This is a genomic window from uncultured Roseobacter sp., from assembly GCF_947492555.1.
Taxonomy (GTDB): domain Bacteria; phylum Pseudomonadota; class Alphaproteobacteria; order Rhodobacterales; family Rhodobacteraceae; genus Roseobacter.
The window spans coordinates 171,431-228,812 of record NZ_CANLNE010000004.1 but is presented as its reverse complement, the minus strand read 5'-3'; the positions used below and the strand labels follow the sequence as shown (position 1 = coordinate 228,812).

Below are 57,382 nucleotides of genomic sequence, written 5' to 3'. Positions count from 1 at the left end.
GTAGTTTTGACGTTTCGTCAATGCATTTGCGTTCAAAAAAGCAGGAATCTTGAAACAGCATACTAGGATCGCCGCGTTTCAAGCCTTCATCCTCTGCCATGCTGCGCTGCGGCCCGTCGAACCGGACTTTAGCTGCAACGGAAAAATCAGTTGGTGGTTGAACTCACACAATGCGGACTTTGCTGCCGTTCGATTTATGGAACCGAAAATCCGCTTTCGTCCGCAATTCTAGATGGGCATACTTGCGATGCAGCCCTTCCGGAACACAAGGAAAGTTGGCGCTAATACCTAAAAGGTTTCGCCAAATAGATCGAGCACCGCGCGCCATGCGTGCATCGTAGCCTTTGGATCATAGCTGACGCCGGGCACGGTGGTCATGCTGTGAGCGGTCCCCTCTGCAAGCGATCCATCCGGCTTTCTCGGTTGCGCCCAGAAGGCGTGCTCGGCTCCCCCGTAGATTTCGGCACGCCAGTCGATCCCGGCCTCCTGAAGCGCGCGACCGAAAGTCAGTATCTGCTCGGGGGTGCAGATGGGGTCTTCGGAGCCCGTGCATAGCAGGAAGGTACCAGCAAAGTTGGACCATTCTTCAACCTTGTTGTCCGGAAAGGCGGAATGCACGACCGCGATAGCCTTGAATGGGACACCGGCCCGCGCGAGCTCGAGCACGATCCTACCGCCAGCGCCATAGCCGAGAGCGGCAATGCGATCAGGGTCGACACCTGGTTGTGCCAACAGAACATCGAACGCGGCACGACCGATAGACCGCAGCCGTTCGACATCGGCCAACAAAGGCATAATGCGGGACAGCATCGCATCAGGTCGATCAAAGAACACCTCGCCGCCGTGATACTCCATGGCCAACGCCAGGTAGCCATGCGCGGCCAGATCATCGACCCGTTGCCGTTGGTATTCCTCAAGGCCGACCCCATCATGGCCTATCAGCACTGCTGGCCAGGGCCCCGGGCCATTCGGCTGCGCCAGATAACCGATCATACTCAGGCCATCCACGTCATAGGTGACTTCACGCGTTGCAACCATCATTGCACCTTCTTTCAAGCGAGTGGGATGAGACCCGCCATTTCAGGCGGCGAGCATGATTGGCGAGCCGTTGTTGTTGGCGGCGCCCCCCGCCGTTCGGTCAAACCTCGCGTCCGTAAGCTCGTGGACGATCCGAAGGCAAGTTCCGCCAGTCGCATTCGGGGTGATTGTGAATGTGACGGTGCTTTCCAGGAAAGGCCGGCTATCCTCGCGCAGCCTGTAGCGGACTTCCTGGCCGGGGGTGACGCTGATCGCATCGGGGTCGGCCAACACCTCCTCAGGCAACCACCTTTCCCGAAACTCGGGGATGCTGAGAGCGCGCCAGACCTTTTGCGGCGGATCGTCCAAGTCAAATTCCAGCTCGATGCCGCAATCCTGTTCCTTGGTCTGTTCTTCGTTCATTGATCTATTTCCTTCAGCAAGACTTTGAGATCTGCGATGCGGCTCGGCCAAAAAGTGTGATACTTCGCCAGCCAATGAACGATGAGAGTCAGGCCCTCTGGATCGACTTCGTAGTTCACAAAACGCCCCTGGCGTTCTTGTCTCACGAGTTTCGCATCCCGCAGGATGGAAAGGTGTTGCGACATTGCCGGTTGACTTATTTCCATGCCCTTGCGCAAGGCACTGGCGTTCATGCTCCCTGCCGCCAGCTTCTCAAAGATCGCGCGGCGGGTCGGGTCTGCCAAAGCTCGGAAAATATCGTTCTCAGCCATATCAATACATAAGCATAGACTTATCCAACCGGCAAGTCTGTTTTGGGGCAGCTTCCTGTTGTCGCAGATATGTGTGCCCTATCGAAGTGTCGAAACGACCGAGTAGAAGGGATCGGCCGTTGAAATAGCCTCTGGACTGGCTTTCAGAACGCGCCAGCGACAGGGTCTAAGCCCGTATAGAAAACGATGCTGAAGCCGCAACGCGATCCACCTAAGCGGACCTTCGTGCGCTCCGCAGCACCCGGCAAGGTGGGCTCACAGCGATCGTCTGACAGTTTTGGTCGGTTGACGGGCGCCAGCCCAAAGCGGTCACTGAATTTGTTGACTTGATGACTGGTAAGCGGGACTTTGCCGCCGTTCGTCAGAGCAGTTCCGATGGCGGCTTTGTTGGACGTTATCGAATATCTGCCAGCCTTTTTTCAACTAGCGCGGCCATTTTCTTGCCCGACTGGTGAACCCAATCGGGTTCGTAGTTTCTGATGGTGATCCAGAACAGTGCTCCTTCGAGCCAATACGTCACGTCCAAACATCCCTTAGCTTTGAGGTCTTCCTTGAAATGCCAATGACGGTTGTTGGGATACTTATTGCGACTCAGAGTCGTGATATGTGACAGGGTCAAACCTAGCTCTGCGCTTACGTTGGCCAAAACAACTTCCATGTCGTCTAGGCTCATATCACCAGTGACTGCGACCTGAATGTTGCGTGATTTGTCAGTGTCTTTAATTGTCCGTTTTGACACAGTTTGTTCCTTTCATATTCGAAGACATTGCAAGCAAAAACGGACTTTATTGAAAGCACAAGAGACGATTTTTCGGGGAATGGCTGGGCGTTGTTTCAGCACAATGCTGACGTTGGTGCACCGCGCCGCATGGGTTGTTTTGGGCTCTCTGCTGACATCTTACTGCTCCGGTCGGTTGACTGGTGCCAACACGTTGTTTCTCCATAGAACGACGGAAAGCTGACCTTCGCAGCAGTTGCGGGATTTTCCAAAATTTCTACACGACAGATATTCAAAAGAGGCCTTTTGGCAGGCTGAGAAACAGATCGTTTAACACGTGTAGCTAACGTGCAAAGCAATCCTTTGTTCGCCCGTTCCTTTGATGTCGCGAAAATGAAAGCCGCAAAATTGATCATCTTCAGTACGACTAACATGAGTACTCATTTTGCCTTGCATTTTCTCCTATTCGGACTGAGGGTTTGTCGCAAAGACGGTCTTAAAAAACAGACCTCGCACCACGGATTTGTGCGAGGCGGAAAAGTCTCTTTTTCAGCGGTTGCGAGGCATTTTTTGAAACCGCGAAGAGCAAATTGTGCACGTCGGCCAAGGTGCAGATTGTAGATGGCCAGCTTGACAGTTTGTTAGGTTAGACAAGATAAGGAAGTCCACAGGCGAGCCTTTTCCCTGCGGAGTCACTCAGATGAAAACGAGGAACTGAGTTGCGGATCCTACTAGCAGATGATCATGAATTGGTTCGCGAAACGATTGCGGCGTTCATTGAGAAAGAAGACGGATACAAGGTGGTTCAGTCAAGCGACCTCGCCGGGGTCGAGAAGCTGCTGATCGCGCATGACCCGTTTGATCTTGTTTTGCTGGACTATGAAATGCCGGGGATGGATGGTCTGGCAGGCTTGCAAAAAATCATGGACGCTGTGCGTCCCCGACCTGTTGCTTTGATCTCGGGTTCCGCAAACAAAGCGGTCGCGGAAGAGGCGTTGGAGCTTGGTGCGGCTGGATTCTTGCCGAAGACCATGGCCGCAAAGTCCTTGGTGAATGCAATCCGTTTCATGGCAATGGGAGAAAAATACGCTCCGATTGACTTCATGACGCAGGCCGCAGAAGAGGTTGCGCATCCTCTAAAAGACGTGCTCACAGCACGAGAGTTGCAAGTATTGTCTTGCCTGACTCGCGGTCTGGCGAACAAGGAAATCGCGCGCGAAATTGATTTGCAGGAAGTCACCATCAAGCTGCATGTCAAAACGTTGTGTCGTAAGTTGGACGCCAAGAATCGAACCCATGCAGCAATGATCGCGAAAGAGGCGGGCCTGTTCTGACCCGCCGTTCCGAACTCAGAATTCAAACCCGTCGCATACCTGAAAGAAGAAATCCTCATTCAGATCATTGTGGTCCAACAGATTGACCGTGAGACCACCAGTGTCGACGCTTACGCTGTAGTCCGCATTCTGCACCACATGTTGATCGATCCAGTCCTGTTGTGATTGGTCAGTGGCAAGAAGATTGAGCAGGCGGAAATCAAGCCGGTCGTTTTCAATACCGTCGCAGGTGAAATCGAGGATCGTATCCGTCCCGCCATCGGTGTCTTCATCGCGGAAAACAAACCAGTCGGTATCGCTGCCGCCCGTGGCAACATCATTTCCAGCGCCCAGTAGGATTTTGTCACGACCTGCGCCTGCATCCACAATGTCATCACCTTTGGATGCATTGATGTAGTCGCTGCCCGAGCCGCCGTTGATGACATCGTTGCCGCTGCCGCCGTAGAGCTTGTCCTTATCGGCGCCGCCATCGAGGATGTCATTACCTGTGCCGCCTTTCAGCACGTCGCGCGCACCTCCACCCGATAAAACATCATCACCGGAGCCGCCAATCAGCAGATCGACACCGATACCGCCCGTAAGTTGATCATTGCCAGAGCCGCCATCCAGCGTGTTCGTGCCGTATCCGTCGACCAGGACATCATCGCCCGTACTGCCTTCCAGGGTGTCGTCGCCCTGACCGCCGTCCAGATGGTCATTTCCAAGACCACCGTTCAGGAGGTCATTACCGGCGCCGCCATCCATGTGGTCGTCGCCTTCGCCACCCCTCAAGGTATCTGTTCCAGCCTCCCCTTGCAGGTCGTCCTGACCCGAGCCGCCGATCAGGACATCGTCGCCCTCGCCCCCCTGCAACAGATCATTCTCCGATCCGCCTGACAGGACATCATTGCCAGAGCCGCCCTTGAGGGTGTCAAAGCCAGACCCACCAACCAACTCATCGCTATCAATGCCGCCATCCAGCTGATCATTGCCAGCACCCCCGTGGATGAAATCCGCACCCGACCCGCCGAAAAGGATATCGTTTTCTTCCGGCATCAGGATGCCATTAGCATCATAGCGGTTCCCAAACTGATCATAGGTATAGGTTGCGCTCGGCCCTGCCTGATCAGCATTTCCGCCAAAGAGCCGATCATTGCCGTCACTCCCGTAAAGGGTGTCGTTGCCGCTTTGACCTGCGATGTCGTCATTCCCGATCCCGCCGTTTGCTATATCTGCGCCTGCACCGGCTTCGACCGTGTCGTCATAGGTGGTGTCGCCGCCCGTCGTGACGGAGACATTCAGATCGCGGATCAGAACAGAGGCCGAACGGTCCACCTGGGTAAACGGATCCATGGCGCGGGGATCTGCGGTGCCGTCGTTGGAATAGGACTTCGGGCTCGTGGCCATCAGTTCCAGGTGCGCATCAGTGCCATCTGGCGCGCGGACCACGCGGTAGATACCGCCCGCCGTCGCGGTGGCGTCGTTCATATCATGATCACCGCCATTGCCGCCAATGTAGAGGTTGCCATCCGCGTCGTGGATTGCGGCGCCAAAGGTAATCTGCGGCACACCATCTTCCGGCGCGCCGTCGATCAGCGTGCCCGTGATGGGTGTGGTCGTGATGATGGGCACACCGCCATCGGCGACGGTTGAGATGTCAATCTGGTAGAGCATGCTGACGCCGCCCTCTGATTTTGGCCGCGTCGCCCCGTAGAAAGAGCTGGTGGCGGCATCAAACGCCACATCCCATAGCTGGTCGGTAATCATGGATTTCGGGAATGGGAAGGTCTGCGTGACCACGGCCCCCTCCGCGTCCACGTTGTCGACGTCGATCATTGTCAGACGGTCCATACTGGACTGGAACGCCCAGAGATTTCCGTCTGCGTCGAAATCACCGGTCCAGGACCGATAGGGCGTGGTCCCGACCCGATAACTGGCACCGGCGGCGTCCAGCATGATCAGATCAGAACTGTTGACGTCGTTGTCAAGGCTATCCGTGCCATCGGAGACCGCGAGGCCATAAATCATGTCGTCCTGTGCATTGAAGCCGATGGCGTTCACAGTGACGGTCGCCTTTTCCCCCGCCAGCGTGTATGTGCCGGCCTCCGGATCAAAGACCTGCAGCGTGCCGTTTATCACCTGATAGATATTGGCTTGTCCTTCGGCAAAAGCCTTCACCTCAACGGGTTGCCCGCCAATTTGCATCTCTTTTTCATAGTAGAATACGGGCGCGTCGGTGTGGATGACCGGTCCGCTGTCGCTTGTGCTCTCGATTGAACGGAACGTTAAGTCACCAATCCCGTCAATGCCTTCGAATGTAATGTCATGGGCCGAGAAGCTGGCGCTGTTGGTGTCGAACGTATCAATGACCGTGCCATTCCACAGAACTTCAACCGCCCCGCTGACAGAGCCAGCGCCATAATTCGCGGCCATGTCGAAGCTGATTGCATAAAGCTCGCCCGGGCGTGTTTCAACCGATTGGGTCATGCTGGAATGACCATCCGGACCGGTGCTGACCGCCCATGCGCCAGTCTCTGCATATTGGGCGAAACTGGTCGCATCATTGGTGCCAGCCAGCAGGTTGGTGTCCATGAAGTCACCAAAGACGACATCGTCCCCCTTGGTTGACTGGATGCGGTCGTCGCCGGACAGGCCGACGACATAGTCGGTATCGTTGGTGCCCTGCAATTCTTCGGACAAATGGGTGCCGATCTGCAGGGTCTGGTTCTGGGGAACAGACATGGAGAATACTTCCTTTACGATTTACAGTGATTTCCTTGAGCCGGTCGCGTTACCAGCCAATTCCACGGTAGGCGGGTGAAGCAGGTGCAGTTTGCGCCACCCGAACGACATCGATAACCGGCGTGTCGCCAGCAGCGAGGACCGCCGCGCGATAGGCTGGATTGGCATGCGTGACGATCAACGCGTCGGCACCGTTGGTGACCTCTGCCAAATCCGTGCGCATCATGCCGGGCAAGTCCTTTGCGAGCGCTTGAAGTCCGGAACTGCCGTGACGCACGTAGGCGAGTTGCCCCGCGAGCGGCGTGTCGGGAGTAATGGCGGGGTCATGTACGACCACTTCAACCCCTTCGGCATTCAGTGCTGCGATGACCTCGAGGATCGGGCTTTCGCGCAGATCGTCGGTACCGGGTTTAAACGCGAGGCCAAGCACGCCGACGGTCTTTGCACCGGTATCGCGCACCATGTCCAACGCGCTTTCGATATGGCTTTTGTTAGATTGATCGAGACTGCGGATCATCGGCAGATCGACGCCTTGCGCTTGTGCGATATGGGCCACGGCGCGCACTTCCTTGGGCAGGCAGGACCCACCATAGGCAAAGCCGGGTTTCAGGTAATAAGGCGATAGGTTCAGCTTTGTGTCCTGAACAAAAATGTCCATTACATCATGGCTGTCGACGCTCAGGGGTTTGCACAGCCGACCCACTTCATTTGCAAAACAGACCTTGGTCGCGTGCCAGACGTTGTCGACATATTTGACCATTTCGGCGGTCTCGACGGATGTCACAATGGGATTTTCGTCAACCGCTTCGTATATGCGCGACAAGATGCGCGCGCTGCGATCATCGTTCGCACCAATCACCGTCTTGGGAGGGGCGTTAAAATCATCGATGGCCACGCCTTCGCGCAAAAATTCCGGGTTGAAGCACACACCGAAATCCACACCGACCCGCAGGCCCGAGACCTCCTCGATGATCGGCGCCATGAACCCCATGGTCACCCCCGGCGGGATGGAGCAGCGCATCACCACGACGTGGAATTCCTGTTTGCGTTTCAGGCCAGCGCCAATGGCGCGGGCGGCGGCGTCGATATAGCTGTGGTCACATCCACCATCGGCAGCCGTAGGCGTACCCACGGAGACAAAGGTCACGTCGGTGTCGACCACCGCCTGTTCCAGGTCATCGGTGGCAGAAACGAGCCCGGCCCGGACGCCGTCATCCAACAACCCGTCAAGATCGCGTTCATGGATCGGCGATTGCCCTGTGGCGATTGCGTTGACCTTTACCGGGTCGATGTCCACCCCGATGACGCGGTGCCCAAGGCTAGACAAGCAGGCCGTGGAGACAGCCCCCACATATCCAAGACCAATGACACTGATGGCGGGTTTTTCATCAACCAACCGCAGAGGGGAAACGGCTGTGTTTTGGGCGAATACATGGGGGCTGTCGAACATGGTACCAATCCTTTACTCGTTACTGAGGTTGTTTTAACCCGCTGTTTCTGAACAGTCTTTTCCACCCTCGTATAGCTGCGCAAAACTTTGTATGGCGCGGCTATCCTTAGGGATAGGAGGGCTGACCCATAAAAAAACGGCGCCCGAGGGCGCCGCTGTAGGTGGTGTGAGAGTGCTTGTTCTTGTTGGTCTTATGCGGCTTTGTCTCGCGCGTAGATATCTTCATATCGCACGATATCATCCTCTCCGAGATAGGCACCGGTCTGCACCTCGATCAGGTGAAGCGGCACCTTGCCTGGGTTTTCCAAGCGATGCACAGCGCCGAGTGGGATATAGACAGACTCGTTTTCCGAAATCAGTTTCACGTCCTCATCAACGGTCACACTGGCCGACCCGTGCACGACGATCCAATGCTCGGATCGGTGCATGTGGCTTTGCAAGGAGAGCGCAGCACCGGGATGCACAACGATCTGTTTGACCTGGAACCGCTCGCCCAGGGACAAGGTCTCAAAGTACCCCCAGGGGCGGTGATCCTTCGGGAACGTTTCAGCCTGCTTGACCTGTTTCGCCTTGAGACTGGCAACGGCGGATTTCACGGCTTGAGTCTGCCGCATGTCGGCTACGAGCACGGCATCGCCCATGGCTATGGCCGTAATATTCTTGAGGCCGATACCCACCAGCTCTACCCCGTCACTTTCAGAGCGTAACAGCGTGTCCTCGCAGTCGACGGCCATGGTATTGCCGCTCTGAACCACGCCATTTTGATCTGCGTCACCTGCCTGCCAAACCGAGGACCAACTGCCCAAATCTGACCACCCGCACTCCATTGGAACGACACAGAGAGTTTCACAAGCCTCCATTACCGCATAATCAATGGAGATATCTTCGGCCATTTTATAGGGCGCGGCATCGAGCCGGAAAAAGTCCAAATCGCGGGACCCGCCCTCAACGGCGCGACGACAGGGCATCAGCAAGCTTGGGCACAGCACCTCAAAAACTTGCAGAATTTCCGCGACACGAAACATGAATATACCCGCGTTCCACAGGTGCTTACCTGAGGCCAGGAAGGTTTCTGCCAGTGCTTTGTCCGGCTTCTCAACAAAAGCATGCAGAGGTTGAATCGCGTTTTCATGGCCGCTGATGTTCGACAGTTCGAGATACCCATATCCCGTTTCCACTCGGTCAGGTCTGACCCCGAAGGTCACAAGTTGGCCCGCCTCGGCGGCGCCACGGCCCGTCGCGATCGCGGCCAGGAACGCCGCTTCATCAGCAATCGCGTGATCGGATGGCATCACCAGCATCAATGCGTTGGGCTGATCCTGCAAACTAAGCGCGGCCGCCAGGATCGCCGGTGCCGTGTTGCGTGCTTCGGGTTCGATCATGATCGTCGGATCAGTAACACCTGCAGCCTGAAGCTGTTCTGCTACGATAAAGCGATAGTCGGCACCTGTCATGATGATTGGGCTTGCAAAGATATCATGCTGCACACGCTCGAGCGTCTGCTGAAACAGGCTCGTGTCGCCCTGCAGCGGCGCAAATTGTTTGGGGTAGCTCTTGCGCGACAGGGGCCACAGGCGGGTACCACTGCCACCGCAGAGGATAACGGGATAGATCATGGGAACATTCCTTTTCACTCACACAGTGCCCGGTTGGGCGGATGCGATCGTTTTACCCAACTTTTTCCCAGTCAGTGCGGGCCCAAAAGAAGAAATGAACGCGCCGAAGCATCGTCGTGCTATGCGGAGGTATAGTCGCTAAAAGCCACCCGGCAGATCAAGCAATCCTATGTACAGCGCCAAGCCGGTGATGAAGGCGGTCACGGCGGTAATCAGCTGAAATTTGGCCATGGCATTCTGCAGCTTGTCGCGCAGCCCTGTGCCATTGCCTGCAGTTTGATTGCCGCGGTTGGACCATTTCTGTTTGCTAAGATGAAAGATCATGTAGACTTTGACCCCGGCATTGATGATCTGGTTAAAGTAGAGAATGAACGGCCACGTCAGATCTGTACTGCGCGCATAGCGGAACAGGAAAAGACACAGGATGGTCCGGCTCAGCACGATCCAGATGAGGCAGTGCAGCAGATAGGCCGGTTCCACAAAGAGCGTGAGCAGAGCCAGTGTCGGGCTGACCAGCATGGTCCACATGGCGATGCGCTGATCCACAAGGCACCACCAGATGAACGGTTTGGCGACACGCGGGCCCAGGGCGATGGCTCGCGTGCCATTGCGCAGCATATTGCCCGACCAGCGGCGGAAGTTCTGAACCATGCGGCCTGTGCCTGAGCCGTCGATCTGCTCAATCGTATAGACACAGGCATCCGGCACATACGTCATCTTGGCGCGCTTGCTCAGCAGGTGATACCAGGTGCTCTTGTCATCGCCAGATAGAAACCGGAACCGGCCCCAGAGCCAGTGATCCAGGTGATCTGCTTCGATTGTGCGGATGAATTTTTCGTCGATGATGTGACGCGCCCGAAAGACGCTCATACGCCCGGTCAAAGTCAAAACACGATCCGACATCGCGTGGCTTTGCATGGCAAGACGTCTTTGAGCAAAGCGCATCGACAGCCAGCTCTGAATCCAATCCGGTCCATAGCACAGCACTTCTTCATTCGTGGTGAGCGCCTGCAATTCGGGGTCCGCCCCGAACATCGAACAGGTTTTCTCCAACACGTCAGAACCGTAGACCGCATCGCCATCCATGAAGATTACCAGATCATCGGGTTTGATGCCCGCCCGGTTCATGGCCCGCAGGATCATACCAATGGCCATGCGTTTGCCCGGTTGGTTCTGCCGCAGGAACACCAGTTCCGCATCAAGGTCAGCCCCATGGGTTCGCACAAAATGAGTGATGATTTCCTCATCGTAGGAAGACCCGGTCCCGATCCAGAGCGTCGTGGGAATGCCCTCGCGTCTGATCTGCCCCAGAATAGAGCCGATGACACGCCGGGTGATGGCGGGCTCTTCATAGTACGTGGTCATCTGGATGTGCAGTCGGCGCGGCCGCCAGCCCGCGCGCCACACGGCATCGGCGCGCTGCCGCATGCGCGGCCACCGGCTCCTGGCATATACCTCGGCGCGAACCGCATGGGTGAACCACCAGCCGAAGCGCCAAATACCAAGCGAGCCCAGAACAAACGTGATCTGCATCAGGTCGGGATGAAAGAAGTTGTTTGGCCAGAAAACCATGGCGGCGACAAGCACACTCAGCAACACGGCAAGTTGCACCAACCGATCCATCGGCCACTTGGCCAAGCCGGTAGGTGCAGGCCCGGACAACTGCCTGAGCCAACTATCCAAGTGCTTTTCGAAGGCGTAGTCTGTCTCAGGTGCTTTCATCTGCGCCTCGGTGCCAAAACGGGCGACGTTGCAGCGAAATCTGCGCCGGTGCATTCCGGCGGAACCATTTGCGGGTGTTGAGCACGCCGGCATTATCTGCCTTGATCGTCAGAACCATGCCGAACCTGTCAGGCCGCGCCACATCGGTACCCGCCTGAATATCAGTCACGGTACCATTGGCCTCTGAGACCTGACCACGATACGTATAGGTGATCAACGCCGGCATCCCCAGATAAACGCGGGTCGCCATACTGTCGTCCAGCCAGGCCGCAGCCGTTCGCGGGGTTCGTTCTTCAAGTTCCACCACAACTGCGCCGCGTTGCGTGAAACTGCCCCTGGCAGTGTGTACGGCAAAGACTGTACCATCAGCGTGCGCCCGAATAACCAGTTTGTCGGCGGCGGCTTTGCGGTGGCGCAACTCGCGCTTCCAGCGCCGCAGATCGAGCCGCCGATCTTCCACGGTGGCGTCCAGCACTGCCAGCATATCGAAGTACCCGCCTGCCTCTGTGTCGCGGCCATGGTCAAATTCGTAAAGCGCGAACCAGGCCTCTTCCAATTCTGGAGGATAGTTCGAGGCGTGTGGATCTTGGAACCGCCAGGGCTTCCAGACCTGCTTGAACGCCTCCCATAGAACCGCACGGCGGGTCTCTCGCAGCGTCAAATGCCGCGTTCTGCGCTCCTCTGCAGCCCGCAATCGGCGTTCGGCCAGCATAACTTCGGCGCGCACTTCCTCAACATCGCTTTCGCGGTCCGGGTCTTCGATCCTGACCAGAATATCACCGGCGGAAACGTCTTCGCCAACTGTCGCGTTCAGTTGCGCGACAAAGCCCGTATCGGGAGCCATGTATTCGATGACGGGGGCTGTGAAACGCGCGTGTTCCAGTTCAATTCGACTTAGGCGCTGCCAGATTTGCGCGCCCAGAAAGCCCACCAATACCGCAGCGAGCCCCGTGTAGAATAGAATGTTCCAAACCATGCGCAGCCAACGGGGTTTGGCCGCCGCACGCCCGGCAGATTGCTCTGCATCGGTTTCGCCCATAGGGACCAAATCGACAGGCGTATCGAGGCTGGTGATCATCTCAGGCGTAGAAACCATCTGTCCGGACAATACACCCTGGTGGAATGTCGCGAGCGTCTCGCGTTGTCGAACAGTGAGGTTTTCGAACCTGTAGTGACCGTCACTCTCGCCCGCAGCGAGCCAGATCGGAAACGAGATCTCAACCCCTTGAAAGGGGACTGACAGGATAACGTCGCCGGCTAAATCAGTCTCCGCGTTGGTAACCCAGATGCCGGCCAGCGACCAGCGCTGCACCTCAATACGGCACCCGTTGGCCTTGTGCAGATGCAGCGGCGCTGTCACAGAAAGGGACAGATCCGGCATAGGACATTCGTGGCGAATGTTCATTGCATACTCCAGGTTTTAGCCGAAAATTCGGCGACTCTCACGCCAACTGGGTAGCAGGAATATGGTAATGTTACGGGCGTGCAGCCGGACAGTGCCGCACGCAAAGGCCTAGGGGGCACTATCCTTCGGGATAGGTTATCCCGAGGCCAAGCGAAGCGCCTTGGCCGTAGCGTCCCATGCGTCTTTTGCCTTCATCGCCGCGTCTTCAGCCGCCGCCATATCGTTGGCCTTCGCGGCCTGTTCCAAACGGCGCAACTTACTTTGTAAAGAGACCGCGCCGATCATGCCCGCCGATCCGATGGACTTATGGGTGCGCGCCGCCAATTCGGACAGGTTCGATTGGGTCAATAGCTCTGGAACAACATTGAGCAGGCCTGAAATCTCTCCTTCGAAATCGTTCACGAGCTTGCCTAACCGGTTCTGGTCAAACACGTCTTTCAGGTCGCCGAAGATCTGTGCGTCAAGCAACTCTGACGTTTTGCTGTCCTTCAATTTGTTTGACGCTGGATCCGCTTTGGTGATGACGGCGACAAGCGCGCGTAACAGTTCTGCCTGTGATACCGGCTTATTGAGGCACATATCCATGCCTGCCGCCAGAAATCGTGCTTGTTCGTCTTTAAGCGCGTGAGCGGTGAGACCGATAATCGGCACCTGTCTGTTGGGCGTATCGGCATCCCGGATAACTTCTGTCGCGTCGACGCCATTCATCACCGGCATACTTACGTCCATCAGAATTGCCGCATAGGCGTGCTCGTGCGCCCGGTCTACAGCCTCTTGTCCATTGTGCGCTTCGGTAACACGGATGCCCTTTGAGGTGAGCATCTGGCGTACGATAATACGATTGATCGCATTGTCCTCCACCAGCAGCACCTCTTTCCCGTTCATCTCCGATGCATCTACCGGCGCCTCCAAAGCAGGTTGTGATGGGGAAAGGTCGGTTGCCATGCGCAGGGGCACGCGCACCGTAAATGTACTGCCTTTGTCAACGACGCTCCTGAGGTTAATCTCACCCTCCATCATATCCACAAGCTGACGACAGATCGTCAGTCCAAGCCCTGCACCCGAGGCAAGGCGATCGTAGGATTTTTCCTGCGTGAAAAAGCGGTCAAAGACGCGGGTCTGATCCTCAGGATGAATCCCCACACCCGTGTCAGTCACGGAAAACTCTAACGTGTGTTCCCCATCTGCGACCTCAATGATCCGGGCACAAAGGGTGACCTCGCCGTGGTCCGTAAACTTCAGCGCATTACTGACCAAATTATAAGCCACCTGCCGCAGGCGTTGTTCGTCGGCCACCACATGACAGCGTTCCATGGAGCCAAGATCCAGTCGCAAGGTGTTGCTATGAGCGTACGCCGTGGTTTCGTTGGTTGTCACGATGTCTTTGAAAAACTGCGTTAGTTCGAACGTGTCGTCGACCAGCTCCAGCTTGCCTACATCCATACGCGCGACATCTAACACGTTGTTGACATGGTAAAGCAGAATATCGGCCGACTGCTTTGCAATCCCCAGATATCCCGATTGCGTCTTGCCCAACCTGGTATTCTGCAACAGCTCGATTGTGCCGAAAATACCGTTCAGCGGCGTGCGCATCTCATGGCTCATAACGGCCAGGAAATTCGACTTTGCCTGTTCAGCTTGCAACGCCTCGTCGCGGGCGCGCTTGAGGTTCTCCTCGGCGGCTAGTCGTTCCGTGATGTCGCGCAGATAGGAGATAAAGATTGTACCGCGATGGTCCTTCGCCATCCCGATAGAAATCTCGACCGGAAATTCCTCGCCCGACTTGCGCAGGGCGGTGATCTCTATCCGTCCTTGCCCAACAAGCCGCGCCTCGCCGGTTTTGTTGAAACGCTCCATTCCCGCCTGATGGGCTGCGCGGTGTTGATGTGGAACGATTAGGTCGGACATCGGAGCACCAATGGCCTCATCTCTGGTAAAGCCAAACACGGATTCTGCAGCGCCGCTGTAGTCCAGAATGACGCCGCGGTCATCCGCGACAATGATTGCATCGAGCGATACGTCAAAGCTGGATTTCAAGCGAGAGTTGGCGCGTTCCGCCGTCTCAGATATTTCGCGATGAATTCGAAACTGGCGCAACAAAACGAACAGCATGAAACCCAGAAAGAGGATCAACGCAATACTTATGGCGGCTGCCGCGAACAACAACCGCCCGAAGTCCGCGCGCTCCGCATCAGAGGCTTCGGACCGGAGTGAGATACCTGTCAAAGCGATGTCGTGGGCGTCTTCGCGAATAGTGTTGGACAGCGCCCAGACCTCTTGCAAACGCCTTGCAAGTTCCGGGTCAGGTCCGTCTACGATGATTGCCAGCTGGTCCAGATAGTTGAGCAGCGCGTCCAGTTGCGTGGCAAAGGTATCGTCCCGTCGCATCTCGGCAAAGACCCGGCTTTCGGCAATGCTGGCGGTCCGACTATAGGCATTGTCAAACCGACGGCGCAGGGTTGCAAGATCAGGATCGTCTTTCTGTTGCGCAAGCAAAGCCTCGTCGGTCAGCAGCAATACATCGACTTCGACCTGCGATAGTGTCCAGGTCAGATTGTCGCCAGGCGCTTCGCGGAGATCGTTCATGCGCTGTGTGATTGACAAAAACAGACCGATCAGCAGCGCCATTCCGGTAAAGATGACCCCCAGCGGAATGCCACGTCGGAGGAGAACTTCCTTGTTTACCACGTCAGAGGCCATCCTCATGCTGGGAACGGGCGGTTCGCGTCAATCGCTCGACACTATACGATCAAGCTGCCAAATAGAACGTGAATAGATGACTTCAGTGCGATAATCAGGGCTGTCGTCGTAAGGGTATACGATCCAGAGTGGCCCTTTTCCACGCGGCGACATCTCTTCCCCGTTCATCAGATAGGCGACGATCGGGGTGGTTGCGCTGATTTCGTCAGCGGGAATATCGACCTTGTAGTCATTGAGTGCGACGGCGCCGATCGTGGCACCTTGCGCGCCTGCATAGTCCAGCAGGTCGCGCAGGGGTACCCCGGTGAACTCGACCTCCTCTTCCATCCAGATGGTCGAGGTGGTGAAAACGGTGGGGTCCATTTCCTTCAGCATCTCCAAATCGAGCGTCACAGTACCATCGGTGGTTTCATGTGCGAGCTCGCCCGAAAGCGTCAGCAGAACCGGTCCTGCCGGAATGGGCAGTTGGTCGGCAATTGCGTTGGTCGCCAGCCCGGCAACAACTGTGCTGGCAAAAAGGGCAGTCTTGCAAAAAGTCATGATGGCTCCATCGGCTCTGTGGGGTTCAGTCGCTTGGATATGCTGATCCCAGGCGTTAGGCGACAAGGCAGCCGTATAGAATACTATACTTTGGTATAGCGCCCTGCCAGAAAACGGCTTTTGTCAGTTGAAAAGACGAACCTGCGCGTCTTTAGCAGCTTCTCCCAAAAGGCGAAGCTTGATCCTCTCGATGCGTTTTGGTGCAAGTCCGCCAAACGCGAGGCCCCAGCTGTCGGTTCGAAGTGCGGGGTCCGCGCGATCCGATTTGGTCAGTTTGATGCGGGTCTTCTCCCCATCTTCATCGATCAGTTCGACGGTAAGCGTCCCGGTGGACTGACCGGGCACGATGATTTGCAATCCGGCGTGGTCCGCCAGTGAAAATTCGTGCCCGATCGAGAGCCAATCATTGCCCACCTGAGCAGATTGCACAGCATCAAAGTTGGTTGCCGATTGCGCCAGCATTTCACCAAGGATCTGACGCAAGCCATCCACCTGCGTGAGCGGTGCCGTGTAGGGCGTTTCCCATACCACCATTTCATATTGTGCGCTCTCAAGCGCACCACTTTGGATGAAGCCCGACATGGAGCCAGCAAGACCTCCTCCGGCAATGGCGTAGTTTTTGACGTCTGCATCAAGTGCATGCGCGAGCGCGTCCGCTACCTGATAGGCATCGCGTTGGTAGCGGTTTGAGAAGCTTGTGCCAACAAGTGCAACGCGCGGTCCTGTGAAGGTGTCTGATAACAGAGCGTCTACCGAACCGGCCTTGGCGAAGACAGGTGCCACAGCAGTCTCAGGCAGGGGCCGCGCGCCGCAGGCCTGTTCCGCGACGTGGCTCAGAGAGCCTTTCTCCTGATAGCTTGCAGAGAAAGGCACGGACTGTAGGGTTTCGCCTGCTGGCGTCCCGTCGATGGACTGACGCAGATGCGCAGCTGACAAGGCCGCGCCCACAGGTGTCCAATGGGTGTCGCGTTTAAAATAGTAGTCTCCGGCTGCTTCGCCGCCCGCTAGGACCGAAAGATCAGGTGCGAGTATCCCCGCCGCGTTCAGTGCCGCAATGTAGGCAGAGAAATTGCGTGCCATCCCGCCGCGGTCGAAAGCATCCTTCAATTCCAAGCTTTCCGAAGATTCTTCAGGCACAAAGAGTGGTCGGGGGGGCGCTGCCAAGACGACAAGCTCAGTCCCGCGCCTTTCAAACTCAGCCGCAATCATTTGCCACAGACGGACCGCCTCCTGCGACACCATAAAGCCAGACTTCAACTGGTCAGCACTGACAATCCAGCCGGCGTCCGCGTCGGAATAAAACGGCCCGCGTTTCTGATACTTCGTTGGCAAGTCTTCGAGGTTCGCCAGTGCGGCACAATACGGCGCAGCGGAGGTTACGACAGGGAGGGAGAGCCCAGCGATCAGGGCTACGGATTTCAGCAGGTTTTTCATTGGATCATTTCCTTGGAGGTATAGCGCACCGGGATTTCCCAGATGACGAGTTTTGGAGGTGAGTTTTGAAAAAAGTCCGACGCTAGAAATTCCTGCATTGGCGCGAAGGGACCGCGCCCTTCTTCCGCAAAATTGAGAACATCGGCTTGCAGCGCGTGTTTCAAGAAGTCCGCGAAGTGCCAGTCAGGCCGCGCGCTGAAACTGGTCCCAACCAACACCACATCAATACTGGGGCTGTCGAACAGGCCCCCTTTTGCCTCTATCGTGGTCGAGAAGCGGTCGATCTGCTCAGTCGCGGGGCCAATCCAGGATCGTAGTGCGCCAGTTGGCACATACCGCAGCAGATCTCCGTCGAAATTTGCGCTGCCGGTGTTTTCCATCGAAACTGCTGCTGATGAGAATATGATGCCGCTTTCTGCTACGCGATCAGCAATCGCTTCGGCAACGGCTCGGCTGCCGTTTGGTGACCAATGCGTGTCGGTGCGCATGAAGGTGTCACCGTTTTGGCGGGCAGTCTTCAAGACTGTCGTTGCATCGAGTGTCGCGATGCCTTTCGCGTTCAAAGCTGCGACAAAACGGTCTCTGCGCTTTGTGGTATTGACGGGTCTGGCGCGATCAAGCTGATCTGCGTAGACCTCGGCTTTGTCCGGGACAATGACGGGCACAAGGGAAATCCCGCGCCTTGCCATCTCCAGACTTACGTCGGCGACCCGCGAGGCGGCCGCGTCGATGTTTGCGTTGAAGCCTGTATTTTGCTCCAGCTCCTCAGCTGTGAACAGCCATCCGTTTCGTCCGACCAGAGCGCCCTTGGACGCTTGCCCGAACAGACCGTACCGAAGAGCGCCGAGGGTCGTCACCGCAAACCGCTCCAGCGGGTTGGCGGCAACGAACGCGTCTTCATATTGTGTCTGGAGAGAGCCCCTGATGATGTCCGATGGTATTACATCGAGGTCCGCGCTCGTGTGGCTGAAGATACCAACTGCCGCAAGCGAAAGGACGAAACCGCAGGATGCGAGGTGTTGAAGTGAAATTGGGGAAATCATTGCAGCCTCCTCAGAACTGGAAATAAAGAAACGGCGAGTGACTTTGCGCCACAAGTGCGAGACAAGCGATGCCCATCAAGCCGCAAGTACCGGCAGTACGCAGAGGGTCAGGAGTGCGGGTCAAAACTTGCGCAAACCATACCCCGCGCACGCTGAGTGATGCGCCTACGGCGAGCGCTGTCAGCTCGGTGGGCTGGATTTGCCAAGCGATGTCCGGAGTGATGGACCAACCGTTCAGACCTGACATTCCGACATAGATATCCAAGGCCTGTGCGACGGTTTCTGCCCGGAACATCACCCAACCGATCAGCACCAGCAGCATTGTCACCGGCCAGCCCAGCCCGCGCGGCCATATCGTTTCGCCGGATCTTGCGCCCAGGGTGCGTTCGATCGCCAGCCAAAGTCCGTGCCATGCCCCCCAAAGCAGGAAGGTCCAGTTTGCCCCGTGCCACAGCCCACCCAACACCATTGTCAACATGAGGTTGACGTAGGTCCTGCGCCCACCGCGACGGTTGCCGCCCAGTGGCAGGTAAAGGTAGTCGCGCAGCCAATGTGACAAGCTGATGTGCCAGCGCCTCCAGAACTCGGTAATGGACTGGCTGGTGTAGGGTGCATCGAAGTTCTCGGTGAATCGAAAGCCGATCATCAGGCCCAAACCGATGGCCATGGCCGAGTAGCCCGCGAAATCGAACAGAAGTTGAATGGCGTAGGCCACTGCACCCAACCAGGCTTCCGCTGCTGTGGGGTCGGGCAGCGCAAAGACCCTGTCCGCAAGTGGCGCGACATTGTCCGCGATGAGCAATTTCATCGCCAACCCTTGCGCAAACCGGCCCACCCCTTGCAGGAACTGGGCGGCCGAATGAGATCGCTGCATGAATTGGTCAGCGAGGTCCTTGTACCGTAGAACAGGTCCGGCAATCAGCTGCGGAAAGAGCGCGCCGAAGGCCAGAAAATCAATCAGATTTCGGGCGGGTGGTGCATCCTTGCGCGCCACGTCGATGATGTAGCTGATCGACTGGAAGGTATGAAAACTTATGCCGATCGGCAGGATGATCGACGGTACCGTGATGTCACCGCCGCCAAGCGCGACCGAGAGATCGTTGAGCCCAGACATCACGAACATCGTGTATTTGAAGTATCCTAAAACGGCGAGATCAAAGGCTACGCCAAGGCGGACGGCCCAAATCTTGGCTGCATCTTTTCTTGCAGAATGTGCAACCTGTGCTGCACCGTAGCTGACCAGCGACATGCCAAAGACGAGAGCGAGATAGTCCAGCCTCCACCAGCCATAGAATGCGTAGCTGCCCAGCAGGATCACCAATGATCGGGCGCGCGCCGGGACCATGTAATAGACCGTCAGGAACAAGGGTAAAAACCCGAAGACGAAGATTGCGCTGGAAAAGATCATCGGAACTCTCCGTGAGGGCTGTTTATTCGGCCACGGGGCCGAAGTGGTTTTCCACGAGCCGAATGCCGGACGCCTCGGCGATGAAGCTGAGGTTCTGGCCGCGTTTCAAGGTCACATCGAAGGTGACGAGCGGTGTGGCGGCTCCCTTGGCAAAGACCCCCAAGGCGATGGCAACTGGGTTGACGGCGCGGGCGCCTGATGTCAGCGGGGTCACATCTTCGATAACCGGTGCAGCCCCATCCGCCGTGCGCAATTCCAAGACATCATCTGTTGCGTTCAGTAAAAAGAGATAGACCCGGGCTGCGGCATCCCGGCTGTCCTCAGGAATAACGGCATGGCGACCATCCGGTTGCTGAACCACCGTCAAGAAAGACCCGGGTGCAATCCCGTCCAGAGCGGCGGAGGACACCGGAATATACGCCATGTCATCAGAGTCAGAAAGGTTGAATGATTTGCCGGCGAATTGCGCCGTTTGCACATCGTCGAATCCCGCAAACCGAACAAAACTGGCATCTTCAGGTGCGGGTTCTGCGTAGAGGCTGGTGTCACTTGCGGCCACCCCACCAGGCAAAAATGCTGTGCTGAGACAAAGGGCGAGCGAAAGATGGCGTATCATGATGGAAGTCCTCTTTTGTGGATCAGAAATAGACAGACAGGCGCATGTAGACGCGGCTGGCACTGCTGGGGTCGGCATAGGCCGGGCCAGGTAAGAAGCGGCCGGCACCGATCTCGAGTTTGGTTTTCTTGCTTGGTCGCCAGGCGCCTGCCACACTGATCTCAGATCCAACGAAATGCGCCGCGCCGGTCGTGGCCCCTTTGAGCCTGGCATCAGGGCCGGACGTGGTGAGACTTGGTTGCAGGTAGACATGAGCACTCAGATCAACCGACAATTTCCGTGAAGGGCGTAACCCGTAAGCCAGAGTAGCGACTGCAAGATTGGTCAACTCCGGCTGAAAGACATAGCCGTAGCGATGAAACTGCGTTTGGCCGCCATCTTTTGTCTTGTTGCTGTGTAATCCGCTTTGCTGAAATCCCGGCGTGCCGATGGCAAAACCATAGGTGATCTGCGGGTTCCAACGATCCGCCGTGATTTTCTGGATGAAACGCGCGTCGATACCGACTCCGATAGACCGCCCGTCTGCCGCGTTCCCGACTACGGTGGCCGCATTCAGCTGATATGAAAACCGCGAAGATGTCTGATCACCGAGGTAGGCCGACAGGTGCAGTCGGCATTCTTCCGCGTCGTGTTCAACAACTGCAAAGGCACCTTGGCGCCGCGCCGAAAAAGCCTGGGACCTATGCAGCAAGACATAGGTTGCTGTGACATTTCGGGTACCTTGCACAGCAGCAAACTCAAACGCTTTATCTCCGGATTTGGAGACATAGTGCAGCCCGTTAACTGACGCATCAGCAACCCATTTATGTGGATCAGACAACCGCAGACGTCCGATGCTAAGTTGTCCAATGGCACTGGTCGGAAAGGACAGAAGGGCTTCTTTGACACTGGGTCGCATGATGCGATCGTATGAACGCTGGTGCGTCTGCTTTTCTCGCACATTAACCTCGGCGTTTACAAAGCCAGTAACACCACGCCCCAGATCCGCACGCCCCACAAATCCGAGATAGGCGGCGAATTCGTCCTTGCGGTCAGGGGTTTCGTCATCGCGCTCAATCTGGCTTTCTCCCAGAAAGCGCAGATGGCTATAAACAGAGAAGCGCAGCCAGTCCGTGATGGGTCGCTTCGTTTTCTTTCGTTTTGCGATATCGAAGATGACCGGCGGATTTGGCATATCCTTGCTACCTGCCAAGGCCGCTGTCGGTACTGCAATTGGAAACAGGCTGCAGGTAATCGCGACCGCGCAACTTTGAGCTATTCGCTTACTCGTTAACATAAGAACCATCCTCGCACTGGCTGTGCAGGACTGGATTTAAGGTAGAATGCTGTTAGCAGGCAGGGCCACAAAGGGACATTGAAGACGGAATTTGGGCAGGTACGATATTCTTAAGTATATGGTCTGATGGTGCGAACTAAGTGTGGCTTCAGAAGATTGCTAACTGGTTATCCGTCTTGTAGAGAGCCCGACGATATTGTGCAGGACTCAAAAGATCGACGAAGATCAGCTCTTGTTCGGTTGAAAAGAAACGGAATTTTGTTGGACTACTGCGAGCTTCAGTTTTGTTCTGAATCTCAGTCTGTTGCGCGAGATCTTCTCCGAGCAGTCATTGGCATCGCTGTGACGAACGTCCGCAAAGATTTGCGTTGGATAAACTCACTGATCGTCAGATTCTGGACGGCTCAATGTTCGAGCTCGCCCAAGAGTTTAGCGGCAGTGCAGTAAAAATCTGTTGCAGCTTTCTGCTGTCAAGGACCACTTCGCGGACCTTTCTGTCGTTCAAACTTTGGTCATGAATGTCTGATCTAGACCTATAAAGATTTCAGACGCCGCTCTCGTCTGAAGATGTAAATTGAAGATGCGACGATGATAGTGGCTCCCGTGATTGTGAAGCCATCTGGGATCTCGCCAAAGAGGGCGTAACCTAGGACGGCAGCATAGACTAGTTTACTGTATTCCATATTGCCAACCACGCTGGCCTCCCCCAAGCGCAAAGCGCGCACGCCGACCCACTGACCAAGCGTCGCGAGAATGCCCATTGCGATCAGAAACAGCCATCCGAAGAGATCAGGCGTCACCCACAGCCAGAGCAATGGTATTCCCGCCAGTGAGCCGACAAACACGGATTGAAAGACCAACAGAGTCGCAGTGGACTCTGTCTGACTCAATTTGCGTACGGCAGTGACAGCTACAGCCGCACCGGCTGCTCCGAGCAGCGGGATGAGTGAATAGATGTCTATCAAGCCATCGACGCCCGGTCGCATCACCACCACGACACCGAAGAATCCAACGATGACCGCTCCTATTCTGTGCGATCCGACGGGTTCTTTCAGAAAGACAAGTGCAAGAATCGCCACAAAAAACACTTGGGCAAAGGCAAGCGTTGTAGCTGTCGTAAGGGGAAGCACAGCCACGGCCCAGATACCACATGAGAGTGCAGTGAATGCTCCAATCAGTCGCGCTGTATGCAACCCGATCCTCCGGGTTTTCAGGCTATTTGGGAACGTCTTGGCGATGTCAGGCAGCGATGACAGGAAAACGACGACCTGCCTAAAAAACAGGATTTGTAGGACGTGATAGTCAACGACAGCAATTTTTGCCATAGCGATTACAACTGCAAAAAGCGCTGCGGCAAGCAGAGCCCAAAGCAATCCTTTTGTGTTGTCCGTCACGGGATCTGTCCTTGGAACTGGAAAGGTACTTCGGTACCAAGTTGTGAATTTTGTGTAAAGAGCCGGCTTGGAGTTGAATATGGCTGTTGGCGGCATTTTCGGTGCGGATACGCCGGAATTCATCGCGCAGTTGAAAGCAGCCAATGAGTTAGACTTGAGTGCTAGAGACAGCCATCTGTTGTCCGAGGAATAGCGCCATGTTGGATTGGAACTTTGTTGTCTTTGCCGCAGCACTTGGGGTTGCAGCGTTTTCGCCGGGACCCGGCCTAAGCGAACGAAGCTGACGTTTGCTGAGTTAAAGCGAATGGCGGCTTATCTCGGGACGGATCGGATTTGCCTAGCCTCATTACTGGCGGCACATTTGAGACGTGTTTTCAAGGCTTGCGGTCGTGGCTTGAGACCAGATGAAGCAGCGCCCTTGAACAGTTATTTGCAGTAAGACAAAGGCGAGACCGGCGTTCTGACACCGAGCTATCACCCGAAGATCATCACACTTTGGGTGCTGAAGGCCAGCGGCAAACCCGCATGTGACCAGACCCGCTCATTCAGGTAATGCGCCCCATCAATGCCAACTTCACCATAACTTGACATGATGATCCCTTGAGCAAGATCAAAATGTTTCGCACACGGTAGAAAATGCATGTTCCAGACAACAGTAGAGAGCGGGTGGTATTCACTGAGTTGCTGAGCCGGTGTCGGAGGGCAGGCATCCATAAGGCAGACGAGATGTGCCAAACCCCTGCTTGAAGGCGGTTTTTTGAATGAAATGCCAACAAGGTGCTCACGATCGGTCGAGCCGCTATAGAGCGGCCCGCCCTTGTAAAACCGATAGTCAAAATTCGCTTCAAACCGGGGATTCAGCCCCACTGCCAGCCGCTGTTCCGGTATCGCGATGTCGTTTGGTCGCAGCGGCGCGGTTTCGGCAGAAATTTTGATTGCAGAGTTGACCGTTCCGGCAAAAACGGCAATGGCATGAGCCCGCAACTCACCGTCTTGCTTTGCTCTCACGGAATACTGTTCAAGCGTCTTACCGCGCCGCAAGGCCTCCACTTCTATCTCAATCTCTGACTCAACCGTTACTGGGGCACAAAACGTGACAGAGAAGGAGATCATATTCCTTTCCGGTGAGGGTTGCTGCGTAACTAAATGGCACATGACAGCCGCAGTAGCCCCACCAAAAGCGGTTCGACCTTGTCCCCATTCTGCTCCGATGATGTAGCTATTTTTTCCGTTGGTCGGGCTTAGCAACTTATTGATGGACACTATTATGGCCTCATGGTGTGAACTTCTGGCAGGAAATCGAGCTATCGATGATATTTGTAGGTCGTCAACATCCTGATAACACGTTGAAATTGGCATGGAGCGGTTTTGTTCGACAGGAAGCATTTGAACCCGACCAAACCAACAAGACTCCGTTTGTTTTGACACGTTGTTGATTGACCACAAAAACCGACATTCGTTCATAGCGGAACATCCGTCAACTTGGGCTCATGACCACAGAGAGCCCATACCTCCAGAATGCTACGTCACAGCCAATGGCTGCTAGGCGGCAACCACGTTGACTCTGCCATCTTGGGTGCTTTATCGCTGACGTCATGATGAAATTGTTCTTCGCATCGCAGGACTATTACCCCCAGCCTCTATAGCTGCGGGTCATTTATCATTGGTTTTCCGCTGCCCCTGACAGCGGTCAACATACAATCGACCTTGTGCCGGGCGGCATATTCAAAGGTCGAAAAATGAACAACAACAACAGAAATCAAAACACGTCGCTGGGCATCGTGGGTTTTGGTGCATTCGGACAACTTGCAGCCCTTCATTTGGGCCAGTATTTCCAAACAACAGCCTACGACCCGTCCCCGGACGTTGCCAAGGTCGCACAGGAACTTGGGGTGACTCTCTCATCGTTGCACTCAGTATCGCAGGCTGATGTGATCCTCATTGCGGCACCGGTGTCCTCATTTGAGCAGGTTGTCAGCGAGATCGCCGTTGCTTGTAAACCTGGCGCACTGATTGTCGATGTTGGCTCAATCAAAGTAGTTCCCTCGGAAATCATGCGGCGGCGGCTACCCGACCATGTAGACATCGTAGCATCTCACCCGTTGTTCGGTCCTCAGAGTGCCGCGGCAGGTATTGAGGGTCTGAAAATTGCGATCTGCCCTATTCAGGGCAGACGGCATGCGAGGCTGGCTGCGTTTTTACGCAAGGCTCTGGGTCTGACTGTCATCATAACGACACCAGAAGATCACGACCAGGAAGCAGCAGTTGTCCAGGGGCTCACGCATCTTATCGCCAAAGTGCTATTGAGAATGGGACCGCTGCCAACGCGCATGACAACGAAGAGCTTTGACTTGTTATCTGAGGCGATTTCAATGGTTCAGCATGATGCACCAGAAGTATTCGAAGCGATTGAGAAGGCCAATCCCTACGCCGAGACTGTGCGACTACGGTTTTTTGATTTGGCCGCAAGTTTGAGCGTCGAGCTGGAAACAGCTTTGAGGACACCGCCACACAATGAAACCGGACTTTGATGGAGCGGCATCCAAGGGCAGCTTCGTTCGCTTACCCGCCATCAAATCAACAAATTCAATGACCGCTTTGGGCTGGCGCCCGTCAACCGACCAAAACTGTCAGACGATCGCTGTGAGCCAGTATTGACAAATGCTGCGCGCTGAACGGGACTCTGCTTTCAGAAAGTGGCTTTGGGTGACTCAAAGATAAATCTGGCACTATGCCTTTGTGGTGACTTTTGATTTGGTGTCCTCAAGGTTCAAAGGTGAGGAATTGCGATGTGCTCTGATAGTGGTTCGGCCATACCCACGGTTACGATTGATAATGATCGGGTCAGAGTTACGGAATGGCGGTTCAAGCAACGTGGCGACAATACGGGCTGGCATCGTCATGCTTATGACTATGTGGTCATTCCTCTGTTTGATGGTGTTCTTGAGATTAATTTGGGTCAGGGTGAACGCGTGAAAGCACAAATGCAGAATGGTGTGCCCTACTATCGTGAGATCGGCGTGGAGCATGACGTGATCAATGGGAATGATTTTGAATGTGCGTTTGTGGAAGTGGAGCTGTTGCAGTCTCGAAACGGCAATGGTGATTAAACGCGCCGGCTAGGCTTATTATCCCTGCGTCATCTAAGCAAATTGCTCTGTTTGTTTCTCAAACAATTCGAAATGCTATTTGGGTCTGTGGACGTTCAGGATTCCCATTTGACTTAATTTCTGCACCAAACTTCCAAAATGGAGGTTTGAATGAACGAGCAGCGGTTTGTGGTGTCGGACGTCTTGTGGCAGCGGCTTGAGCCGTATCTTCTAGGTAAGCTTAGCGATGCCGGAGCCACTGCGAAGGGTAATCGCCTTTTTCCCGAAGCCGTCTTCTGGCGGGTGCGTATCGGGTCGCCGTGGCGTGATCTGCCGCCTTCCTTTGGCCATTGGAACACCCAATTCCGGCGGTTTCGCCGGTGGGCCCAGGCCGGGGTTTTCGAGAGTCTTTTCAACGCCATGCGCGAAGATATCGATCTCGAATATCCGCGACGTGCGCGAGCGGCAGCGCAGCGGGTTCATTCCCGGCAGCTTTCACGCCCCGCGCGGGATGATAGAATTCTGGGTGGACCCTGACAGCCCTTACTACAAGGACATCTTTGGCCAACAGGATAAGAAGTATGTCTTTCACTGCGCCTCTGGCTGGCGTCCTGCCATCACCACCGCGACTCTGCAGGACATGGGATTTGACGCCGCACACCTGAAAGAGGGGTTCTCCACCTGGGAGAAAAAGGGCGGTCCTGTGGAATTCCCAGAAAAGAAAACCTGATCCAGCGCGAGGAGCCTACGCGATCAAGTGTGGCCCAGCTTTGCAGAGACACTGCGGGCCGCATGCGATACCAGCGCGCCAAACTGATCGATCCCGTTCTCCGGCAGGTTGATGTCGGGCAATGATATCCCAAGCGCCCCAACCGGTTCGCCCCCGGCAGCGTGATGGCAGCGCCAAAACTCAGGATACGATCACGAAACTCTCCCGTGTCAAAGGCAAAGCCCCGCATTCGCGTCGCAGCTACATCGGCTTCCAATGCCTCGATGCTGGTAAGGGTCTTTGCCGTGTGATGCGTTAGCGCACCGCTGACCTGATCGCGCAGCTTGGCAAAGTCCGCAGCCAGTATCGCCTTGCCCGTCCCCACGCAATGCAGCGGCGCTGTACCCCCCACGGCATTCCAGGACCGGATCGGTTTTTGACTGTCGACCTTGTCGATGTAGATCACCGACAGGTTTTCGCGCACTGCCAGGTAAACCGCCTCCCGGGTTTCATTCGACAGAAACGTCAGCTCCGGCGCCGCAAGTTCGCGCAAATTCAGAGTCTCGACGGAGGTCCGCCCAACGCGCCAGGTCTTGAGCGTTGCGGCATAGGTCTTGTCTGGCTTGTGCTGTACATAGCCAAGCGTCGTCAGCGTCTGCAACAATCTGAATGTATTCGACTTTGTCAGGCCAAGCTCCCTGGACAACTCCGTGACACCCTTTCCCTTCTGTGAGGCCGCGAGGTTTTCCAGAATGGAAAGGCCCTTGGATAACGTGGAATCAACCTTGGGCTCTTTTGGGGGCTCTGCTGTCATCTCATCCGGATCCTGTTTTACCTTTGCCATCAGCTATGGTTCCGGTTCGAAAGGCGGCGGTTCATGGGCCTGAACCGCGGGGGGCGTGCCCTCAAATCGCTGCACTTCCACCATTGCGGAATGTGCCGCCGGGCTTTGCGTCAGGGATGAACTGCGCAGATCGTGAGTAAGCACATTCGGGTTGCCGTGACGGTCCCGCGCTTGCGGTGCGTCGAAATCGGGATCATACCACGCACCGGTCCAGAGAAAGACACAGCCTTTTTGAACCTCATCCGTCACGCGCGCGCCCGCCAGGCAGCGGCCCCGCGCGTTGAACAGCTCCACAACATCGCCGTCGTGCACACCCCGCGCCTTGGCATCGTCAGGATGAATCAACACGGGCTCCCTGTCTGCAATCTTGTGACGCAGGCTGTAGGCGCCATTGTCCAATTGGCTGTGCAAGCGCGTTTTGGGTTGCCCGGACAAAAGCGCAAGCGGGTATGCCCCTTGCCCATCCGCATTGCGATCACGTGGCGGAAACCATGCGGCGTGCCCCAGGCAATCAGGCAGGCCAAATCCGGCAATGGTTTCGGAATAAAGTTCAATTCGACCACTTGGTGTAGACAGGGCATGCGCCTTGGGGTCTGCGCGGTATTCGTCCAGAAAGACCTGATCCGGGCTGGGATCGGCAAAAGAGATCACATCGCCCTGAAGGAACATATCCCAATCCGGCAAGTCGTATCCCGCATCCTGAGCCCGACTGCGGGTCACCTCCCAGATGTCGCGCAGCCAATCATCGCTGGTTTTCCCTTCGGTAAACGCGTCCGAAATCCCCAAACGGGCGGCGAGCGCTGAATAGATGTCGTATTCCGCTCGTGCCTCTGCGCAGGGCGGTACCAGTTTCGGCATCGGGATCAACGCATTGTCGGACTTGCCGCCGCAAAAGTCGGTTCTTTCCTGCGGTCCCGCAATGGGCAGCACAATATCGGCATGTCGCGCTGTGGCCGTCCAGTTCAACTCGTTGACGATAATCGTGTCCGGGGTTTGAAACGCTTTGTGCAGACGGTTCAGGTCCTGGTGGTGATGGAAAGGATTGCCCCCGGCCCACCAGATCAGACGCGCGTCAGGGAAAGTGCGGTTCTGGCCCTGATAGCTGTAGGTCCCGCCGGGATTGAGCAACATCTCACTGATCATGGCGACTGGAATGAACTCCGTCACCGGGTTCACGCCCTGTGGCATCGCCCCCCAGCGAAACGGACGTTCGATGTTGCCGATATTGGCGTTCACGCCATAGCCCACCGTGAAACCGCCACCGGGCAAGCCGATCTGCCCCAACATTGCAGCCAGCGTCACTGCCATCCACATCGGCTGTTCGCCAAAATCGGTCCGCTGAACACCCGCCGCAACGTTGATCATCGTGCGGCCAGCTGCCATCCGCCGCGCCAGAGCGCGAATGTCTGGTGCGGCGACTCCGGTCAGCGCAGCGGCCCAGTCAGCATCTTTGGGGTGCCCATCGTCCTCCCCAGTCAAATAGCGGCGTACCTGATCAAAGCCGACCGCATATCTGTCCAGAAACGCCTTATCGTGCAGACCTTCCTCCAGTAGTGTATGGGCCAAACCGATCATCAAGGCGGTGTCACTACCCGGTTTCACCGGCAGCCAGTCCGCTTCGATCTCTGCGGCCACATCGCTGCGCAAGGGGCTGATATTGACAAATTTCACTCCGGCATCCGCGCATGCCCACAGGTTGTCCGGCATCCGGTGTTTCGACACACCACCATCACTCACTTGCGTGTTGCGCAGCGCCATGCCACCGAACATCACGACAAGATCAGCGTGTTTGGCAATGACGGGCCAACGAGTGGCCTGCGCCACCTGTAACCGAAAGGGTCCTACGATATGCGGCATGAGACCCATTGCTGCATTGTAGCTATAGTTCCCTTCGGAGCGCAGAAATCCACCGAAACTGTTCAAAAATCGTTTGAGTTGGGTTTGCGCATGGTGGAATCGGCCGGCACTGGACCAACCATAAGATCCGGCAAAAATACCCTGATTGCCATGCGTCCCGCGCACCCGTGTCAGCTCCTTTGCCACCAGGTCCAGCACCCGGTCCCAGCTGACCTCGACAAAGACATCTCGACCGCGTGGCACGGCATTGGGCGTTCCCATCAACCAGCTTTTGCGCACGGCGGGACGACGCACGCGCGCCCGACCGTGCAGGCTGCCCGGGATGTTATCATTGATCTCGGACGCATGCGGATCGCTTGGGTGGCCTTCAACGGCAAGAACGCGATCACCCTGAACCGTGGCAACACCGATACCCCAGTGGCTGGCCGTCAGCTTTTCTTCACGCTCGTTCATTGATCCTACTATTGTGCTGATATATAAAACATATTTGGCGAATATTGATACAGATAACTGTGATTGTCATCCTTCGAAAAGACAATGGAGGCGATACCAAACTACCAAAACCCCACCAGAACCTCGCAGATGATCTTGTTTACGCAGGCCGACCGACACGAGTCGAAGGTCGCCATGTGAATATGCAGATTGAGCTGGGCTCAACAATGGTTTTCAACACCCTGGCGGTGACCACGATCATGTTGATCGTGCGCGGCAAGGCGTGGCGGAATACCTGCGGCAACACGATGCGCCCCAGGATGCTCCAATAGTTCAGGCCAAGGGCCTTGCCTGCCTCGAACTGACCTTTCGGAATGGCCTGAAAGCCGCCGCCTGATAACATGCAAAGAAAAGCGCAAAGGCAAGGATCACCCGCCACATCTTGTCTCCTTCAAGCCAGCCTGGCAGGAAAAGCGGCATCACCACCGCTGCGGTAAAGAGGGTTGTCACCAGCGGCAGAGATCGGCTCGCTGGACAGTTGATCGCTCAGGATCACATGATCATCCGGGTTGTCGATTTCAATCGCCCGAAGCACGGCCAGCTTTGGCCCCCACCCCGCAAAGGCATCACAGCGATTTGCAAGATATGCGGACCGAAGCTCGGCAGCGCTTTCATAGGAAACCATCCGGTGATCGACATTCACGGTCTGAAGATAGTTTGCTGCGAGCCGTTCGATGGTCGTGCCCGCTTCCACACAGATGACACCGCCTGCAAAACCTGTTGCATCGGTAACGCCCAGATTGCCATGTGCCATGAATTGCGTGCCGCCAGAGAAATACGGCAGGCTGCACTGAAGTGCCCAGTTCGGTGTCGCGGCCCATGGTCCAGCCGGTTGCTTTGATGATTACATCGACATCACCAGATTGCAGCGCGGGAAAGCGCTGCCCAGCTCAGAGGGGCAATCTTGCTTTTGTCCGGGTCGCCTAAAATAGCAGTGGTCAACGCCCGGCACAGGTCAATGTCCAGGCCCTTCCACTCGTTCTTGTCGTTCACTTCGACAAATCCGAAATAGCTGCCGTTATGACCAGAACACAACATCGTGCCGCTTTGCTAAATCTGTTGAACCGTTGCGCTTTGCGCTGCTGCCATCTGCGGGGCCATGAAACCCGTCGCCATTAATGGGGCTGCCGCAAGAAGCGTTTTCATTTGTTGTCTCCCTATTGCTCTATATATCGGCACATCTGTACTGATATTTAGAATGTTGTTGATCTTGTGTTGAGCCAACAAGTTTCAATTTGGGCGTCAGAATTTAAGATATCTGAAGACGCGGACCGGTTGGCTGGAGCCAACGCTTTGCATCAGCTTTTCACGCGCCACCGAAAACAATAGAGGCATGAAAAACCGCCCCGGCGAGCGGGCCTGCAGGCGCAGATCCGTCAGAAGGTTACTGAAAATGAATACCTTGGCGGCAGATCATCAGATTGGAAACTTCAACGACCAGGTTGATGGAGAAGCCGCAACACAGCAAAGATCACAGCGTCACTGTTTCTCGCGAAGTCCTTCACAGATATGTTTGAAATCGATCGCAGCGGAGCGCTGCTACAGTGCATCGTGGTTTCAACGTCGGGTGACCGCAAGACAAGTAATCCCGTAATTCCCGGTCAGGTCACAACGCTCTGCCGCTCGATCCCGACCCGGCAGTCGCCAGCTTCGCCACTTCGCGAAGCGCGTAGGTCCATGTCGACAGATCAGGCGCCGAATAGGCTATCCGGACGCCTGTTGGAGCGACGCTCTTTCCGACTGCAAACGCGCTTCCGGGTGCAACGGCTATCCCAAGATCTGCGCAGGCAGACACGAAACTGTCCGCCCGCCATTGGCTTGGCAGCATCAGCCAACCATGAAGCGCTTCGGGTGAGCTTTGATAGTCCAAACCTTCAAAAGCACTCCGTGCGATGTCAAACATGGCCTTTGCATCCTGCCTTTTCGATGCCTCTACAAAGTCAACGACACCGTCTTCGATCCAATGTTGCGCAAGGCCAACGGATAGGGAGGGCGCCATCCATCCACCTGACCTCAGAGAGCGCGCTACAGCTTCATCAAATCGCCTTGGGCATGCGATGATACCAAGCGAAAGGCCCGGCATAAGGCGTTTTGAAAGGCTGTCGATCTGGATCACGTGATCAGGGGCAAACGCCGCCAATGGTCGGGTCGGTTTGAGAAAGCCGTAAACGCGATCTTCAATCGCTGTGAGATTGTGTTTTCTCAGTACCGCCGCGATTTGTTCCCTTCGACTTTCGCTCATTGTTACAACAAGAGGGCTTTGCAAAGTCGTCTGAAGATAGGCACCGTTCAGACCCGCATCTGCCGCCCTGTCGAGCGCATGCGGCATGATCCCCTCGCCGTCCAAGGGCAGCGGTACCAGCTCGATCCCCAGCATTCGCGCCGTCGCGATTGCGAAGGGATAGGTCAATGTCTCAACTGCGATCCGTCCCCCGCGTGGGGCAAGAGCAGAAAATGTGGCGGCAATGGCCTGTTTACCGTTTCCGGCCAACAGAACATTGCTCGGGTCTACTTCGAATCCGCCTTCGCTCGTCAAACGCGCAAAAGTAGATAGCGCAGGTAGGCTTGCGCGGACCGACGGCGGTGTCACTGCAGTGTCGGCCACGCCAGCCTTGAAAAACAGGTTTGTCGATGCGGCGATCCGGTCCCGCGCATCAGGCGAAAGCCGGAACATGATTTCAAGGTCAATTCCGGTACCGGATGGCTCCTGCAGGGACGGATCAAGCGGCGCGAAGCGATTGGACACGAAGGTCCCGCGGCCGATCTCTCCTTTGACCAATCCGCGCCGCGTCAACTCTTCATAGACACGGCTAGCCGTTGAAACCGCGATCTGTTCATCAAAGGCAAAGATGCGTTGCGGTGGCAGCCGCGCGCCAAGCGGCAGCTCGCCGGTCGCAATACTCCTGGCGATGCGATCCGCAATTTGCACGTAAGGTTTCACAGCTATATTGCTCCGAGATCAATGTATCTCTTGATCAGAGCATTATGGCCATGTCAGACAACGGCGATCAAGGAGTTTTTCTATGCCAAATCTATCCCTGACTCACCGGATGACCACCTACATGGCTTGGGCTGATGACGTGATGCTGAAGAACGCGGAGCAACTGCCCGAGAGCGATCTGTCGGCCCCAAGAGATACATTGTTCAAGTCAATCACTGGAACTTTCGATCATACCTTGGTCGTGGCGGAGATGTTCCAAGCGCACCTCGAAGGCCGCACCCACCCGCATATCGCGCGGCACCGCAGTGAGGTTCTGGCATTTCCAGAAGTCGCCCGCCGTCTGAGAGAAATGAACGAATACTACGTTTCGCTTGCCCAGACCTGGACGGAGAAAGAACTGGCGGAAACCATCAAGTTCGAATTTGTCGGCGGTGGCCGAGGCGCAATGACCCGCGAGGACATTCTGCTGCATCTGGTCAACCACGCCACCTATCACCGCGGGTTTGTCAGCACCTTGCTTTTCCCGTTCAGAATTAAATTCGCAGCCAACGATCTCACAGTCTTTCTAAGGGATGTATGGCCCAAAATGGCCGCCAGGCTGAAGGAGGAAGCAGTATGACCAAGGTTGCATGGATTGGTCTTGGGGTCATGGGCTACCCAATGGCCGGACATCTCGCCACAGCCGGACATGATGTCACCGTTTTCAACAGGTCGTCGGACAAGGCGAAGGCCTGGGCCGAGGCGTTTGGAGGAACATCCGCCGACACGCCGGCCGCCGCTGCCGAGGGTGCCGAGATCGTCTTCAGCTGCGTCGGGGCCGATGATGACCTGCGTTCCGTAACGACAGCTCAGGATGGCGCGTTTCATGCGATGGCTCCCGGATCGTATTACGTCGATTGCACAACGACATCTGCCGATGTCGCCAAGGAATTGGCCGAGGTCCTGTCGCAAAAGAGCTGCCATTTTCTGGACGCGCCCGTGTCCGGTGGCCAGGCAGGAGCTGAGAACGGGCAGCTTACCGTCATGGTGGGCGGTGACCCGGCTGCATTCGATCACGTTTCCCCTGTAATCGATGCCTTCGCTCGTAAGGTGACGCGGATCGGTACTGTTGGTGCCGGTCAGACGGCCAAAATGGTCAACCAGCTTTGCATCGCAGGTGTGGTGCAGGGATTGGCGGAAGGCATGGCGCTCGCCAAGAACGCAAATCTCGACATTCAAGCCGTTATGGAGACCATTGCAGAGGGCGCAGCCGGGTCGTGGCAGATGTCAAACCGCTGGAAAACGATGGATGCGGGCAAGTACGATTTCGGCTTCGCCGTTGACTGGATGCGAAAAGATCTGGGGATCGCGCTTAAGGAGGTTGCGAGACTGGGCGGGACGGCACCTGTCGGAGCGTTGGTCGATCAATTCTACGGCGACGTTCAGCGAACGGAAGGTGGTAAATGGGACACCTCAAGCCTTCTGACCCGGCTCCGGTAACTACTGCGTTCAGTCGTGACTGGCGTTCTGGCAAGCTTTCAATCGTGGTCTGGCGCTTCAGCGACCGCGTGTTTTTGGAGATAGGTCGTCAATCCAGCTTTGGTTGATTTTCCGCCGTCCAAGAGTTGCGCGGTCCATGCGCGAACCTCGAAAGCAACAATGTTCATTTCCCAGACACAGCCGACTACTTCCTTAACGCCATCCCCGAACTTCTCCGGTGCATCCCAACTTGCCCGCATCTGGTCGAGATGCGCCAAAACACTCCCCCATTGCCAATAAAAGGTCGGGGAGACCACCGCCACCTCGGCGAAATGGACGATCTGGAACGCAACGCCCTGATTTCCGGTTTCATCGTGTAACGCCCCAGCTTTAGGTAGCCGGATTAACGCCTCTTCGGCGGCCGCAGACGCGACTGTTTCGTCGAACTGTCTTCCAGCCGCGACTATTGCATATCGCTTGAGATACCACCCACGTTTCTCAACGCAAGGAAGAGGCAAAACCGGCCTCGGGCGGTATGGCTGCAAGTTTTTCAACTCTGCTTCAACCTAAGGACCAACGGACAGTGGTCCGATACTTCGGGATCGTAGACCACATCGAATGCGTGCACCTCCGCCTCACGGTTCACCAACATGTAATCGGCAAACCGGCCCGGCTTTTTGTAAAGCGAGGTGCGGGTACCTTCGAAACCGCGGCGCGTCACCAACTCGGTCAGACCCGCATCGGCCAGTATCGAGAGCGTTTCGCTGCCCGGTTCGACATTGAAATCTCCGCAGACAACTACGAAATCGCCCTCCTCGGCAATCCCATCTGACAAGTCCAGCAGCCGCCTCGCCTGCGCGGCACGCTCCGGTGTGTCCATCTTGCCGTTCAGGTCACGGAGCCCGTGCATATGCGTTATGCTGACCACCCGATCACACTTGTGGTCATACACGCGAACGCCGTGGGCACTACGTGAGCGGGGATGATCCCCATAGCCGTGGGGGGAATACTCCTTGTGCACGAAACTTTGTATCTGACCAACGATAGGGAGCGACCGGTGCACAAACGTAGCCAAACCCCATTGTGACGGAACGGCCTTATCACCATCCCACAAAACCCCCTGCGCTGCGGGACAGAATACCCCGAAATGATCCGGTAAAACCCGCAAGACATCTCGAAAGAAGTTGGCACGCTGGTCCAGAACGTGCTCGCCATCACGGTAAGTCAGCCAATCCTTGTCACTTGCAGGGCTGTGAACAACCTCCTGCAGACACAGGACATCCGGTGCCGTTTCGGCAAGATACGGCAGTATCTTTTCGTGGATTTTACCGCCCCATCCATTGAGGCACATGATTTGCATCGGCCCGACACCATATCCTAAAATGGGACATTCGCCGTGATCACGAGAAAACGCAAGATAGTGCCTTTCCAAGTCTCGGGCGTGGTGTGCCGCTTCGTTATACTTTTGAATGTCAACGCAGCTTCCCGCACCTAGACATGGCGCCAGCGGGGCATTTTGATTGAGGACGGTCTCACGCCCTCTGGAAAGGGTTTTTCATACAGAAATCAACGCCGCTGATGGGAACATGGCCCTTGCTAAGGAAGTAGATACCCGAGGATCACTGACGCACGGAAGTCCTGATATCAAACGCCGACGCATCCGGTTCTGCGGGATACGCGCGCCTCGTTGTGTCGCCACCAAAGCTGCAGGTTCTGGATGACGGCGTCAGTCGTTGTCAGAAACGCCGGCACCCGCCCCAAGGCGGCGGGATTCCGGTGTATCAGGGGCATAGGTCCGGTGGGCAAATGTACCCAAGATGTCCCAGCCGGTCGGGCATACCCGTCCACGTAGTTCCGGTAAGGAAGCGTTTTCGTTCATCTCTGAAACACGAGAGCAGGTCAGCGCGACCTTCGACGCCAGACCGACCTGCGCCTTTGGATCATTCACCCAAATCCTGTACCCGTCGGTCTCGATACGGATGTCTCGCCATTGCACCCTAACGGGTGAGCAGATGTGCAGCGCCGCCCAGGCGGCAAACGGCACGATGAGTAGCGGACTGGTGACATCCTCCATTTCAATGTGATGACCGGTTGCAAGCCGATCAGCGCAGTCATTCAGAGCGGCCCCACTGGCCAGGGGACACAGCACTCCGGACCGGGCCGTCCAAGGCGCGTCCAGTGTCTGCGGCGCGATATCAGCATGTGCCACGCCGTCATTCCGGGTCAGAACCTCCGCCAGAAGGCGAACCCCGGGCAACTGATGCGACTCCAGCCACCGCGTGGCCTTCGCGGCCTCCTCAGCCATTCCCCAAGACAGGCCGGTCCCGCGCGCCGCTTTCCTGGATTGCGCCTCTATCTCGTTGAGGGAATGGGTCACTGGAGCGTCTCTCCCAAGACGGGATAGGGCCAGTCATCGCAATTGCTTTCTTGCAGGTTTTCGGGGTAAGGCGCGTTACCAAAAAGGCAGATGCGCACCCACCGATCCGACCTTGGGTCGAACTGCGTCGCACCAAAAAACGCCAGTTTGCAACGCAGCATGTCAATGGGCAGCAGATCCGCACTGATCGTGTTATCACGGATTTCCGCGTATGGTGCATGATCGACGATCTGAGCCCGACGCACACTGTGGCGGTGTTCGGGGTGCGCCAGCAGGAACGCCGCGATCGGCGCATCAACATGCCAGGATTTCAGCGCGTCGTTGAGCGCTGCTGCATCGCGACCCGGTGCAAGCGGCTGTTCGTAATCCGCGATGTGCTCGTCGAACCGCTCACCCAGGCGCGGTTCAAGCTTTTCCTCCGAGACATACCAGGCACGGGCGCAGTTTTCCCGCTCTGCCCAGTCGATGTCCATCGCCCAACCGTAGTTCCGGTGCAGTATCTCTCTTAGTTGCGCCACGGACATCGTCCCATCAATCCGAAAGGCTGCGGCATTCAAATCCGACATCTCATCCGCCAGGGAGTCCACGAGATCGCCGTAGGGTTCCAACATCAGTGAGGCGAGACATTCCTGAGCTTCCAGGCACAACTCTGTCTCTGCCCACATGAACAGCCGGTTCCAAGGCGCTTCGGTGTTCAAGTCTGCTGCCTCGACGTGGTGCGAAAGTCTTTGCAGGTCCACACGCAAATCGGTCAGTTTTTCGATCTGGATCGGATGGTCGGATCGCCAGAGGTCCACCGACAGGATGGTGCGCGCCAGAAGGTCGCGGAAGGTTTCAACCTCATCCGCAGAGGCCAGCGGCACACTACGGACACGGGCAATTGCGGTTTCACGCGCCGCAATCCAGTTGTTGATCAGTGTTGGATGATTCAACAAAAACGGTGCCATGCCCAGGCCAGTGGAATTTCCGATCCCCATGCGACGGGCGATCTCGGGGGCCAGAGGCACCGCGCGCGCTCCGCCACGTGTTTTGGCCATATGCTGTACCAGATCACGGACATAAGCGCGGGTCAGGAATACGGACAGCACTTCGATCTGGAACGGTGCGGAACACTCAGGTCTGGCCGCGATTGCTTCACGGTCGGCGGCCCCCAGTTTCCCCGAGCCGTACACCGCCGTGGTGCGCATCAGGTAACCAACCTTGAGAATTTCATGCAGATCAGGCTGCCGTCCATCCGCGAGCCGGGCTATGACATGCTCCCACAGGCGAACGGACCGATTGGCACGGGACACGGAAAGCTCCGTTTCCGTCACCCGGCCCGCTTCCTGCAAGGGAACGTTCCTGCGCAGACGCGCGATATCCTCCTTGGTGGGAACACCGTCGAACAGGGCGAATGTGCTGTCCCAGGCTTGGGCGATCACACGATCAGAACGGCTCTCGGCAGGCAAGTCATGGGCAAAGGCAACCAGTGAATACGTGCGATCCGGCGTGTGTGCGCAATAGACCGCGTGGCCAACGCCCTTCGCATCAATGTCGAAGATGGGGCGTGTAAAACTCCACGCCTCGCGCGCCATCCGCCGGGTCAGAATACGCATGAAGGACAGGCGGCATTGATGGAAGGAGCCCAACCGAGCAAGGCGCATCACCTGCGAAGGTGCCCGCATGGAAGATGTGAAAGATGGTTCGGGCCTGGGTTTCATGTGTCACCTCACGTCATCGGAACAAAGTTCTGGGCGTAGAAACGATGCCAGTTGCCACCCATAATGCCCGCCACTTCTTCGCGGTTCAATCCAACCGCCGTCAGTCCGTTTTCAATGTTGTCAAAGTCGCGATTGTCGTTGAACCAGCCGGGCATGTCCGGGAACCCAGGCGCAGCGGCTGAGCCTTCGCCATAGTCGATCTCTTTACTCCAGCGTCCCACGCGCATCCATTCAACAACACTGTCCGGTTGATCCTGACACAGGTCAGTGCCGATCCCGAGGTGTTCCGCGCCAAAGGTCTCCGCAGTACGCGCGACCATCTCGCAAAAACTGTCCAACGTGCAATCGGATTTGCCCTTCAAGTGGTGCGGATAGACGGAAAACCCAAGCATCCCGCCATTCTCGGTCACGGCGCGGATCACGTCGTCTTTCTTGTTCCGTAGGGCCGGGCACCATTCGTAGGGGTTGGCATGGGTAATTGCGATGGGTCGCTCCGACAAATCCGCAGCCTCGATTGTAGATCGATCCGCCGAGTGGCTCATGTCCACAACCAATCCGACGCGGTTCATTTCCTTGATGACCTGGCGGCCCATGCGTGTGATGCCCGTGTCTTCGGCCTCATAACACCCGGTCGCCAGCAGCGATTGATTGTTATAGGTCAACTGCATGAACCGGGCGCCTAAGGTATGCACGATTTCGACAAGGCCGATATCGTCTTCGATCGGACTGGGGTTCTGGAAGCCAAAGAAAATCGCCGTCCGCCCGGTCTCCCGCGCGCGCTCTACGTCGCTCGCCCATTGGCCCTTCATGATGAGATCAGGGTATTGTTCGAACCAGCGATTCCACTTTTCGAAGTTGAGAACCGTTTCGCGGAAGTTCTCGTGATAGGCAATGGTCACATGGACGGCGTCCACGCCGCCTTCCCGCATCTGCCGAAAGATCTTCTCCGACCAATTCGCATATTGAAGGTTATCGATCCGCACTATGCTGGCACCCCGGATGAGATATAGGCCGTTTTTACAATGGTATAGAATTCCGCAGCCGCCCTGCCCTGTTCACGTGGTCCGTAAGAGCTGTCTCCGCGTCCGCCGAAGGGTACGTGATAATCCGTACCCGCAGTTGGCAGGTTGACCATGACACACCCTGATTGCGCATTGCGGCGGAAATGCGTGGCGCGCGCGAGGTTCGTCGTCACGATGCCGGCGGTCAGACCGAAACGGGTGTCATTCACAATATGCAACGCCTCGTCATATCCCTCGACCGGAATGACGCAGGCCAGCGGTGCAAACATCTCTTCGCGGTTGATCCGCATGTCATTGTGCGTGCCGACAAACACGCCAGGGGACATGTAGTAACCGTCGGTCGGCATCTCCAGACGCTGGCCGCCGCACACCAGTTCTGCGCCCTCGGACGCCGCGAGATCGACATAGGCGAGGTTGTCGTTCAACTGCTGTTCGGAGACAACCGGCCCCATCTGGGTTCCCTCTTCCAAGGCGTGCCCCACCTTCATGGCCTTTGCGCCCGCTGCCAGCTTGTCGACAAACTGGTCATGCACGGACCGATGGACCACAAGCCGCGAGGACGCGGTGCATTTCTGGCCGGACCCACCAAAGGCACCCCCCAGAGCCAGAGACACGGCCAGGTCAAGGTCTGCATCATCCATAACGGCCAGCGCGTTTTTCGATCCCATTTCCATCTGAACGCGCGTCAGGTTCTGGATGGCAGCCGCCGCAATCCCTTTGCCCACCGGAACGGATCCGGTGAAGCTGATGGCGTTGATCATTGGACTTTCTACCAGACGTTGGCCGATCGCGCCCCCTGCTCCCATCACCAAAGAGACCAGACCCTTGGGGATGTCCTGCCCGGCGATGATCTCAACCAAGGCGACTGCAGAGGCCGGCGTCAGGTTGGCCGGCTTCCAAACAACGGCGTTACCATAGCATAGCGCAGGCGCAATTTTCCAAGACGCGGTGGCGGTTGGGAAATTCCACGGAGAGATGATCCCCACGACGCCCACGGGCTCGCGACGCACATCAATCTCGATACCATCGCGGACCGAATCCGCAGCTTCGCCCATTTGCCGCAGTGTTTCGGCGGCGTAGTAGGTGAAAAACTGACCGGCACGGTAGACCTCGCCTTTGCCTTCTGCCAGGGGCTTGCCTTCTTCGCGCGACAGCAATCTCCCCAGTTCTTCGGCACGCTGCATCATCTCCGTGCCGATTGCCATCAACACATTGTACTTGCGCTCGATGCCGTAAGCCGCCCATTCCGCCTGCGCCCGTCGCGCCTGCTCCAATGTCGCCTCCAGCTGATCCGTGGTGGCCTGCGCAAACACACCGATCACATCGCTCACGTCCGACGGGTTGCGGTTTTCGATCCCGGTACCGCCCGCGACCCACTCCCCTGCGATGTAATTCAGTTTCAAATCGTTCATGGTGTGTCCCTTGGCATCAGCAACGCAAAACCGCGCATGATCCCAGATTAATACGCTCCCTTACTTCAGGCACTCGGAATAAACTGTATTCTTCTTCAGGATTTCTGAAATTCCAGGCCTGGCAACAACCTACCGTCACGCTTCATTTTGGTGACCAGTTTCAGGAATTCTCGCGCCGCAGGCATAAGTGCGTTCTTGGGTTGAGAGACCATATGAACACTCCGGCGCGCCGTGGCATCCACAAGTGGTAGAAATACCATGTCTTCCTGCGCCCCGCTCACCGCCAATCGCGGCAGAACAGTAATGCCAACGCCCTCCCGCACCAGACCAAGAAGAGATGCAGAGCTGGGCACCATGAGCCGGGATTTGGCGAGTAGCGGCGCAAAATCCGGATCTGTGATCAGCTTACAGAGACCATTTGCGATCAGAATATGATCCCCCATATCGGCCCAGGTCAGTTGATCCCAATTCTCAGCAAGAGGATGATCCTTGCGACACACAACGCCAAACGCGTCGTTGAAGAGTTCGATGCGCGGCAGGCCGTCAATCTCAGAGAGTGTGCCAATCCCGATATCTGCCCGTTCGCGTGCCAGTTCCCGGGCAACGGCCGCGGAATCCATATCCCGGATATCAATGTGGACTTTGGGAAACTTCCGCAGAAATTCAAAAACCACGGAGGGCAGAATGACACTGGCCACCGAAGGCGTCACCGCCAGCCTCAGATACCCCAGTTCGGATCGGGAAATGCCCTCTATCACCGATACCGTATTCTCGAAATGGCTCACCTCGCGGCGGGCCTCCGCGAAAATCAACTCACCAACAGGGGTGAGGCGCGACTTGCGCGCAGTTTCGAACAGCGCAACGCCGACATGGTCTTCGAATTGTTTGAGCATCATCGACACCGCAGACGGGGTCCGTCCAAGCGCGTCAGCAGCCTCGGACAGGCTCCCCCGCTGTGCAACTGCGGTGAAGCATCTGAGCATTTCGATCTTGATTGCCATGTTAAGCATACCTGAAATAGATTTAACAAAATCACGATTGCCTTAATTGCGTGCTCATGTCCATAAATGGCCCAGGCCTGGCGGGTCCTTTGAACTCAAACGCAAGGAAATGGGATGATTGAACGCATCGAAACCGGTGAACGCTCTTCCAAGATCGTGAAACACAATGGCGTGGCTTACCTGACCGGACAGGTTGCCGAGGGAGACACAATTCAAGAACAGGTGCGCAGCTGCCTTGAAAAAATTGATGACCTCTTGCTCAAGGCCGGATCGTCCCGAGAAAACATGCTCCGAGTGACCATCTGGCTGGCAGATATGCAGGACTTCGCGGGTCTGAACGAAGTCTGGAACGCGTGGGTGCCGACGGGCCACGCGCCTGCCCGAGCTTGTGGTGAAGCGAAACTGGCGCGTCCCGAACTGAAAGTCGAGTTCATTGTTGATGCGGCATACATGTAAGAGGCAGCCGGATGAGCGAACAGGAGGCACCCGATGAATTGGGTACCTCCTGTTCTTTGCCTACGGGTTTTGCATACCGGACAGTCAGGCACTTCTCGCATTGGCTTCACAGTTTGCTCTTATTCTGTGATGCCCTCTCTCGTCTGCACGTCGTCCTCTACTAGGCCTGACCGGGGACTTGTTCGGTCATAGGCTTTTCCGAAGCACTGCAGGTGGCATATGGCTTGCAGCCCCGGAGTGCGCTCGTCGCGACCACTCAGGCGACGGCAGGCTCTTCGTCAGGTTTGTGTAATCCGACCACTGCCAGAACTGTAAGACCCAAGACTACGTAGTACCAGAATTCGATGCCTGCGAAGCCCAGGAGCAACGGTGCCGCGACGAAGGCCACGCCGACCAACCCGTCAACCGCCAGATGAAGACTGTATGGCAAAACCCGGAAAACGCCGAGATGATGATCGGTCAGAACGGTCAGCGCAAAGGCTGCGACACCGGTCACGACCGACAGCCAGAATGCCAGCGTATTGCCGGCCCCCAGACCAAACAGAAATGGCATGGCAATCAGGCCGAGCGCGACGGGATAGTCGAGATAAGCGTGGATAGATTTTGTGATGAAACGTGGAAGCATGTTGAACTCTTCTCCTCATTTGCAGGCCGCCAAGCGGCGTTGATGAGAAAGACTTAAGGTGAGTTATCTGATCAAACTATGCCTATTCGTTCCCATTGCTGCGCAGATCGTTCAATACGCAGAATGATTGGTGCGGTTGAGCTGTCTGAAACGCGCAGGTGTCATACCCGTTTCTTTTTTGAATACGCGCGCAAAGGCGGAATCCGAGGCGTAACCTGCACTCTCCGCTGCATCTGAGAGAGACGTGTCAGGGCGCTGCAGTGTCTTCTTTGCCATCTCCATACGCCAGCCTGTGACATACTCCATCGGCGTCATCGACATCTTTTTCTGAAACGACACGGCAAAACTTGTCCGTGACATACCGGCAGCAGTGGCGAGTGCTTCCACCGTCCAAGTCTTGCTGGGGGCCTTGTGGAAAGCTTCCAGAGCCCGATGCAGATTCTTGTCCGAAAACGCGCCGAGCCCCCATCTGATCGTGTCGCCGGTCTCGATGAAACTGCGCACCGCTTGCGCCAGAATGGCCTCTGACATTTTCAGCGCGATCAAGTCACCACCCATCTTTTTCCGTCCCGCCTCGTCGCCGATCACCCGCAGGGTGGCCTCCATCCATTTGCCCGCTACCTCGCCGTAATTTTCAAGATGGATCAGGGGCGGTAGCCGGTCCATGAGTATGTGCTTGGCATTGGGCTCGAACGCAAAATGACCACAGATCAACTGCGTCTCGCTCAGCGGCTCGTCACCACCGTAGACAAGCACGCCGGAGCCATCGAAACCCGATGCCTGCAGCACGGTATCGAGCGGCATGATCGTACGTTCCGGATCATGTCCGCAATAGAGATCATGAGCCGTGCCGTGGGGTATGATGATCAGATCACCCTGGGCAACGTTGACGGGCTCCTCAACACCCTTCACCCGCACCAGGCAACTGCCCCGATGCGCGAAGTGGAAGCGCGCGACATTCTCGTAACTCGGAACGGCCACGCCCCAGGGTTTTGTGAATGATGTGCGGAAATAGAGCGTGCCCCGCATCGACAGGTTGGTCAGGATATCGCTGAGCAGATCGAGCATTGGATCAGTCTAGTCAGACCTCCGACAATGTACAGCCTCCCGAACGATCTGAGTCAAAATAAGGACGGTTGAGCACATACTGATACCAAGTGGGCGAGAATTCTGAGGCACCTCAGAAGGTAACCCATGGAGATCGATCCGGAGATCCGTCTATTCATAAAGCAGAACTGGCGACAAGGATCGGTCCTATGCAAATAGTCGGCCAAGTCCGGGCCGGGCTCCCTCTACCCCTGCGAGGGTCAGCATATGCCAGGCAAGGGCCTGATTGCTCGTGATAACGGGCACGCCAGTCTTCCTCTCCGCTTCGGCAATGATCCCGAGGCAGCGCAGATTGGTGCAGGACACGACAATGGCATCACATGGCGCCTTTGCGGAGACGGCTTCAACCGCCGCAACAATCGATGCTGGCGTGATCCGCGCGACCACCCGGTCGTTGCCTTCTTCGAAAGAGCCAAAACTTGCAATCTCGAACCCGGCAAGTTCGAGATTGTGCCGCATTCGCGCGGACACGTCAGCGACATAGGGTGTCACGAAACCAAGACGCTGCGCGTCGAGTGCGCGACCTGCGGCAATGATTGCAGCCAAAGGGTCCGTCACTTGCGCGCCCGAACATGTCGCGGCGACAATATCTGCTACCCGATCTGATCCGATCACACTCGATGCAGAGGTGCAGCCGAACCCAATGGCATCGAAGTCCAGCGCTGGTGGCAGAAGGCCCGCCGCCGTCGGCAGCTCCGTCTCCATCTGTGCCAGAGTATCAGGCCGGACTTCCGGCACCATCGGAATCCGGCTGACGTAAAGCGCGATGCCATCGCCCTTCACCAACTGCCGGAACTCATGCTCCAGCGTCTCGTCGGTTTCCAGAACGATCACACCCAAATTGGCGCGCGTGCCGATCCCGTCATTCGTCTGGTACGCGAGTTTCATGTCACCGCTCCTAAATCACCGGCAAGTCTGGTGCGGCGCGCTCGGTCAAAAGCTCGGCCCCGCCCGCACGCACGACGATGTTTTCCTCATGCACCATGATGCGACCGTCACCGTAGGATAAGGATGGTTCAATTGTCAGCACCATGTTTTCTTCGATCACCGTTTCATCCCAGGCGGCATGCGACGGCCATTCGGTCAACTGCATGCCCAGACCGTGACCAAGGCGCCCCACGTCTCCGCCTGCGGGATCAAGCTCGGAGATGACAGTATGCATCCTGTGGAAGAGGTCGCGGCATGTGGCCCCAGGATGCGCAGCGGCGATGCCCGCCTCGGTCGCGCGCCAGAGAACATCATAAGCGCGCTGCGATGCATCATCCGCCTTGCCAATGGCCCAATTCCGGTCGAAATCACAGAAGTAGCCGTCCCAGGTGGCACCGGTGTCCAACATCAAGACATCCCCTTTTGCCAGAGGGCGGCGCGACGGCGGCGAGATCACATCGTGATATCCACCCCGGTCCGCCCCGCCGACCAGATAGGGCACGTCGTCGGCTCCAAGCGCCAGAGCTGCCCGGCGAAACGCCCGGAAAACCTCTTCCAGAGGCATGCCCTCCCGCGCAACCTCCGGCACCTCGGCAAAACTGCGAGAGCCGATGGCGCAAATGTGACGGATTTTCGCAATCTCCGCGTCGGATTTCACCATCCTGAGACCACGCACCAGATCGGTGGCATCGGCCGTTCGAAGCCCCGGCAGCGCCGCCGAGAGCCGTTCGAAGTCAGCTAAGGGCATCCTCAAATGGGTCTCATGCCCCTTCATGAGGCCAATGGCCCCGCCTGAGCCTGCGAAAGGCGCAAGTAGATCGGTCAGCAGCCCGATCCCATCGTCTCGCGGTGCAGGGGCGCTCCAGGTGCGGATGTCATCCACCCACGTCCGGCGCATGAGGTCCGCGCCAATCTCGGGAATGATCGCAACAGGCTTGCCCGAGGCCGGTACAAACAGGAACCAGGGCCGGGTCGGGCTCTGCCAGAAAAGCGTGTGGAACCCGCTGAAATAGCGCACCTCTGCTTCGGTCGTCAGCAACAGACCGGCCAGACCCGCCTCTGCCATAGAGGTCTGAGCCTTGGTCGCACGATCTGCAAATTCGCTTTCGGGAAACCCCCGATCCGGCGTGTCGGTCACGGCTGATCCTTTCGCAAAGGTAGTCGATCCTGAACCAACTGCGCCCAGAACCTTGCCCCGATGACCAGCAGGTCATCGTTGAAGTCATAGTTCGAGGCGTGCAGCGGGCGGCCATGACGTCCCGTTTCACCATTGCCGAGCAAGAGGAAACACCCCGGCACCGCGGCCGCGAAATGGGCAAAATCCTCGGAAAAACTCATCGCAGGCCGGTCCCGCACAAGCGTGCAGCCCGCCGTCTCTGCGGCCCGGTAGACGGCCTCGGTCGGGCCGCCTGCGTTGATCGTCTCGACAAATTGCGTGTCGAAGGCAACCGAAATACCAACTCCATGCGCGACCCCGATGCCGTCGGATACTTGCTGAATGAAATGCGCGATGCGGGCGCGGTCATCCGCGGAGCCTGCTCGGAAATCCCCCTTCAGGACCGCCTTGCCCGGCAGCACATTCCTTTGCCCATCGGTCAGAAACTCCGTCACCGACACCACCGCCCCGGCGGCGGGTGCCAGTTTCCGGGCGACCACGGTTTGCAAAGCCATTACGATCTCGGCGCCGACCGTGATTGCATCGACCCCGGTTTGGGGCATCGATGCATGACCACCCTGCCCCTCTATCTCGATTTCGAAAAGCGTCTCGCTGTTGCAAATGATGCCGACGCGGGTCGAAACCTCGCCCAAAGGCGCGCCGGGCAGATTGTGGATGGCATAGATTTCATCCACCGGAAATCGTTCAAAAAGCCCCTCGTCAATCATCGCCCGGGCACCAAGACCGTGTTCTTCATTCGGCTGAAACACGAAGACCACGGTGCCGTCAAAAGAGGGGTTCATAGCCAACCGCTCCGCCGCACCAAGGAGCATGGTCGTGTGCCCATCATGACCGCAGGCATGCATGACACCGGGGCTGCCCGAGACGTAATCATGGGTCGATGTTTCCATGATCGGCAACGCATCCATATCGGCGCGCAGCGCAATCGCCCCATGCCCTTCCCCCGAACGGAGAATACCAACAACACCCGCGCCTTCATGCACCTCCAGTCCCAATTCCCGCAAGCGCGTGGCAATGACCTCCTTGGTGCGCGTCTCCTTGAAACCGAGTTCCGGATGCCGATGCAAATCGCGCCGGAGCTGTGTCATCCGCGTCTCAAAATCAGTCATGTCCGCGCCTTTCGCCACCATGCGTCCAGCTTAGCGCAATGCGATGCGCGGTTGGCATCATCTGTGTGCGCAACGTGCAGAAATTTTTTCATGGATCCGACCGCAGATGCGCGTTTCTATCAGCGGCCCAACCATCAGATCGGGATGCTCAGGCTGATCTTTGTGCGTCCCATCGCCACGGAGGTGCGGAATCGGCGCACATTCGAGTTCTCAAAGAACAGCCGGTGCGTCAGCGCCTCGAAATCCTGCATGTCCTTTGCTGAACAGATCAGGATGAAATCGGCGTCACCCGTGACATAATAGCATTGCTGGACCTGCGGTTCTGCCGTCGCGCGCTTGCGAAATAGCTCGAGTTGCTGCAGCGATTCCCGTTCCAGCTCGACCATGACGATGAAGGTCATCTTGTAGTCGAATTTCGCCGGGTTGAGGACGGCGATCTCCTTTTCGATGAGATTTGCCTGCCGCAACCGTTTCAGGCGGCGCTGTACCGAAGGCACCGACAGGGCGCATTCATGGGCAAGTTGTTCCAGACCGATGCGGCAGTCGGTCTGGAGGGTGCGCAGGATCGTCAGGTCTGTCTTATCGAGATCCGTTGTCATGTTGTGTTTCGACGCTCCCCTGCTGAAATCGCGCAAAATATTATCGGTGACTTTACAAAGAACGCAAAATACATCGCATGAAAAGCCCGTAACGTGCTGAACCATGACACATACAGATTCTCTGGACTTCTCGCCAAATGTCGCCACTGCCCACGCGTTTTTCCGGGCGCAAGACAAATACCAGCCCACGCCACTCGTTGAAATTGCCGGTCCACACGGTGGCACTGTTCTGGCCAAAGATGAGACGAACCGCATGGGGTTGGGCGCGTTCAAGGCGCTCGGGGCGCCCTATGCCGTCTCCCGGATCCTGCAGCAGAAATGGCACGCAAAAACGGGTGAGGTTCCCACACAGGATCGCATGGGTGATGCTGATCTGCGTGCCTTTGCAGCCACACAAACGTTCGTCTGCGCCAGTGCGGGCAATCATGGCATGGGTGTTGCCGCAGGCGCGCGGGACGCTGGGGCTGCGGCCCGCATCCACCTCGCCGACACCGTGCCGGAGAGTTTCGCGCAAAGGCTGCGGGCGCTCGGGGCATCGGTTGTCCGTTCCGGTGCGGTATATGAGGAGAGCGTCGCCGCCGCGATCGAGGATGCGGAGGCCACCGGCGCCGTTTTGCTCGCCGATGGGACCTGGCCGGGCTACACGGAAATCCCGAAATGGGTGATGGAAGGGTATTGCGTCATCGCCGAAGAGCTTCGGGAGAGCTTTGAGACATCGGGGCAGTGGCCCACTCATGTCTATCTGCAGGCAGGTGTCGGCGGGCTGGCTGCCGCGATGGCGCATATGATCCGGTTGAACTGGGCGGAGCAGCCGGAGCTGGTGGTGGTGGAACCTGCCGCTGCGGCCTGCCTTCAGGCCAGCCACAAGGCGGGGCAACCAACCCGTGGGAACGGGCCGGAATCTGCAATGGGTCGGCTGGATTGCAAGGACCCGTCCATTGTGGCGTGGGCTGCGCTCGAACGCTGCGATGTGCGCTACGCAACACTTTCGGAAGAAGAAGGTGAGGCCGCCGCTGCACGCGTCACTCACCTGGGGCTTCCTACATCCCCGTCGGGAGCCGCTGGCTACGCTGCACTCTGCCAAGAGGCCGCGCAGCACGCGCAAAACGAGGCGCTCCGACCGCTAGTCATCATTTCGGAAGGCCCAGCTTAGCCGCACGTCTGCGCAGATCGGAACATCGTCCGTTGTCTTCGGAATGCGATCTCAGCCCTCATTCCGACCTTTTGCGCGCTGCTGTAAGGGCCTCGCGCAGCACATCGACATCCCCGATGTGATTGGCCAGCACCAGGATCAACCGCGCGTTCAGCGCGTCGCTTTCATCCTTGCTCAACCCCTGATGCGCGGCCAGTAACAGGTCGTAGAACCCATCCGGGTCGGGGATGTTCGGCTCAAGGTTCAGGGTCATCCCGCGTCCTTTCCCAATGCAGTTTGCATCGCCACTCTCACCTCATCAGCGGAGACTGCAGGCCACCGCGCCACCACGTGCTGGTCCGGGCGGAGCAGGTACACGGCACCTTCCGCATCCCCGAGATAGCGTTCCGCCAGAAGCGGGTTGCCCTCTGCGCTCAAGCTCAGATGGGTCAACGGCACCCCGTCCACCCTCTCAACATCCGGCGCGGGTGCATCAATGCACAAGAGCGTAAACCCGTCCGACAGATGATCCAAAAGATGGTTTTCACCCAGTGTCGCATCCACCGCAGGGGCCCCCACCCGCGTCCGTTTTGGCCCGTCCAACAGGTCCGGGCCGTTCAGGGATAGCCCGTCATAAACACACGGCACAGACAAACGGCCCGAATTGACCAGCGGTCGCGCAAAAGCGTGCTCCCGCGCCAGCGCCAGCACGGCATTCCGGAAAATCTGGCTCATCTCGCTTTTCGGCGTCAGGAAATCGGTGGCGCGGGTGGAATTGAGGATGTTTTCATCCGCCCCGTGCACCCGTTCCTCGGAATAGCTGTCCAGCAGCGGTTCCGGCGCAAGCTCCCGGATCACCAAATCAAGCTTCCAGGCCAGATTGTCCGCGTCCTGAATGCCGGAATTTGCCCCGCGCGCGCCGAAAGGCGACACCTGATGTGCGGCATCCCCGGCAAAGAACACGCGGTCATGGCGGAACGCCTGCATCCGGCGGCATTGGAACGTGTAAATCGATGTCCATTCCAGCGTGTATGCGACCCCCTCGCCCAACATCGCGTCGACCCGCGCCCGGACGTTTTCCTCTTTCAGTTCCTCGGCGCGATCAATGTCCCAGCCCAGTTGGAAATCAATCCGCCAGATGTCGTCCGGCTGCTTGTGCAGCAATGCCGACTGACCGCTGTCCTTGAAGGGCGGCTCGAACCAGAACCAGCGTTCGGTCGGGAAGTCTGCCGTCATCTTCACATCGGCAATCAGGAAGTTGTCTTCAAAGACGCGCCCGTCAAAACTCAGCCCCATCATATCGCGGAGCGGAGAGCGCGCGCCGTCGCAGGCCACCAGCCAGTCGGCCTCGACCTGATAGGGACCGTCCGGTGTCTCGACGGTCAACACGACATGATCTGCGGCCGGCGTGAGGCCCGTCACCGCATTGCAGCCCCGAATTTCGATGGGTGCGCCGTTGTCCTGCGCCCTGCGGATCTCATCGACGATGAATTTCTCAAAATAGGGCTGTTGCAGGTTGATAAAGGCGGGGTTCTTATGTCCGCCTTCCGGCTGCAGGTTGAATTCAAAAACCTGATCATCGCCATGAAAAACCTTGCCGACGTTCCAGACAACACCCTTGTCCACCATCGCCTGCCCGGCGCCGAGGCGGTCCGCAATCTCAAGCGTACGCTTGGCGAAACAGATCGCGCGGCTGCCCTGCCCAACCCCTTCGTGATCGTCCAGCACCAGCACCGGTGTGCCCTTGCGCCCCAGATCAAGCGCCAGCGCCATGCCGATGGGCCCGCCGCCGACGATGACTACCGGGTGCCGCTTGGGCGGCAGGTCCTGATCCGGGACTTTCTCGTAGGGGTAAAGCCGGAAAGCGATGTCATATCTGACGTCCACCATATCGCGCCCTCCCTGCCGTCAGCCCTGCAACTGCTCCCACATCTCCAGATCGCGTTTGTCGGTCCAGATCCGCGGTGTGTCGATACCGCGCGCTTCGTCATAGGCGCGGGACACGTTGAAGGGCAGGCAGTGTTCGTAGATCGCATAGTCCTTGAACTTGGGATCACAGGCCGCGCGCACGGCGTCCCATGCCTCTTTCAGCGATCCGCCCCGCGCCGCGACCCGAGCCGCCGGTGCATAGGTGCTGTCGATGAAATCGCGGGTCGAGGCAATCGCGCGCTCGACCGCCTCCTTGCCGATCAGCGCGCCGCCGCGCCCCGGCGCAATCGCGTCGACATCATAGGCGGCGATTGCATCCAGCGTGCCGCCCCAATCGCCGAAATGCCCGTCCCCGCAGTAACAGGCAGATCGATCTTCCACGATATCGCCGGTGAACATCACGTTCTGATCCGGCACGTGGATCACCGCATCACCAGCCGTATGGGCACGACCCAGGTGTTTGATATCGACCCGGCGCTGCCCCAGATAGACGGTCATGGCATCGCTGAAGGTCGTGGTGGGCCAGGTCAGGCCGGGAATGCTTTCGTGCCCTTCAAAGAGGCGCGGAAAGCGCTGGAATTCACTGTCCCAGTCTTCCTGTCCGCGCTCGGTGACCATGGCGCGGGCGGTGTCCGACATGATGATCTGCCCAGCACCATAGGCGGACGCCCCCAGCACCCGCACGGCGTGGTAATGCGTCAGAACCAGGTGGCTGATCGGCTTATCTGTGACCTCACGCACCTTGTCGATCACCTTGCCCGCCAGCCGCGGCGTGGCCTGCGCTTCGACAATCATCACGCTGTCATCGCCGATGATCACGCCGGAATTCGGGTCTCCCTCCGCCGTGAAGGCCCAGAGTCCTGCGCCGATTTCATCAAAGGTGATTGTCTTTTCCGACATATCCCCCTGGGATGCGAATGCCTTGGCCACCTGCTGTTTCCTCCCTGCGCGCATTTCCACCTCCCGCAGCTACCAGTTGCTTTTGTAACTAACAACGGGTTTGAAGGGGCAGTTCAGCGCATGACGAAAGGATTGGCCATCGGGTCCTCGGACGTATCGATCCAGGTGGTTTTTGTGCGGGTATAGTCGAGGATCGCCTCCTGTCCCGCTTCGCGACCGTAACCGGATTGATTGAATCCCCCGAAGGGCGCCATGGGGGAAATCGCGCGGTAGGTGTTCACCCAGGTGATCCCTGACCTGATGCGCCGCGACACACGGTGGGCCCGCGCCACGTTCTGGGTGAAAACACCCGATCCGAGGCCGAATTCACTGTCATTCGCCAATTGGATTGCCTCTTCCTCAGTGTCGAAGGGGATCAGCGTCATCACCGGGCCGAACATCTCAACCGCTAGTGTCTCAACCCCCGGCCCGTCCGCCAGTACCAGTGTCGGCGGGAAATAATGCGCGCTGCCGCCACCCGCGCGGCTGCCGCCAAAGGCAATGCGTGCACCCTGCGACACGGCCTTGGCCAGCGTCGTTTCGATCTTTTCCACCTGTGCTATGGTGCAGAGCGGGCCGAGATGCGTGGCCGGGTCATGCGGATCCCCCACGACCAAATCGCGACATTTGGCCGTGATCGCCGCGACCAGCGCGTCGTAGACGGGGCGCTGCACCAGACCGCGCGTGCCTGCCACGCAGGACTGTCCGGAGGCGCCGAAATTGCCCGCGATCAACCCGTTGGCGGCGGCATCCAGATCCGCATCCTCAAACACCAGAATGGGTGACTTCCCCCCCAACTCCAATGTGGTGACGGCGAAGTTTTCCGCGGAATTGCGCACGACATGGCGCGCGGCATCCGGCCCGCCGGTAAAGGCGATCCGGTCCACGCCGGGATGACGGGTCAGCGGAATGGCGCAATTCTCTGCATCCCCAGTCAGGACGGAAACGACGCCGGGTGGAAATCCGGCCTGCTCGATCAGCCTGGCAAACTCCAACATCGGAGCGGGGGCGATTTCAGAAGCTTTCAGAACCACAGCGCATCCTGCCGCAAGGGCCGGTGCCAGCTTGGTTGCCGCCAGAAACATCTGCGCATTCCAGGGCACGATGGCGGCCACCACGCCGATGGGCAGGTGCTGCGTAAAGACATGCATGTCGGGCTTGTCGATGGGCAGCACCGCGCCCTCTATCTTGTCGGCCAGCCCGGCGTAATACCGATAGTAGTTTGCCACATAGCCGGTCTGTGCCCTCGTCTCAGCGGCGAGCTTACCGCTATCGGTGGTCTCGATCCGGCCCAGATGTTCGGCATTCTCTGCCACCAGATCGGCCAGGCGATAGAGCAGTTTGCCCCGCGCGGTCTGGCTCATGTCCCGCCAGGCAGGCGTATCGAGTGCTGCCTGTGCCGCCGATACCGCGTCCGATACGTCCTCGGGGCTCGCGCAATCGAAACGGGCCCAGGCCTCCCCCGTTGCCGGATTTACGCTCTGTAACGTCTGACCTTGCGATCCGGCACGCCACTGGCCAGCGATGAAAAGTGAGTAGTGGGGCAGATCGGGCATGGTCCCTCCGAAGGGTTAACTAAAGGCCGGCATGACCTGATCGATGAACCGCGCAAGCGAGGCACGCTTGCGCTCGAAACTCATCCCGCTGTCGATCCAGAAGGAAAACTCATCATAGCCAAGGTCTTCGAAACGTTTGAGCCGGTCGATCACCTCCTGCACAGTGCCCACCGTCAGATCGCGCCGCATGTTTTCCGGGCACATCATCGCGTTTTGCGCCATGTCTTCCGTGCTGATCTTCTCCATCAGGCCTTGAGACACCGGCCGCTTGTTCTGAAACCAGGCGCCGAAGTAATTGTAGAACCGGCTGAGCTCCTGCGCTGCCAGATCGACATCCTCTGCGTCCGCGCCGACATAAGTGTGGTGCAACAGCATGATCTTGGGCTTGGGTCCGGCATGGGCCGCACAAGCGGTCTTGAAAGTCGCCATCAGTTTTTCGATCTCCGCGTCGCCCTGCCAAAGCGGGGTCACCTGCACATTGAACCCGTTCTGCACGGCGAATTCGTGGCTGTTGGGATCGCGCGCGGCAACCCAGATCGGCGGGCCATCCTGCTGCACCGGCTTCGGCGCAGAGGTGGTGGGCGGAAAACTGTGGTAGGTGCCGTCATGGGCGCAATCCCCCGCCCACAAGGGCCGCAGCAGCGGCAGGGTTTCCCGCATCCGCTGCCCCGCATCCCAGGCGTCGAGCCCCGGCATCATCCGCTCGTATTCGTAAGAATAAGCGCCCCGCGCCGCACCGATTTCCAACCGCCCGCCGGTGATCACATCGGTCATCGCCGCCTCGCCCGCCAGCTTGATGGGGTGCCAGAAGGGGACGATCACGGTCCCGGTGCCAAGCCGAACATTCTGCGTATGGTGGCTCAGATCCACCAGCGTGGTGAAGGGGTTGGGTGCAATCGTGAATTCCATGCCATGATGTTCGCCCGTCCAGATCGCCCGCATCCCGCCCTGATCGGCCATCTTGCACAGCGCCACGAACTCCCCGTAAAGCGCCTCGTGGGGCTGATCAGCGGTCAACCGTTCCATATGCGCAAAGAGCGAGAACTCCATCTCAATCCCTCCCTTGGGCAGGCAGCACGTCACCTGCATGTGCGTCCCCGACATAAAGCCCGAAACTCTGTGCCCGATGTTCCTGTCGAAACCGATCCAGCAGGGCGCGCACGGCTGTGTTGTTCGCCTGCGAGGTGTCGAGCGTCACGATATCCTGGGCTTGCAACCCCGGTTGCAGGCCCTTGGTTCTGCCGCGAAACACGATATGCCTGCAGGTTTCACCTTCATCGTAGATCGCGTAGACGACGCTCAATTCCGCCCGGATCTGACGTGCGATGAGCCCGGCTTCCAAGACGCTCAGGGGACTTTCCCCTCTTTGAACAGGAACCGTTGGCAACTGCCCCTGATCGGTCAGGTAGACCCTTGCCCCATCATCCAGCAGAACACTGGCACGCGTCGCCGCTGCTTCTGCCTTGCGCTCCTTGGACTGCGAGAAATAGCCCTCGGGCCCGTAGCCGAGGCCGGGCCGCGCGGCATCATCGAAGTGAGAGACCTGGCCGATCAGCACGATGTGATCGCCCGCTGCGACCACGGACGATGTCGTGCAGACAAATCCCGCGGCCCGTCCTGCGATGAGGGGCATGCCGTCCGCTTCTTCCCAGTCGCAGTTTGCAAACCTGTCTGCGGCGCGGGACGCGAAGAGGTTGGAGACGGCCTCCTGCCCTTCCGCCAGGATGCTGACCCCGAACTGCGTGGCGTCGCGAAAGGCGTGAAAACCGCTCAGGTGATTGCCGGGGCAAACCAGCAGCATCGGCGGGTTCAGCGACACGGAGGAAAAGGAATTAGCGGTGAAGCCCACCGGCTCCCCGGTTGCAGTTCGTGTGGTGACCACCGTGACCCCGGTCAGGAACCGGCTGAAGGCCGCGCGCAGGGTTGTCCGATCAATCCGCATCAGCTTGGACCCTGCGGGTAAAACAGCTGTGCAGAGCCTCCGCCATCGCATCGGGATGGGTCATCGGCATCATATGCGCGGCACCCGGGACGGTTAGTGCCTGACCAAAAGGCGCCTTCGCCGCCATGGCCTGTGACATATCGGGCGTCGAGTTCGGATCATCCGCCCCGGTCTGGAAGAGGGCGGGCATCTGCAAACGCCGCAGCCTCTTTTCAGATGGCCCGTCGTGCCGCGCAAAAATCCTGTAAGCGGTTGCGTAGCCATCTGGGTCGACCTGCGTCAACCAACTCCGGCACGCCGCAGCGGCCTCGGCCGTTGCTCCGGAGGGCGCCGCCCCGAACCAGCGCGCGAGGGTTGGCGCAGGATCGGGCGCGGTCAAGTGCGTCAAAGCGGCCGCCCTGCTCTGGACAGCGGCAGCGGCTTCGGCAGACCGGCGGTAGATTGCATTCAGACCTGCAACCGCCACCACCTTTTCGGGCGCTTGCGCTGCCACTTCCACAACAATCATCGCCCCCATGGAATGACCCGCCAGACAAACAGGCCCGTCCAATGCATGGATGAAGGTCAATACCCGCGCCACGTAGTCGCTCAGCTTGGCCGCGCCGCCGAGCGGCGATGCGCCGTGTCCCGGCATGTCGATCCTGTAGACCGTGAAGTCGGGCGCAAGAATGGGGGACACCGCGTTCCACGCTTCCGCGCGCAGCCCGACACCGTGGATCAGAACCACAGCTGGACCGCGCCCTTCGACGCAATAGGCCAGCGCACCCGCGCCTTCAGACCGCTGCCGGGTTGTCCACGTCATGACCCATTTCCTTCAGATCCTGATATCTGTCCCCGATCCGGTGGTGCGGACGTCCGCTTGTTGCGGCCCCCAGCGCGATGACCAACTCATCGGCGCGCGGCGCATCCGAAATGGCGAAATGGACCGTCAGATAATGAGAGCGACGCCCGGCATCATTCTTGTCCATCAGGGGGATCTGGATGGGCGCATTCGCCCCGCCGCGAGTATTGGTGAAGGCGAGGTAGGATTTTGCTCCAACCGCCTGTCGGAAGTGATTGCCGAACCGCAGCGTGTGGATCAGGCCCGAGGCGTGCTCAATCTCTCCGTCCAGCCCGACCACGGCGGCCTTGCCGAAGGCCTCAATCCTCTCGCCGCTCCCGGTCATCGCGGTGACCCGTTCGGTCAGCAAAGCGCCGAGCGGTGGGCCGAAGGCCTGAATCACCGGGCTGAGATCCTCGACAAAGCGCCCGGCCCAGGGGTTTTTAACTACGGCTGCCGCAGCGCACATCACCCACGGCTCAGCTGCAGGCTTGAAGCCCTCCACCAGAACATCTTCCTGATATGTAACGATTTTCCGGATATCTGGCTGCATGAAAACACCTCTCCCTGTTGTCGTGAAACTCTATCCACGGCAAAAGAGTGTGACAAACGATAGAAAATGATATGAATTCATTAGATAGTCTAATGAGATTGCCCCTATGTCGAAATCCCTGCCTCCGCTCACATGGTTCCGGGCATTCGAAGCCGCCGCGCGGCATCTGAGCTTTACCCTCGCCGCGGACGAGCTGGGATTCACGCAATCCGCGATCAGCCAGCATGTGCGGGCCCTCGAAGACCGGCTGGGATGTCAGCTTTTCGTGCGCGCGAACCGGTCCCTGCAACTGACAGATGCCGGGCGCCTGCTGGTGCCGGATGTGACGGCAGCGATGGGCCTGCTGACCCAGGCCGTGCGCCGGTTTATCCCCGATGGCGATCGGGCAAAGCTGACCATCGCCACCAGTGCCAGTATCGCCCATTTCGTGATCGCTCCACACATAGCCGCTTTCACTGCGCGCCATCCGGACATTGCGCTT

54 protein-coding genes and 1 pseudogene (1 of these 55 only partly in view) are annotated in these 57,382 nt (G+C 57.6%); 10 read left to right on the top strand and 45 right to left on the bottom strand.

The window, feature by feature from the left end; translation table 11 throughout:
* Positions 1-288: 288 nt before the first annotated feature.
* The 4 genes from Q1A07_RS19840 to Q1A07_RS19825 form a co-directional block, all read right to left on the bottom strand.
* On the bottom strand, positions 289-1,041 hold the full coding sequence (locus Q1A07_RS19840) for a dienelactone hydrolase family protein (protein WP_299783833.1): 753 nt from the start codon (positions 1,039-1,041) through the stop codon (positions 289-291).
* 39 nt (positions 1,042-1,080) lie between these two features.
* Positions 1,081-1,440 (bottom strand): hypothetical protein, encoded by a 360-nt coding sequence (locus Q1A07_RS19835; RefSeq protein ID WP_299783831.1) that lies wholly within the window; start codon positions 1,438-1,440, stop codon positions 1,081-1,083.
* On the bottom strand, positions 1,437-1,751 hold the full coding sequence (locus Q1A07_RS19830) for a metalloregulator ArsR/SmtB family transcription factor (RefSeq protein WP_299783829.1): 315 nt from the start codon (positions 1,749-1,751) through the stop codon (positions 1,437-1,439). Before Q1A07_RS19830 ends, Q1A07_RS19835 begins: the two co-directional genes overlap by 4 nt.
* A gap of 394 nt (positions 1,752-2,145) precedes the next feature.
* Positions 2,146-2,490 (bottom strand): hypothetical protein, encoded by a 345-nt coding sequence (locus Q1A07_RS19825; protein ID WP_299783827.1) that lies wholly within the window; start codon positions 2,488-2,490, stop codon positions 2,146-2,148.
* 698 nt (positions 2,491-3,188) lie between these two features.
* Between Q1A07_RS19825 and Q1A07_RS19820 the strand changes: the two genes are divergently transcribed.
* The gene (locus Q1A07_RS19820) at positions 3,189-3,803 is read left to right on the top strand and encodes a response regulator transcription factor (protein WP_299783825.1); all 615 of its coding nucleotides are present in this window, start codon (positions 3,189-3,191) and stop codon (positions 3,801-3,803) included.
* Between the two features lie 15 nt (positions 3,804-3,818).
* Here the strand turns inward: Q1A07_RS19820 and Q1A07_RS19815 are convergent, their stop codons facing one another.
* The 14 genes from Q1A07_RS19815 to Q1A07_RS19750 form a co-directional block, all read right to left on the bottom strand.
* Positions 3,819-6,524, bottom strand: coding sequence for a calcium-binding protein (locus tag Q1A07_RS19815; protein ID WP_299783823.1), 2,706 nt, complete (start codon positions 6,522-6,524; stop codon positions 3,819-3,821).
* Between the two features lie 49 nt (positions 6,525-6,573).
* Positions 6,574-7,974 carry a nucleotide sugar dehydrogenase gene (locus tag Q1A07_RS19810; RefSeq protein WP_299783821.1) on the bottom strand — a complete coding sequence of 467 codons (1,401 nt, stop codon included), beginning with the start codon at positions 7,972-7,974 and terminating at the stop codon, positions 6,574-6,576.
* 191 nt (positions 7,975-8,165) lie between these two features.
* Positions 8,166-9,590, bottom strand: a complete 1,425-nt coding sequence (locus Q1A07_RS19805; protein WP_299783819.1) for a mannose-1-phosphate guanylyltransferase/mannose-6-phosphate isomerase — start codon at positions 9,588-9,590, stop codon at positions 8,166-8,168.
* A 138-nt stretch (positions 9,591-9,728) separates the two neighbouring features.
* Positions 9,729-11,312 carry a glycosyltransferase gene (locus Q1A07_RS19800; RefSeq protein ID WP_299783817.1) on the bottom strand — a complete coding sequence of 528 codons (1,584 nt, stop codon included), beginning with the start codon at positions 11,310-11,312 and terminating at the stop codon, positions 9,729-9,731.
* On the bottom strand, positions 11,299-12,693 hold the full coding sequence (locus tag Q1A07_RS19795; protein ID WP_299783815.1) for an HlyD family efflux transporter periplasmic adaptor subunit: 1,395 nt from the start codon (positions 12,691-12,693) through the stop codon (positions 11,299-11,301). Before Q1A07_RS19795 ends, Q1A07_RS19800 begins: the two co-directional genes overlap by 14 nt.
* 159 nt (positions 12,694-12,852) lie before the next feature.
* Positions 12,853-15,105, bottom strand: a complete 2,253-nt coding sequence (locus Q1A07_RS19790) for a PAS domain-containing hybrid sensor histidine kinase/response regulator (protein WP_299783813.1) — start codon at positions 15,103-15,105, stop codon at positions 12,853-12,855.
* A 339-nt stretch (positions 15,106-15,444) separates the two neighbouring features.
* A complete protein-coding gene (locus Q1A07_RS19785) occupies positions 15,445-15,957 on the bottom strand; it encodes a molybdopterin-dependent oxidoreductase (RefSeq protein ID WP_299783811.1) in 513 nt (170 codons plus the stop codon).
* Positions 15,958-16,080: 123 nt separating this feature from the next.
* On the bottom strand, positions 16,081-17,391 hold the full coding sequence (locus tag Q1A07_RS19780; RefSeq protein ID WP_299783809.1) for a hypothetical protein: 1,311 nt from the start codon (positions 17,389-17,391) through the stop codon (positions 16,081-16,083).
* Complete coding sequence (locus Q1A07_RS19775; RefSeq protein ID WP_299783807.1) at positions 17,388-18,434, bottom strand: hypothetical protein; 1,047 nt, start codon at positions 18,432-18,434, stop codon at positions 17,388-17,390. The genes Q1A07_RS19780 and Q1A07_RS19775 overlap by 4 nt, the downstream gene beginning before the upstream one ends.
* A 10-nt stretch (positions 18,435-18,444) precedes the next feature.
* Entirely contained in the window at positions 18,445-19,842 is a 1,398-nt protein-coding gene (locus tag Q1A07_RS19770) for an MBOAT family protein (RefSeq protein WP_299783805.1), read from the bottom strand.
* A gap of 22 nt (positions 19,843-19,864) precedes the next feature.
* On the bottom strand, positions 19,865-20,458 hold the full coding sequence (locus tag Q1A07_RS19765) for an alginate O-acetyltransferase AlgF (protein WP_299783803.1): 594 nt from the start codon (positions 20,456-20,458) through the stop codon (positions 19,865-19,867).
* A gap of 22 nt (positions 20,459-20,480) precedes the next feature.
* Complete coding sequence (locus tag Q1A07_RS19760) at positions 20,481-21,734, bottom strand: alginate export family protein (protein ID WP_299783801.1); 1,254 nt, start codon at positions 21,732-21,734, stop codon at positions 20,481-20,483.
* A 533-nt stretch (positions 21,735-22,267) separates the two neighbouring features.
* Complete coding sequence (locus Q1A07_RS19755; protein WP_299783799.1) at positions 22,268-23,128, bottom strand: DMT family transporter; 861 nt, start codon at positions 23,126-23,128, stop codon at positions 22,268-22,270.
* A 474-nt stretch (positions 23,129-23,602) separates the two neighbouring features.
* Positions 23,603-24,391: a thioesterase family protein gene (locus Q1A07_RS19750; protein WP_299783797.1), complete on the bottom strand. Its 789-nt coding sequence runs from the start codon at positions 24,389-24,391 to the stop codon at positions 23,603-23,605.
* A 476-nt stretch (positions 24,392-24,867) separates the two neighbouring features.
* Between Q1A07_RS19750 and Q1A07_RS19745 the strand changes: the two genes are divergently transcribed.
* From Q1A07_RS19745 to Q1A07_RS19730, 4 genes and pseudogenes are all read left to right on the top strand, one after another.
* Positions 24,868-25,659, top strand: coding sequence for a prephenate dehydrogenase (locus tag Q1A07_RS19745; RefSeq protein WP_299783795.1), 792 nt, complete (start codon positions 24,868-24,870; stop codon positions 25,657-25,659).
* Positions 25,660-25,917: 258 nt separating this feature from the next.
* Complete coding sequence (locus Q1A07_RS19740) at positions 25,918-26,238, top strand: cupin domain-containing protein (protein WP_299783793.1); 321 nt, start codon at positions 25,918-25,920, stop codon at positions 26,236-26,238.
* A 150-nt stretch (positions 26,239-26,388) separates the two neighbouring features.
* Positions 26,389-26,754 (top strand): transposase, encoded by a 366-nt coding sequence (locus Q1A07_RS19735; protein ID WP_299783791.1) that lies wholly within the window; start codon positions 26,389-26,391, stop codon positions 26,752-26,754.
* Positions 26,660-26,947 (top strand): annotated as a pseudogene (locus tag Q1A07_RS19730) (rhodanese-like domain-containing protein); the annotation flags it as partial. The gene Q1A07_RS19735 and the pseudogene Q1A07_RS19730, both read left to right, overlap by 95 nt.
* Here Q1A07_RS19730 and Q1A07_RS19725 read toward each other — a convergent pair.
* From Q1A07_RS19725 to Q1A07_RS19700, 6 genes are all read right to left on the bottom strand, one after another.
* A complete protein-coding gene (locus Q1A07_RS19725) occupies positions 26,835-27,770 on the bottom strand; it encodes an IclR family transcriptional regulator (protein WP_299783789.1) in 936 nt (311 codons plus the stop codon). The pseudogene Q1A07_RS19730 and the gene Q1A07_RS19725 overlap by 113 nt on opposite strands.
* A 3-nt stretch (positions 27,771-27,773) precedes the next feature.
* A complete protein-coding gene (locus Q1A07_RS19720; RefSeq protein ID WP_299783787.1) occupies positions 27,774-30,080 on the bottom strand; it encodes a molybdopterin-dependent oxidoreductase in 2,307 nt (768 codons plus the stop codon).
* Positions 30,081-30,219: 139 nt separating this feature from the next.
* Positions 30,220-30,462: an ABC transporter permease subunit gene (locus tag Q1A07_RS19715; protein ID WP_299783785.1), complete on the bottom strand. Its 243-nt coding sequence runs from the start codon at positions 30,460-30,462 to the stop codon at positions 30,220-30,222.
* A 48-nt stretch (positions 30,463-30,510) separates the two neighbouring features.
* Positions 30,511-30,873 (bottom strand): hypothetical protein, encoded by a 363-nt coding sequence (locus Q1A07_RS19710; protein ID WP_366944118.1) that lies wholly within the window; start codon positions 30,871-30,873, stop codon positions 30,511-30,513.
* Between the two features lie 101 nt (positions 30,874-30,974).
* Complete coding sequence (locus tag Q1A07_RS19705) at positions 30,975-31,157, bottom strand: hypothetical protein (protein ID WP_299783783.1); 183 nt, start codon at positions 31,155-31,157, stop codon at positions 30,975-30,977.
* A 568-nt stretch (positions 31,158-31,725) separates the two neighbouring features.
* Positions 31,726-33,048, bottom strand: coding sequence for a PLP-dependent aminotransferase family protein (locus Q1A07_RS19700; RefSeq protein WP_299783781.1), 1,323 nt, complete (start codon positions 33,046-33,048; stop codon positions 31,726-31,728).
* A gap of 94 nt (positions 33,049-33,142) precedes the next feature.
* On the opposite strand from Q1A07_RS19700, the gene Q1A07_RS19695 reads away from it, so the two are divergent.
* Positions 33,143-33,679, top strand: coding sequence for a DinB family protein (locus Q1A07_RS19695; protein ID WP_299783779.1), 537 nt, complete (start codon positions 33,143-33,145; stop codon positions 33,677-33,679).
* Positions 33,676-34,539 carry an NAD(P)-dependent oxidoreductase gene (locus Q1A07_RS19690; RefSeq protein WP_299783777.1) on the top strand — a complete coding sequence of 288 codons (864 nt, stop codon included), beginning with the start codon at positions 33,676-33,678 and terminating at the stop codon, positions 34,537-34,539. Before Q1A07_RS19695 ends, Q1A07_RS19690 begins: the two co-directional genes overlap by 4 nt.
* Positions 34,540-34,577: 38 nt before the next feature.
* On the opposite strand, the gene Q1A07_RS19685 is transcribed toward Q1A07_RS19690, so the two are convergent.
* The 7 genes from Q1A07_RS19685 to Q1A07_RS19655 all read right to left on the bottom strand — a co-directional run bounded on the left by Q1A07_RS19685 (position 34,578) and on the right by Q1A07_RS19655 (position 42,030).
* Complete coding sequence (locus Q1A07_RS19685; RefSeq protein ID WP_299783775.1) at positions 34,578-35,072, bottom strand: hypothetical protein; 495 nt, start codon at positions 35,070-35,072, stop codon at positions 34,578-34,580.
* A complete protein-coding gene (locus Q1A07_RS19680; RefSeq protein ID WP_299783773.1) occupies positions 35,069-35,878 on the bottom strand; it encodes an endonuclease/exonuclease/phosphatase family protein in 810 nt (269 codons plus the stop codon). The genes Q1A07_RS19685 and Q1A07_RS19680 overlap by 4 nt, the downstream gene beginning before the upstream one ends.
* Positions 35,879-36,244: 366 nt before the next feature.
* Positions 36,245-36,895, bottom strand: a complete 651-nt coding sequence (locus tag Q1A07_RS19675; protein ID WP_299783771.1) for a DUF3726 domain-containing protein — start codon at positions 36,893-36,895, stop codon at positions 36,245-36,247.
* The gene (locus Q1A07_RS19670) at positions 36,892-38,559 is read right to left on the bottom strand and encodes a hypothetical protein (protein ID WP_299783769.1); all 1,668 of its coding nucleotides are present in this window, start codon (positions 38,557-38,559) and stop codon (positions 36,892-36,894) included. Before Q1A07_RS19670 ends, Q1A07_RS19675 begins: the two co-directional genes overlap by 4 nt.
* 44 nt (positions 38,560-38,603) lie before the next feature.
* Positions 38,604-39,578, bottom strand: a complete 975-nt coding sequence (locus Q1A07_RS19665; protein ID WP_299783767.1) for a membrane dipeptidase — start codon at positions 39,576-39,578, stop codon at positions 38,604-38,606.
* Complete coding sequence (locus tag Q1A07_RS19660; protein WP_299783765.1) at positions 39,578-41,029, bottom strand: aldehyde dehydrogenase family protein; 1,452 nt, start codon at positions 41,027-41,029, stop codon at positions 39,578-39,580. The genes Q1A07_RS19665 and Q1A07_RS19660 overlap by 1 nt, the downstream gene beginning before the upstream one ends.
* A gap of 95 nt (positions 41,030-41,124) precedes the next feature.
* Entirely contained in the window at positions 41,125-42,030 is a 906-nt protein-coding gene (locus tag Q1A07_RS19655) for a LysR family transcriptional regulator (RefSeq protein WP_299783763.1), read from the bottom strand.
* A 114-nt stretch (positions 42,031-42,144) separates the two neighbouring features.
* Between Q1A07_RS19655 and Q1A07_RS19650 the strand changes: the two genes are divergently transcribed.
* Complete coding sequence (locus tag Q1A07_RS19650; protein ID WP_299783760.1) at positions 42,145-42,486, top strand: RidA family protein; 342 nt, start codon at positions 42,145-42,147, stop codon at positions 42,484-42,486.
* A 256-nt stretch (positions 42,487-42,742) separates the two neighbouring features.
* Here Q1A07_RS19650 and Q1A07_RS19645 read toward each other — a convergent pair whose 3' ends face one another.
* From Q1A07_RS19645 to Q1A07_RS19620, 6 genes are all read right to left on the bottom strand, one after another.
* Positions 42,743-43,111 (bottom strand): hypothetical protein, encoded by a 369-nt coding sequence (locus Q1A07_RS19645; RefSeq protein WP_299783758.1) that lies wholly within the window; start codon positions 43,109-43,111, stop codon positions 42,743-42,745.
* Between the two features lie 111 nt (positions 43,112-43,222).
* Entirely contained in the window at positions 43,223-44,179 is a 957-nt protein-coding gene (locus tag Q1A07_RS19640) for an AraC family transcriptional regulator (RefSeq protein ID WP_299783756.1), read from the bottom strand.
* A gap of 186 nt (positions 44,180-44,365) precedes the next feature.
* Complete coding sequence (locus Q1A07_RS19635) at positions 44,366-45,106, bottom strand: aspartate/glutamate racemase family protein (protein WP_299783754.1); 741 nt, start codon at positions 45,104-45,106, stop codon at positions 44,366-44,368.
* A 10-nt stretch (positions 45,107-45,116) separates the two neighbouring features.
* Positions 45,117-46,283: a Xaa-Pro peptidase family protein gene (locus Q1A07_RS19630; RefSeq protein ID WP_299783752.1), complete on the bottom strand. Its 1,167-nt coding sequence runs from the start codon at positions 46,281-46,283 to the stop codon at positions 45,117-45,119.
* A complete protein-coding gene (locus Q1A07_RS19625) occupies positions 46,280-47,431 on the bottom strand; it encodes an amidohydrolase (protein ID WP_299783750.1) in 1,152 nt (383 codons plus the stop codon). The genes Q1A07_RS19630 and Q1A07_RS19625 overlap by 4 nt, the downstream gene beginning before the upstream one ends.
* A gap of 134 nt (positions 47,432-47,565) precedes the next feature.
* On the bottom strand, positions 47,566-48,030 hold the full coding sequence (locus Q1A07_RS19620) for an Lrp/AsnC family transcriptional regulator (protein WP_299783748.1): 465 nt from the start codon (positions 48,028-48,030) through the stop codon (positions 47,566-47,568).
* A gap of 103 nt (positions 48,031-48,133) precedes the next feature.
* Here Q1A07_RS19620 and Q1A07_RS19615 point away from each other — a divergent pair, with 103 nt between their 5' ends.
* Positions 48,134-49,183, top strand: coding sequence for a pyridoxal-phosphate dependent enzyme (locus tag Q1A07_RS19615; protein WP_299783746.1), 1,050 nt, complete (start codon positions 48,134-48,136; stop codon positions 49,181-49,183).
* A 58-nt stretch (positions 49,184-49,241) separates the two neighbouring features.
* Here Q1A07_RS19615 and Q1A07_RS19610 read toward each other — a convergent pair whose 3' ends face one another.
* The 8 genes from Q1A07_RS19610 to Q1A07_RS19575 all read right to left on the bottom strand — a co-directional run bounded on the left by Q1A07_RS19610 (position 49,242) and on the right by Q1A07_RS19575 (position 56,901).
* Entirely contained in the window at positions 49,242-49,436 is a 195-nt protein-coding gene (locus Q1A07_RS19610; protein WP_299783744.1) for a DUF2783 domain-containing protein, read from the bottom strand.
* Positions 49,433-51,052, bottom strand: coding sequence for an FAD-dependent oxidoreductase (locus Q1A07_RS19605; protein WP_299783742.1), 1,620 nt, complete (start codon positions 51,050-51,052; stop codon positions 49,433-49,435). The genes Q1A07_RS19610 and Q1A07_RS19605 overlap by 4 nt, the downstream gene beginning before the upstream one ends.
* 18 nt (positions 51,053-51,070) lie before the next feature.
* The gene (locus Q1A07_RS19600) at positions 51,071-52,021 is read right to left on the bottom strand and encodes an MBL fold metallo-hydrolase (protein WP_299783740.1); all 951 of its coding nucleotides are present in this window, start codon (positions 52,019-52,021) and stop codon (positions 51,071-51,073) included.
* A gap of 83 nt (positions 52,022-52,104) precedes the next feature.
* Complete coding sequence (locus tag Q1A07_RS19595; protein ID WP_299783738.1) at positions 52,105-53,586, bottom strand: aldehyde dehydrogenase; 1,482 nt, start codon at positions 53,584-53,586, stop codon at positions 52,105-52,107.
* A gap of 15 nt (positions 53,587-53,601) precedes the next feature.
* Positions 53,602-54,636 (bottom strand): LLM class flavin-dependent oxidoreductase, encoded by a 1,035-nt coding sequence (locus Q1A07_RS19590; RefSeq protein WP_299783851.1) that lies wholly within the window; start codon positions 54,634-54,636, stop codon positions 53,602-53,604.
* A gap of 1 nt (position 54,637) precedes the next feature.
* A complete protein-coding gene (locus Q1A07_RS19585; protein WP_299783736.1) occupies positions 54,638-55,528 on the bottom strand; it encodes a flavin reductase family protein in 891 nt (296 codons plus the stop codon).
* On the bottom strand, positions 55,518-56,330 hold the full coding sequence (locus Q1A07_RS19580) for an alpha/beta hydrolase (RefSeq protein WP_299783734.1): 813 nt from the start codon (positions 56,328-56,330) through the stop codon (positions 55,518-55,520). The genes Q1A07_RS19585 and Q1A07_RS19580 overlap by 11 nt, the downstream gene beginning before the upstream one ends.
* Positions 56,302-56,901: an amino acid synthesis family protein gene (locus Q1A07_RS19575; protein ID WP_299783732.1), complete on the bottom strand. Its 600-nt coding sequence runs from the start codon at positions 56,899-56,901 to the stop codon at positions 56,302-56,304. The genes Q1A07_RS19580 and Q1A07_RS19575 overlap by 29 nt, the downstream gene beginning before the upstream one ends.
* Before the next feature lie 106 nt (positions 56,902-57,007).
* Between Q1A07_RS19575 and Q1A07_RS19570 the strand changes: the two genes are divergently transcribed.
* On the top strand, positions 57,008-57,382 hold the beginning of the coding sequence (locus tag Q1A07_RS19570; protein ID WP_299783729.1) for a LysR substrate-binding domain-containing protein. The gene runs 525 nt beyond the window's last position; only the first 375 of its 900 coding nucleotides appear in the window; its start codon is at positions 57,008-57,010; the stop codon falls past the right edge of the window.

What these genes read in the sequence shown, in the direction of transcription:
- Q1A07_RS19840 (WP_299783833.1), bottom strand. Translation starts at nt 1,041, where the DNA reads ATGATGGTTGCAACGCGTGAAGTCACCTATGACGTGGATGGCCTGAGT.
- Q1A07_RS19835 (WP_299783831.1), bottom strand. Translation starts at nt 1,440, where the DNA reads ATGAACGAAGAACAGACCAAGGAACAGGATTGCGGCATCGAGCTGGAA.
- Q1A07_RS19830 (WP_299783829.1), bottom strand. Translation starts at nt 1,751, where the DNA reads ATGGCTGAGAACGATATTTTCCGAGCTTTGGCAGACCCGACCCGCCGC.
- Q1A07_RS19815 (WP_299783823.1), bottom strand. Translation starts at nt 6,524, where the DNA reads ATGTCTGTTCCCCAGAACCAGACCCTGCAGATCGGCACCCATTTGTCC.
- Q1A07_RS19810 (WP_299783821.1), bottom strand. Translation starts at nt 7,974, where the DNA reads ATGTTCGACAGCCCCCATGTATTCGCCCAAAACACAGCCGTTTCCCCT.
- Q1A07_RS19805 (WP_299783819.1), bottom strand. Translation starts at nt 9,590, where the DNA reads ATGATCTATCCCGTTATCCTCTGCGGTGGCAGTGGTACCCGCCTGTGG.
- Q1A07_RS19800 (WP_299783817.1), bottom strand. Translation starts at nt 11,312, where the DNA reads ATGAAAGCACCTGAGACAGACTACGCCTTCGAAAAGCACTTGGATAGT.
- Q1A07_RS19795 (WP_299783815.1), bottom strand. Translation starts at nt 12,693, where the DNA reads ATGCCGGATCTGTCCCTTTCTGTGACAGCGCCGCTGCATCTGCACAAG.
- Q1A07_RS19790 (WP_299783813.1), bottom strand. Translation starts at nt 15,105, where the DNA reads ATGCGACGGGACGATACCTTTGCCACGCAACTGGACGCGCTGCTCAAC.
- Q1A07_RS19785 (WP_299783811.1), bottom strand. Translation starts at nt 15,957, where the DNA reads ATGACTTTTTGCAAGACTGCCCTTTTTGCCAGCACAGTTGTTGCCGGG.
- Q1A07_RS19780 (WP_299783809.1), bottom strand. Translation starts at nt 17,391, where the DNA reads ATGAAAAACCTGCTGAAATCCGTAGCCCTGATCGCTGGGCTCTCCCTC.
- Q1A07_RS19775 (WP_299783807.1), bottom strand. Translation starts at nt 18,434, where the DNA reads ATGATTTCCCCAATTTCACTTCAACACCTCGCATCCTGCGGTTTCGTC.
- Q1A07_RS19770 (WP_299783805.1), bottom strand. Translation starts at nt 19,842, where the DNA reads ATGATCTTTTCCAGCGCAATCTTCGTCTTCGGGTTTTTACCCTTGTTC.
- Q1A07_RS19765 (WP_299783803.1), bottom strand. Translation starts at nt 20,458, where the DNA reads ATGATACGCCATCTTTCGCTCGCCCTTTGTCTCAGCACAGCATTTTTG.
- Q1A07_RS19760 (WP_299783801.1), bottom strand. Translation starts at nt 21,734, where the DNA reads ATGTTAACGAGTAAGCGAATAGCTCAAAGTTGCGCGGTCGCGATTACC.
- Q1A07_RS19745 (WP_299783795.1), top strand. Translation starts at nt 24,868, where the DNA reads ATGAACAACAACAACAGAAATCAAAACACGTCGCTGGGCATCGTGGGT.
- Q1A07_RS19740 (WP_299783793.1), top strand. Translation starts at nt 25,918, where the DNA reads ATGTGCTCTGATAGTGGTTCGGCCATACCCACGGTTACGATTGATAAT.
- Q1A07_RS19735 (WP_299783791.1), top strand. Translation starts at nt 26,389, where the DNA reads ATGAACGAGCAGCGGTTTGTGGTGTCGGACGTCTTGTGGCAGCGGCTT.
- Q1A07_RS19725 (WP_299783789.1), bottom strand. Translation starts at nt 27,770, where the DNA reads ATGGCAAAGGTAAAACAGGATCCGGATGAGATGACAGCAGAGCCCCCA.
- Q1A07_RS19720 (WP_299783787.1), bottom strand. Translation starts at nt 30,080, where the DNA reads ATGAACGAGCGTGAAGAAAAGCTGACGGCCAGCCACTGGGGTATCGGT.
- Q1A07_RS19715 (WP_299783785.1), bottom strand. Translation starts at nt 30,462, where the DNA reads ATGTTATCAGGCGGCGGCTTTCAGGCCATTCCGAAAGGTCAGTTCGAG.
- Q1A07_RS19710 (WP_366944118.1), bottom strand. Translation starts at nt 30,873, where the DNA reads ATGGCACATGGCAATCTGGGCGTTACCGATGCAACAGGTTTTGCAGGC.
- Q1A07_RS19705 (WP_299783783.1), bottom strand. Translation starts at nt 31,157, where the DNA reads ATGTTGTGTTCTGGTCATAACGGCAGCTATTTCGGATTTGTCGAAGTG.
- Q1A07_RS19695 (WP_299783779.1), top strand. Translation starts at nt 33,143, where the DNA reads ATGCCAAATCTATCCCTGACTCACCGGATGACCACCTACATGGCTTGG.
- Q1A07_RS19690 (WP_299783777.1), top strand. Translation starts at nt 33,676, where the DNA reads ATGACCAAGGTTGCATGGATTGGTCTTGGGGTCATGGGCTACCCAATG.
- Q1A07_RS19680 (WP_299783773.1), bottom strand. Translation starts at nt 35,878, where the DNA reads ATGCAAATCATGTGCCTCAATGGATGGGGCGGTAAAATCCACGAAAAG.
- Q1A07_RS19670 (WP_299783769.1), bottom strand. Translation starts at nt 38,559, where the DNA reads ATGCGGGCACCTTCGCAGGTGATGCGCCTTGCTCGGTTGGGCTCCTTC.
- Q1A07_RS19660 (WP_299783765.1), bottom strand. Translation starts at nt 41,029, where the DNA reads ATGAACGATTTGAAACTGAATTACATCGCAGGGGAGTGGGTCGCGGGC.
- Q1A07_RS19655 (WP_299783763.1), bottom strand. Translation starts at nt 42,030, where the DNA reads ATGGCAATCAAGATCGAAATGCTCAGATGCTTCACCGCAGTTGCACAG.
- Q1A07_RS19650 (WP_299783760.1), top strand. Translation starts at nt 42,145, where the DNA reads ATGATTGAACGCATCGAAACCGGTGAACGCTCTTCCAAGATCGTGAAA.
- Q1A07_RS19645 (WP_299783758.1), bottom strand. Translation starts at nt 43,111, where the DNA reads ATGCTTCCACGTTTCATCACAAAATCTATCCACGCTTATCTCGACTAT.
- Q1A07_RS19640 (WP_299783756.1), bottom strand. Translation starts at nt 44,179, where the DNA reads ATGCTCGATCTGCTCAGCGATATCCTGACCAACCTGTCGATGCGGGGC.
- Q1A07_RS19635 (WP_299783754.1), bottom strand. Translation starts at nt 45,106, where the DNA reads ATGAAACTCGCGTACCAGACGAATGACGGGATCGGCACGCGCGCCAAT.
- Q1A07_RS19625 (WP_299783750.1), bottom strand. Translation starts at nt 47,431, where the DNA reads ATGACTGATTTTGAGACGCGGATGACACAGCTCCGGCGCGATTTGCAT.
- Q1A07_RS19620 (WP_299783748.1), bottom strand. Translation starts at nt 48,030, where the DNA reads ATGACAACGGATCTCGATAAGACAGACCTGACGATCCTGCGCACCCTC.
- Q1A07_RS19615 (WP_299783746.1), top strand. Translation starts at nt 48,134, where the DNA reads ATGACACATACAGATTCTCTGGACTTCTCGCCAAATGTCGCCACTGCC.
- Q1A07_RS19610 (WP_299783744.1), bottom strand. Translation starts at nt 49,436, where the DNA reads ATGACCCTGAACCTTGAGCCGAACATCCCCGACCCGGATGGGTTCTAC.
- Q1A07_RS19605 (WP_299783742.1), bottom strand. Translation starts at nt 51,052, where the DNA reads ATGGTGGACGTCAGATATGACATCGCTTTCCGGCTTTACCCCTACGAG.
- Q1A07_RS19595 (WP_299783738.1), bottom strand. Translation starts at nt 53,586, where the DNA reads ATGCCCGATCTGCCCCACTACTCACTTTTCATCGCTGGCCAGTGGCGT.
- Q1A07_RS19590 (WP_299783851.1), bottom strand. Translation starts at nt 54,636, where the DNA reads ATGGAGTTCTCGCTCTTTGCGCATATGGAACGGTTGACCGCTGATCAG.
- Q1A07_RS19585 (WP_299783736.1), bottom strand. Translation starts at nt 55,528, where the DNA reads ATGCGGATTGATCGGACAACCCTGCGCGCGGCCTTCAGCCGGTTCCTG.
- Q1A07_RS19580 (WP_299783734.1), bottom strand. Translation starts at nt 56,330, where the DNA reads ATGACGTGGACAACCCGGCAGCGGTCTGAAGGCGCGGGTGCGCTGGCC.
- Q1A07_RS19575 (WP_299783732.1), bottom strand. Translation starts at nt 56,901, where the DNA reads ATGCAGCCAGATATCCGGAAAATCGTTACATATCAGGAAGATGTTCTG.